Genomic DNA, 41,149 nt, shown 5'->3' with positions numbered 1-41,149 from the left:
CACCCCCACCGACACCTTCAACGCCATCCCGCTGCCCCGCGAGGAGAAGAAGCTGATCATGGGCGACGGCTACCACCTCGGTTCCGGCGTGGGCGCCGACTCCCGCCAACGCCCCGGCCGCCATTGCTCCACGCAGCACTGATCGCCGCGTGACGGACAAACGCTGTCCTGCCATACCCGTTACCTCCCACGCCTGGTCAGCATCCTATGGAGCTGTCGCAGACAGATGGTCGGTTGGGGTGGAAATTTTCATCCCAAAGGTTTGCAATTCGGGCGAACAGCAACAAACCAGACTGCTCAGCTAGGCGTCGACGAGCGTGGGGTTCTGAATTGATCGGTGTGTCGTCCCGGTGTGTCGAATAGGCCCGGGCGTGGCGGCCTCGACCGCGGCCGCCGGGACCCGGCGGCCCGCCGAGGTCGCGGTGAACGCGCCCGCGATCACGATCAGCGCCCCGACCAGGGACAACGCCGATGGCGTCTCGCGCAGGAAGGCCCACGAGGCGGCGATCCCCACCACCGGCACGGCCAGCGACAGCGGGGCCACCGTGCTCGCCGGATAGCGGCTCATCAGATACGTCCACAGCCCCGAACCCGCGATGGTGCCCAGCGCCACGATGTAGGCCAGGGCCGCGAAAGCGGGCCACCCGGTCGCGGAGAACGACGCGATCAGGTCGTTCCAGCCCGTGCTCGCCCCCTCGGTGAGCGCCGACAACGCGAACATCGGGATCGGCGGCACCACGGCCATCCACAAGGTCAGGTGCAGCGGCTTCACGTTCTCGGACGAGGCCGCGGCCAGGCGGGACCCGATATTGCCGAAGGCCCAGCCCAATCCACCCAGCAGGGTCAGCAGCAGCGGCAGCAGTACGGCATGCTGCGCCCGATCCCAGCCGATGATCGCCATCCCGGCCATGGCCACCGCGATCCCCGCCAACTGGATGCCCCGCAGCCGTTCCCGCAGGAACACCGCGCCCAGCAGGACCGTGAACGGCGCCGAGGACTGCAGCACCAGCGAGGACAACCCGGTCGGCATCCCCGCCCGCAACGCGGTGAACAGGAAGGCGAACTGCAGAATTCCGAACCCGATCCCGTACAGCAGCAGCCACTTCCACGGCACCCGCGGCCGCGGCACGAAGATCAGCACCGGAATCGCGATCACCGCGAAACGCAGCCCCGCGAAGAAGAACGGCGGGAAATGCTCCAGCCCGACATGGATGGCCAGGAAGTTCAACCCCCACAGCACCACGACACCGAGCCCGAGCAGTCGATCGCGATTGGTCATGCCGAAAATATTGCTGGCGCTAATAAGTAAGAACAATCGAATAATTCTGCACCAACGATGTAGTAGAAATTAACCGTGCCGCAGCCCGACCCGCCCCGCTCCGTCCCGCCCCCACGCCGCGTCCCCCGAGACACCCCCGCCACGACCCGGTCGGACACCGCGGCGCGAACCGGCAGCACCGCCCCGAGCGCAGACCCCGCTCGAACCCGCAAGGGCGGCGCCCCGGCAGAGCCTGACCTCGACAACCCCGCTCCGGCGACCGTCGCGGGTGCCGCACCGGCTCGCGCGCGACGCGTGGCACCGACCGGGCGCGGCGACGCCGCCCCCGGGCCCGCGAGCAGCGCAGGCGCGAGTGGAGCCGCGAAGTCCCCCGCCGACCGGACCGGGCCGGGCCGTGGGGTCGTGCCGCCAGAGTCCGGCCCCGCACGGACCGAAGGGCCCCTGATGTCGCTCGAACGGCTGCGAGTCCTGCGGGAGCTCGCGGATCGGGGGACGGTCGCCGCGGTGGCCGAGGCCCTGTCGATGACGCCCTCGGCGGTGTCGCAGCAGCTCAAGGTGCTGGCCCGGGAAGCGGGCGTGGCCTTACTGGAGCCCGACGGGCGGCGGGTGCGGCTGACCGATGCGGGGCGGGCGCTGGTGGTGCGGGCCGATGAAGTGCTCGCGGCGATGGAACGGGCGGTCACGGAGATGGCCGAGTATCGCGGGTCACCGCGGGGGCGGGTGCGGGTGGCGCTGTTTCCCTCCGGCGCGGCGCTGCTGCTTCCGCACGTGCTCGCCGAACTCGAGGACAGTGGCGTGGACGTGGAGGCCCGGGACGAGGACGTGCCGCCCAGTGAGGTGCCGCGCTTGCTCGCCGATTACGACGTGGTGCTGACCCATCGGGACGAGCGCGCGCCGTCACTCGGCGGGCCGCGGGTGTCCTCACGGGTGCTGATGCGAGAGCCGATCGATGTCGTGGTCGCGCCGGACCATCGGCTCGCGCGACAGGGCGCGGTGGTGCCCGCGGAGTTGGCCGACGAGACCTGGATCAGCGTGCGCACCGGCTTCCCGGTCGACGACGTGCTGCGGTCGATCGCCACGGTGACCGGGGTACAGCCGCGAATTACCCAACGGCTCAACGAATTCGGCGTGATCGAGGCGTTGGTGGCGACCGGGTACGGGGTGGCGCTCATGCCCCGCTACGCCGTGCGTCACCCGCAGCTGGTCATGCTGCGCCTGGCCGGTGTGCGCGCGGCCCGCGTCTACGATCTGGCCACCCGCCCGCACGCCGAGAAACGCCCCGCTGTCGCCATGGTCATCGCCGCCTTCCGGACCGCCGCCCGCCGCGCCACCGGGGCTGAATGACCGGGACGGAAATCACGTGTTGACTTGGAGTGCGCTCCAAGTCCTACCGTGGCGCTCATGAGCATTCGACTCGGGTATCAGATGCCGAACTTCAGCTACGGGGTCGCGCCCCGGGATCTCTTCCCGGCGGTGGTGGCGCAGGCGCGCGAGGCCGAGGCGGCGGGCTTCGACGCGGCCTTCGTGATGGACCACTTCTACCAGTTGCCGCTGCTCGGCGCGCCCGAGGAACCGATGCTGGAGGCGTACACCGCACTGTCCGGTCTCGCGGCCTCGACCGAGCGAATCCAGTTGTCCGCCTTGGTGACCGGAAACACCTACCGCAATCCCGCGCTCACCGCCAAGACCGTCACCACCCTGGACGTGGTGAGTCGGGGGCGAGCCGTGCTCGGCATCGGCGCGGGCTGGTTCGAGCTCGAGCACCAGGCCTACGGCTTCGACTTCGGTACCTTCACCGAGCGGTTCGAGAAGCTCGAGGAGGCCCTCGAGATCATCACCCCGATGCTGCGCGGCGAGCACTCCACCTTCGACGGCAAGTGGTACCGCACGAACAACGCCATGAACGAGCCGCGGGTGCGCGACGATCTGCCGATCCTGCTGGGCGGTGGCGGCGAGAAGAAGACCTTCGGGCTGGCCGCCCGCTTCGCCGACCACCTCAACATCATCTGCAACGCCTCCGAGCTGCCCCGCAAGCTGGACGCCCTGCACGCCCGCCTGGACGAGGCGGGCCGCGACCGGAAGACCCTGGAGACCAGCTTCCTGGCCTTCGTCATCGTCGACGAGGACGGCGACCGCGCCCGCAAGACGCAGGCCGAGATGCTGGCCCGCATCGGCATCACCGACCTGGGCGCGCTGCCCACCGAGGCGCTGCGCAACTCCCCGGCCGACCGCCAATTCGTCGGCACCCCCGACGAAGTGGCCGAGCAGATCCAGTCGCGGGTCCTCGATCAGGGCATCGACGGCATCATCGTCAACCTGGTCACCAACGGGCACGAGGCGGGCACCGTGGAACTGGCCGGCCGGGCACTGTCGCCCCTGGTCCACGGCTGACCCGCCCGGGGCTACGGCAGATCCCGGAGACCCGCGGCAGCGCCCCGAGTAACCACCCGCTCCCGCGGTCTCAGCCACAGCGAAATGCACGAAGCCCCGCGGTTCTGTTGAACCGCAGGGCATTTCGTTGTTCGCGTCGCGGCGGGGCTCCGTTCGTCTCCGGGATCCGAGCTCGCCGGCAGATCTCAGATCGGCGCGAAGAGCTCAGCCGTGTGCCGCGAAGCGCTCAGGCATGTGCAAGGCGCTCAGCATGCAAGGAGGTCAGCCCTGCGGCGGGAATCCACCGCCCGGCTGCGGCGGGAAACCGCCTTGCTGCGGCGGGAATCCACCCTGCGGCGGCGTACCGCCCTGGGGCGCGTAGCCACCCTGCGGCGGGAATCCACCCTGCTGGGGCGGGAATCCCTGTGCGGCCGCCTGATAGCCGAAGTCGTCGGCCACCATGGCCGCCAGTTCCAGCAGTGCCCGGCGGGTGGGCTTGCCGACCAGTTCGAGGTCGATCTCCGCGCCCTCGGCCAAGTGGTCGTCGAACGGGACCACCTGCACGGCCCGGGTGCGGTCCAGGAACAGCTTGCGCAGCTGGTCCAGGTCCACCGTCGAGGAGCCCTTGCGAGAGGCGTTGACCACCACCACGGTTCGCTCCACCAGCTTGTGGTAGCCGTGGTGGTCGAGCCAGTCCAGGGTGGCCGAGGCGCTGCGCGCGCCGTCGATGGCCGGGGAGGTGACCAGCACCAGGGAGCTGGCCATATCCAGCACGCCGGACATGGCCGAGTGCATCAGGCCGGTGCCGCAGTCGGTCAGGATGATGTTGTAGAACTGCTGCAGGATGCCGATGGCCTTGCGGTAGTCCGCCTCGGAGAACGCCTCCGATACCGCCGGATCCTGTTCACTGGCAAGCACTTCCAGTCGGCTGGGAGCCTGCGAGGTGTGGGCGCGCACATCCGAGTAGCGCGAGATGTGCCCGTCCTCCAGCAGGTTTCGCACCGTGGAGCGGGTCTGGCGCGGCACCCGGTGCGCGAGCGTCCCGAGGTCCGGATTGGCGTCGATGGCGATCACCCGGTCACCGCGCAGCGACGCGAAGGTGGAGCCCAAACCGACGGTGGTGGTGGTCTTTCCGACGCCGCCCTTGAGCGACAGGATGGCGATCCGGTAGTCCCCGCGCACCGGCTGGTTCACCCGGTCCACCAGCTGCCGGTACACCACGTCCGCGGCCGACTCGCCCGGATTGATGTAGCCGCCGGACGCCTTGTGCACGGCGCGCCGCCAGCCGCTGCCCGGCGCCCGCCGGGCCCGCTTCAACAGGTTGAGGTCGTTGACCGAATGCCCGGGCGGCGGGGGCTGCTGCCCGTACTGCTGCCCGAACCCGCCCTGCGGCTGAAAACCCGGCTGCTGCTGGGCATTCCAGCCCGGCTGGAACCCGACCTGCGGCTGCGGCTGCTGCGGCGGCGCGGCCGGGGGCGGCGACCAGCTGTAGATCGGCCCGCCCGGCTGATCATTGGAGGGCGCGAACTGCCCCGGCTGCCCGGGACCGCCGAAGTGCCCCGGCTCCCCCGGCTCGCCCGGCTGCTCGGGGAACCCGCCCGGCTGCTCGGGGAACACCCGGCGCACCATGCCGTCGCTGCCGATCTCCTGCCGGACCTCGCCGTACGGAGTCTGCTCCCGCACCTCGCCGATCGGCGGAAAACCGCCCGGCACAACGGGATTCGGCGGCGGCGCGAACTGCCCGGCGTCCGGCGGGAATCCGCCCGCGGGCGGAAAGCCCGGCGGGCCGTACGGTCCGGGCCCACCCGGCGGAAACGGATTGTGGCCGTCGGCCGCGAACGGGTTGTGACCCTCGGGCCCCTGCGGTCCCGGGAAGGGTCCCCCATTGCCCGGATACACCACGGTCTGGTCGATCGAATCCGGCACCGGCGGGAAGAAACCCGCCGCCTGTTCCTCGGAGTCGGAACCGGATTCCGTCGCCTCGGCGGGCCCACCCGCTTCCATCTCGTCGAGGATGTCTTCGACGTCCTCCGCCACGACCGGCTTCGAGGTCGAATTCTGATCTTTCGTAGTCACGTGTCCCCCATCTGCTCGACAGCTCGAACAGAGAGCTCGGCGCTATTGCGACCCAACGCTAGCATTGTTGACCGGCCCGGACGCGGCGAGCCCGCCTCGACGAAGTCGAGACGGGCCCTCCTACCTGCGTTTTCGCTGTGCCGCGAGGCTCAGGCCACTCAAGCCTTCCGGGCAGCGCGGTTGACCGCGGAGACCACCGCGCGCAGCGAGGCGGTGGTGATCGAGGTGGCGATGCCGACACCCCAGGTGACCTGATCGCCGATGGCGCATTCGACGTAGGCCGCGGCCTGGGCGTCGTCGCCGGAGGACATGGCGTGCTCGCTGTAGTCCAGCACCCGCACGTCGTAGTCGATGGTGGCCAGCGCGTCGACGAAGGCGGCCAGCGGGCCGTTGCCCTCACCGGCGATGGCGTGCTCGACACCGTCGACCTTGACCACGGCCTCGATGTGGTCGACGCCGCCGTCGGTCTCGGACGCAGTCACCTTCTGGCGCATGCGCTCCAACGGCAGGATCGGGGTCAGGTACTCCTCGGAGAAGACGTCCCACATCTCCTTCGGGGTGACCTCGCCGCCCTCACCGTCGGTGATCTTCTGCACGGCCTGCGAGAACTCGATCTGCAGGCGGCGCGGCAGCACCAGCCCGTGATCGGTCTTCATGATGTAGGCGACGCCGCCCTTGCCGGACTGCGAGTTCACCCGGATCACGGCCTCGTAGGTGCGGCCGACGTCCTTCGGGTCGATGGGCAGGTACGGAACCTCCCACACGATGTCGTCGACGTCCGCGCCCTGCGCGTCGGCGGCGGCCTTCATGGCGTCCAGGCCCTTGTTGATGGCGTCCTGGTGCGAACCGGAGAACGCCGTGTACACCAGGTCGCCGCCGTAGGGGTGGCGCTCGGCGACGGGCAGCTGGTTGCAGTATTCGACCGTGCGGCGGATCTCGTCGATATCGGAGAAGTCGATCTGCGGGTCCACGCCGCGGGAGAACATGTTCATGCCCAGCGTGACCAGGCAGACGTTGCCGGTGCGCTCGCCGTTGCCGAACAGGCAGCCCTCGATGCGGTCGGCGCCGGCCTGGTAGCCCAGTTCGGCGGCGGCCACGGCGGTGCCGCGGTCGTTGTGCGGGTGCAGCGACAGCAGGATCGAGTCGCGGCGGGCCAGGTTGCGGTGCATCCACTCGATGGAGTCGGCGTAGACGTTGGGCGTCGCCATCTCCACGGTCGCGGGCAGGTTGATGATCAGCGGCTTCTCGGGGGTCGGCGCGATGATCTCGGAGACCGCGTCGCAGACCTCACGGGCGTAGTCCAGCTCGGTGCCGGTGTAGGACTCGGGGCTGTACTCGTAGCGCCAGTTGGTGTCCGGGTACCGCTTCTCGACCTCCAGGCACAGCGTGGCCGCGTCGGTGGCGATCTTCTTGACCGCGTCCCGGTCCGCGCGGAAGACCACGCGGCGCTGCAGGATCGAGGTCGAGTTGTAGAAGTGGACGATCACGTTCGGGGCGCCGGCGCAGGCCTCGAACGTGCGCTCGATCAGCTCCGGACGAGACTGGGTCAGCACCTGGATGGTGACGTCGTCCGGCACCGCGCCGTCCTCGATGATCTCGCGGACGAAGTCGAAGTCGGTCTGCGAGGCGGACGGGAAGCCGACCTCGATCTCCTTGTAGCCCATGCGCACCAGCAGGTCGAACATGCGGCGCTTGCGGGCGGGGCTCATCGGGTCGATGAGCGCCTGGTTGCCGTCGCGCAGGTCCACGGCACACCAGCCGGGCGCGCGGTCGATGATCTTGTCCGGCCAGGTGCGGTCGGGCAGCTCGACGGGCTCGACCTCCTCGGCGAACGGCCGGTACCGGAACACCGGCATGGAGGAGTTCTTCTGCTTGTTCCACGCGGGCTGATCAGCGGGCGCGGGCTTGGACGGCGCGGTGATGTTGCGCGTACCGGATACGAAAGCGTCAGCGGGTGACATGGCGATTTATCTCCGAGGTGTGGCTGGATCCCAGTTATTGGGTAGACCGGCACGGCAGATCCCCGCGGCGGGAGCCGGTCCGAATCAGACCCCGTCGCGGCGGCCGAGGAGAAGTGCCCGCTGCATGATGATCACGAGTTTACAGGGGTGCGATAGACGCCTGGAAGCAGGGGAGGCGGGGGCCACATCGTCGAGTGTGTCACCGCGCGGCCGGCGCCGGGCCGGCATCGGGCGAGATGGGGGCGATATCGGGCGTGACCGGGGCGGCTTCTGGCATGTCCGGGGCGGCATCGGGCGCGACCGGGGCCACGTCGACCGAGACGGTGATGGTGGATTCGCGGGCGTCGGTGTAGATGATGCCGCGCAGCGGGGGGACGTCGGCGTAGTCGCGGCCCCAGGCCACGGTGACGTAGCGGTCGTCGGCGAACTGGTCGTTGGTGGGGTCGAAGCCGATCCAGTGCCCGGGCATCGTGGAGTCGCGGCCCGCGCCGCCGGGCAGCCAGACGTCGGCCCAGGCGTGGGTGGCGTCCGCGCCGACCATGCGTTCCTTGCCCGGGGGCGGATCGGTGGAGAGGTAGCCGGAGACGTAGCGGGCGGCCAGGCCCCGCGAGCGCAGGCAGGCGATGCCGAGGCGGGCGAAGTCCTGGCAGACGCCGTGGCGTTCGGCGAAGACGTCGGCGACGCTGGTGCTGACCGTGGTGGAACCGGATTCGTAGGCGAAGTCGGTGTGGATGCGGGTGGTCAGTTCCCGGACCGCGTCCAGCAGGGGCCGGCCGGGCGGGAAGGACTCGGCGGCGTAGGCGGCGACCTCGGGGGTGATCTCGGGCGGGGTCAGATCGAGGGTGAATTCGACTGCGAGCGGACCGTTTCCGGCGCCGGGGCGGGCTTGCTCCCAGGGTGGTTGCGCGGCGGGGACGGCGGGCGGGGCGACCTCGACCAGGGATTCCCCGGTGACCTCGAGGCGGCGGTGTCCGGCGGTGACGTGGAAATAGAGGGTGGTGTTGCCGTACACGTCCGTGCCGACCGACCGGTCCGACGGCACCGGGTCCACCCGCGTGTCATGGGCGAGCAGGCGCTGCCCGGGAAATTCGCGCGGCGTCAGATAGGCGCGGCCGTAGGAACTGCTGACCACGTCGGAGTACTCGTAGACGGTGCGGTGCAGCACCCGGTAGCGGCGCATCAGCCCACCACCCGGGTGCTGCCCCACAGCGGCTGGATGTCCAGCGGCACCGACAGCCGGGTCGCCTCGAAGGATTCGGAGAGCTTGCGCAGCCGCAGGTGGACGCCGTCGAGCAGGTCTGCCAGCTCGGCGCGGCGGCCGTCGGCGTCGACCGCCTCCAGGTCGGCCGGGTCGACGCGGCGCAGCATGCGCCGGGCGTCGGCCAGGAGTCGTTGCGGGCGCGCGGATCCGGAGACGCCGGGCAGCGCCTGGAAGTCGTCGTCCAGACGTTGCAGCTGGTAGGCCAGCGAGCGCGGATTGTGCTCGTCGAACAGCAGCAGGCCCGCCACCGCGGCGATGCGGACCGAATCCCGGTGGCGGCGGCGGTAACTCACCGCGGAGACGGTGGCCCGCAGGACGGCGTCGGTGATCACGCGCCCGGCTTCGGGCGGATGGTCGCCGGTGAGCGCGGCACTCATCAGCGCGGCCAGCGCGAGGGCGCGTTCCAGGCGGCGGCCGATGTCCATGACGTGCCAGCCGGTGTCGCGCACCGTGGACTCGGCGTCGATGCCGGTCAGCGACAGCAGCGCCGACAGGGCGCGCGAGTGCACGGCGGACAGGGCCGCGCCCCGATCACCCAGTGCGGCCCGGTATTCCGACAGGGCGCGATCCAGGGAGCCGAGCACCATCCAGGTGTCGGGCGAGAGTTGATCGCGGACGGCGCGGGCGGCCTTGGCGTAGCGCTCGACGGAGAAGGCGACCGAACCGGTGACGTCACGGTCGACGGTGAGCGAGACCAGATAGTCGTGATCCCGGCGGGAAGCGCCGGGCAGAGCGATCGGGACGGTCGGTTCGTCGGAGTACTCGCGCCGCCGGGAGATCCGCGAGGCGGTCGCGGGCTCCGGCAGCGACTGTGATGGGAACCGACCTGGGGATTCGGGCCCGGGCTGCGCCGCGGACCCCGATGGCGTTGCCGGGTGTGCGCGCGACTTCGGCCCGGCAGGACGGCGCCGCCTCCCGGACCGCCGATCGATCGAATCCTCGTGCACCGGCACCGGTTTGACCCCGGCCCGGGTCGGCGCGGGCAGCACCGTGCCGGTCATGCGGGCCAGGGCCGCCATCAGGATCGGCATGGCCTCCGCGCCCTCCAGCCACGGCCGATAGCGGTAGTCCTGATGCCGGTCGTGGATGGCGGCGAGCAGGCGCACGGTGACCTCGGCGCGTTCGCCGTAGCGGCCCAGCCAGAACAGATCGTCGAGGACGCGCGGCGAGCTGACCACGTCGACCGGGGCGACGGCCGCCACCAGGCGTTCGCGTTCCTCCGGCACCTCGACCGCGGGCACGGCCGGGACCTCCGCGGGGGTGGCCCGGACCCAGACGTCCTTGGCGGCGGCCTCCCCCACCATGCCGTCGGGTCCGCCGCGCTGGTGCAGCTGCCCCAATCCGCCTTGCATGACGCGGTATCCGACCCGTCCGGCCAGCGAGAACAGCCGGACCGCGACGGGCGCGGCGACCAGTCCGCCGGAGCCGTCCACCGCCGGCGCGACGGAGAACCGCGCGGGCTCCTGTCCCACCCATTTCCAGCCCTCGGCTTCCACCCGGGCCCGCCATTGCGCGCGCTGGGCGGCGGTGAGCACCGGCCCGAAGACGGTGGCGCCGTCGACGGTGGAGCGCAGGATCAGCCGGTGCAGGTTGGCGGCCAGGTGGGAGCGTTCGGAATCATCTCCACCCCAATAGGATTCGACACCGGGCAGGGTGAGCTCCTCGTCCAGCAGCCGTCGCGACAGGCGGGGCAGGAACGCGGCCAGTCCCGGACTCTCCAGCAGCCCGCTGCCCAGGGTGTTGACGACCGTGACCGCGCCGCGCCGCAGCGCCTCCACCAGCCCGACCACACCGAGTCGCGAATCCGGCCGCAGGTCCAGCGGATCGGAGAATTCGGCGTCCACCCGGCGCAGCACCACGTCGACCCGTTTCAGGGTGCCCAGCGATCGCATCCACAGGCGGCCGTCGCGCACCACCAGGTCGGCGCTCTCGACCAGCGGGAAACCCAGCACCGACGCCAGATACGCCTGATCGAAGGCGGTTTCGGAATGCACGCCGGGGCTCAGCACCACGACCACGGGGTCCTCGTCGGCGGCGCGGGGCGCGGCCTCGATGAGCATCAGGCGCATGGCCCGCACGAAAGGGGTGAGCGGGCGCGGGCTGGCCAGTTCGAACGCCTCGGGGATGGCGGCGGACACGACGCGGCGATCGGCCAGCGCGTAGCCCGCGCCGGACGGGGCCTGCGCCCAGTCGGCCAGCGCCCGGAAGCCGCCGTCACTCCAGCGGCTGACATCGCAGGCGTGCAGGAACAACTGGTGCCGTCCCGGCAGCGAGATGCCGTGCGCGGCCCGGACATACCCCCGATGGGCGAAGACCAGCTGCGGCGGCAGCAGGCCCTCGGTGAGGGTGCGGCGCGGGCCGTAGACATCGGCGAGCACGGCGTCCAGCAGCCGGGAGCGTTGCACCACACCGGATTCCAGGGTCGCCCATTCGGTGTCGGAGAGCAGCAGCGGGATCGGGTCCAGCCGCCACGGTGCGGGGGTGGCGGGTTCCGCGGCGGAGGTGAGTTCGGTGTAGGTGATGCCGTCGTCCTCGACCAGCCGCCGGACCCGGGTGTCGATGCGCCGCAGTCCTTCCCGGCCCTGGTCCAGGACGTCGGCGGACAGGTCGGCCCACATGCCGCGCAGGCGGCCGTCCCGGTCGGCGAGTTCGTCGTAGTAGCCGGCGGTGGCGAGCCCGCAGGCGTCGCGCGCGCCGGTGTCGGCCGCGGCGGCGCGGTAGTTCGCGAATTCCTCGAGCACCTCGCGGCGCGCCGCCAGCCCGGTCCACCGGTCTGGTTCTCCCGGCGTGGCGTCTCCGGGCGGCACCGCGTCGAGCACTGTCACCGCAACCACTTCCCCGGGTATGCCTATCGATCGCCGACGTTCGGGTGGGCCCGCGGACCGCCGGCCGCGCCCCATACTGTCCGCGCCCGGCGCAGATCGAGTATTCCGGGCGCGCCCACGTCCGTCGCCTGTATGGCCATTTTGGCACGCACATCGGCGAGATCGACCGGACCCGGAGTGTGCCCGGTGGCTTCGAAGCGCCGGTTGCGCCGCGATTGCGCCACCACCGCGTTCACCGGCGGCCCGGCGTAGAACATGCCGCCGGGATGGCTCACGTGATAGGTGCAGCCGCCGCGCGACAGCCCGGTCTCCAGATCGATCACGTCGAAGACCAGGGGCGCGTCCACGGTGATGGTGGGGTGCAGGGATTCCGGCGGCTGCCAGGCGCGATACCGGACTCCCGCGACCTGGACGTCCGCGCGTCCGGCCGGGACCAGCGGCAGCGGGAAGCCATTGCAGGTCACCACGTATCGGTCCCGATCGGCGCCGGTGACCCGCACCTGCAGCCGCTCCACCGACGAGTCCACATACCGGGCGGTCCCGGATGCGGTGGTCTGTTCACCCAGGGTGTTCCACGGTTCGATCGCCCCGCGCAGTTCCACTTCCATATCCCCGAGTACCACCGTGCCGAAGCGGGGAAAACGAAACTCCGAGAACGGATCGAGCCAACTGGTCTCGAATTCGATACCGTGCGCGCGCAGATCGGCCGCGACATCGGCGATATCGGCCTGCAGGAAGTGCGGCAGCAGATAGCGCCCGTGCAGATTCGCGCCGTGCCGGATGAGCGGGGCGGTGTACGGATGCTCCCAGAACCGCAGCACCAGCGCCCGCACCAGCAGCGACTGCACCATGGCCATCCGGAAATGCGGCGGCATCTCGAAACCCCGCAACTCCACCAGACCCAGCCGGCCGCGCGCCGAGTCCGGGCTGTAGAGCTTGTCCACACAGAACTCGGCGCGATGGGTATTGCCGGTGAGATCGGTGAGCAGATGCCGCAACGCCCGGTCCACCACCCAGGGCGGCGCGCCGGACTCCCCGGCGTCGTCGTCCGGCGCGGCGCGGCTCAACCGCGCGATCTCGGCGAACGCGATCTCCAGTTCGTAGAGCGTGTCCTCCCGGCCCTCGTCCACCCGCGGCGCCTGCGAGGTCGGCCCGATGAACCGCCCGGAGAACAGATAGGACAGCGCCGGATGCCGCTGCCAGTACGTGAGCATCGAAACCAGCAGATCCGGCCGCCGCAGCAAGGGCGACCGCGCGGGCGTCCGGCCGCCCAGCGTGATGTGATTGCCACCCCCGGTCCCCCGATCGGTGCCGTCCACGTCGAACGACTCGGTGCTCAGCCGCGCCAGCCGGGCCTGCTCGTACAGGTTCTCCAGCAACCGCGACTGCTCACCGAACCCGGTGGTGGGCTGCACATTCACCTCGAGCACGCCCGGATCCGGCGCCAGCGACAACGTTTGCAGCCTGCCGTCCACCGGTGGCGGATACCCCTCGAGCACGATCGGCACGCCCACCTCGACCACCGCCGCCTCGACCCGGCGGACGAGGTCGCAGAAGGCCCCGAATTCCGGGATCGGGGGCAGGAAGACGAACAGCTGTCCGGCGCGGATCTCGGCGACCAGCGCCGAGATGGGCGCCCGCTCCGCGGACTCGACCACGGCCGCGGGTTCGTCGGACGCGAAGGCTTTGCGGGGCGCGAACGGATCCGCCTCCGCGCTCGGCGGCGGCGCGTTCCAGGTGACCGACCCCAACGGCAGCCGCAATCCGGCCGGAGAATCGCCCTCGGTCAACATGATTCGGCCACGCCGCAGCCGCCAGTCCGCGCTCGCCCAGCCCGCCTCGTCGGCGCGGCGATAGATCGACAGCGCATAGGCGACGGGCTCGCCGACCGCGGTGTCGAGCCGCTCCAGCAGCTCGCGGCGGGCCCGCACCGAATCCCGGCCCGGCGCGAGATCCTCCTCCGAACCGACCGGATCCCCCGACGGTGCAGCGACTTTCGCCGCCATCCGACGCAGCGGATCCTCGAAGACCGGCCGAACCTGACCATCCGGCAGACCCAAACCCCGGGCGATGTGGCTGATCAGCGCACGCGCGGCCCTGGCGTCGGCGGGACCCGGGCGTTCCACGGGAGTGGCAGCTGCCCGGTTCACGGCGCCGTCCGGTGGGCCCGAAAGTCCGTCAGAGTCAGACATTTCGGACGCAATGCCACGGTCGCCACCGCGCTCCGACGCCCCTGTGATCCCCTGGCGCGGATCACCGACCCGGGCATCGCAACCGCCGCGGCCCGCGCCTTCGGCACCGCCCAGCGCGGAGGCAGTGCCTGGTACGGGCTCCACCACGGCGTCGTCAAGCCCCGGCCCGGGCGCGGGCGCCGCATCGGCCGTGGGCCACGGGTGGGTCAGCAGATCCTGGCGGCTCCAGAGGGCCTCGCCGTCGTCACACCAGGTCAGGGCAATTTCCCAGCGGGGCAAGGGTTCCCCGGGGTACCACTTGCCTTGGCGGTACTGGAGCAGGCCGGTGGGGGCGTAGAGGCGGCGGAGGCGGTCGGCGAGGTCGGTGGCGCGGTCGCGTTTGGCGGGGCCGTCGGCCTCGGTGGTCCATTCGGGGGCGGTCTGGTCGTCGAGGGCGACGAAGGTGGGTTCGCCGCCGATGGTGAGGTCGATTCCGGCGGCGGTGGTGCGGGCGTCGACCGCCGCGCCCGCGGCCCGGATGCGCCGCCACTGGGAATCGGTGTAGGGCAGGGTGACTCGCGGGTCCTCGTGGATACGGCGGACCGTATTGGAGAAGTCGAGCGTCGCGTTGACCGGGTCGGTGGCGCCGGTGATGGGGGCCGAGGACACCGGGTGCGGGGTGGCGGCCAAGGGGATGTGGCCTTCTCCGGCGAAGAGGCCGGAGGTGGGATCCAGGCCGACCCAGCCCGCGCCGGGGAGGTACACCTCGGTCCAGGCGTGCAGGTCGGTGAAGTCGGCGGGCGGGCCGGACGGACCGTCCAGCGACGGGACGTCCTGGGCCAATTGGATGAGGTAGCCGGAGACGAACCGGGCGGCCAGGCCGAATTCGCGCAGGATGGAGACCAGCAGCCAGGCCGAGTCGCGGCAGGAGCCCAGGCCCGCGCGCAGGGTGTGGCCGGGCGTCTGCACGCCCGGTTCCATCCGGACGGTGTACGCGATGTCCTGGCGCAGCGCCTGATTCACCGCGATCAGGAATTCGATGGTGCGGGGCCGGTCGCGCGGCGTGTGACGGCGCACCCAGTCGCGCACGAGACCACCTGGCCCCGCATCGTTTTCACCGTCGCCCACCGGCCGCAGGTAGGCCTCCAGGTCGGCGGCCAGTTGCGGGGTGTACTCGAACGGGAAGTGCTCGGCCCGTTCCTCGACGAAGAAGTCGAACGGGTTGATGGCGTCCATGTCGGCGATCAGCCCGACCACGATGGACAGCTCCGGTGTCGGTTCGTGGAAGATCAAGCGCGCCAGGAAGTTCCCGAACGCGTCCTGCTGCCAGTTCACCCAGTGGTTCCCCGGCGTCACCCGCATCGAGTACGCCTCGATGGCGGTGCGGGTGTGCGGGGCGGGGCGTAACCGGACCACGTGCGGATGGACGCGCACGGGGCGGTCGAAGGAATAGGTGGTGCGGTGTTCGAGGGAAACCTTGATCCCCATCCGTCCAGTTCACCACGGCGGACCCCCGGCACGCGGGAGTTTTTCCGACAGTTCGGACGACACGCGGTGTCCTCCCGGGCTTGTCGGTGGCGAGTGTTATCACCGTAGGAACGGCTGAAGGAGGTTGCGGTGCATCCTGTGGGTTGCTCACTATGCGAATCGGCCCTCGATCACTGTCACGGGACATTGATCGTGCACGCCGCGGGTCCGGTGGAATGCACCGAATCCGAATGCTTCGACACCGATCGGGCCCGGCACCTGTTCGTCGCCGACTGTGGCGACGCGGCGGGCGGCTGCGCCTGCGCGGAGACCGGGCGGCGGACCCGCGCGGGCTAGCCACTAGCCTGGCCGGGTGAGCTACGACCTCGTTCTGCTGCCCTCCGGCGTCGCGTCCTCCCCCGCCGAGGTGGACGACCACCTGACCGGGCAGGAGGGCCGCCCGGCCGGTGAGGCGATCGCCGAGATCGCGGCCGAGCTGGACAAACGCAATGCGGAGCTGCCCGAGGTCGACAGTTTCCTGGGCACGCCCGCCGCCGACGGCGTGCTCGGTGACGCGCTGTTCGTGTCCACCCAGTACGACGCCATCGGGCACACCCGCTCACTGCTGTTCGAACTGGGCACGCCGCGCGGGTACGCGGTGTGGGATCCGCAGCTGTCGTGGCTGGCGGATCCGGCCGGATCGGTGCCCGCCGCGGTCACCCACGGCGGTGCGGGCGAATTTCCTTACCTGACAAAACAACTGGTGGACCTGTGGATTCCGGAGCTGGGTCAGCCCGGCCCCTATCTGATCGCCGAAACCGCCGATCAGGTCTATATCCAGACCTATCGACACCCCGACGGGCATTACGACCTCGAATACCGGGACGGCTCACCGGACAAGCATTTCGCCGCCACCGCGAACGACCCGCGAATTGTCGCCGACCTGATCTGGGGCTGGGCCACCGGAGATCGTTCCGGTTTCGACGCTCTCGATTGGCAACGTCTCACGTTCTGACCGGAAATAACAGGAAGATTTCAATTTCGGGATCCTCCCCCCGACAATGAACGCCGGGTGCGCGCCGGAAAGCTAGCATTTCGCTGAATTCGCATTACTCACCGAGGCGAGGAGCGAAAGATGAAGCTACGCGCAACCCTGAAGACAGGGACCTTGCGTAAGGGCTTGGCCGTCGTGGCCGGCTTGGCGGCCACGTTCGCTATCGCCGTGGCATTGCACGCCAGCGGTGCGGGAGCCGATATCCCGAGGAACGTGCAGCATATTCCGTGCCCGCAGCCGGCGGCGCTGCCCGCACCGCCGACCTGGACCTGATCAACTCGCCGGGCTTGTCCCCGCGGTCCCCGGACCGTCCATAGCGAGCCCCCGGACCGTCTATAGCGCGCGACGGCCCGAAAGGGCGCGGCCCAGGGTCAATTCATCGGCGAATTCGAGATCGCCGCCCATGGGCAGTCCCGAGGCCAGACGCGTCACGCTCAGGCCCGGGAAGTCGCGCAGCATGCGGACCAGATAGGTGGCCGTCGCCTCACCCTCGGTATTCGGGTCGGTGGCGATGATGACCTCCGACACGTCCACCCCGTCATCCTGATTTCCGATGCGGGTCAGCAATTCCCGGATACGCAACTGATCGGGCCCGACGCCCGAGAGCGGATCGAGCGCGCCGCCGAGCACGTGATAGCGGCCCCGGAATTCGCGGGTGCGCTCGATGGCCTGCACATCCTTGGGCTCCTCGACCACGCAGATCATGGTGCGATCGCGGCGCGGATCCGCGCAGATACGGCACAGTTCGCCGTCGGAGACGGTGCCGCAGACGTTGCAGAACCGCACCCCGTCGCGCACCTTCTGCAGGGCGGCTTGCAGCCGGTCGATCTCCGGCGGCTCCACCGACAGCAGATGGAAGGCGATGCGCTGCGCGCTCTTCGGGCCGACGCCGGGCAGTTTGCCCAGTTCGTCGATGAGATCCTGAACCGGACCCTCGTACACCTACCCAGCCCCGCTCAGAGTCCGGGCAGCGCGCCGCCGAGACCGCCCGCGAGCGGGCCCAGCCGCTCGGCGGCCAGGTTCTGCGCGGTGTCCATGGCGTTGTTGAGCGCGCCGATGATCAGGTCCTGCAGCGTCTCCACGTCCGAGGGGTCGACCACCTTGGGGTCGATGGTCAGTGACAGCACCTCGCCGGTGGCGCGAATCTTGGCGCGCACCAGGCCGCCGCCGGCCTCGCCCTCGACCTCGGACTCCGCGATCTCCTGCTGCGCGGCCATCACCGCCTGCTGCATCTGCTGGGCCTGGGCCATCAACTGCTGGAAATCGAAACCTTCACCGGGCTGCACGGCGCGTCCTTCCTGGGGGATGGTGATCGCACCCCAGCCTAGTCGCCGACACGCGACGGTTCGCTTGACTCTCCCCTCGCTGGAGGGTGTTCGCTGAAAGCATGACGGCAACGGTTCCGATCGGTGAGTTCTCCCGGCTCACCTACCTGACCATCAAGACGCTGCGGTACTACCACGAGATCGAGCTGCTGGAGCCGGTCGCGGTGGATCCCGGCTCGGGCTACCGCTTCTACTCGACCGCCCAGGTGGATCAGGCGCACCTGATCAAGCGGCTGCGCGAGCTGAACATGCCGCTGCCGGAGATCAAGGCGGTGATGGCCGCCCCGGATCAGGCGGCGCGGGACGCGGCGATCCGCGCGCATCTGGAACGGATGGAGGCCGAGCTGGTGCGCACTCGCGACGTGGTGGCCTCGCTCAGGGCGCTGCTGCTGCCGTCGGATCGGATCAGTGTCGAATACCGTTCCATCACAAGCCATCCCGTGATCGCCATGTCCGCCGAGGTGGCGCGTGAGGACTGCGACCAGTGGTGCGACCACAGTTTCGGGTCGCTCTACGGCAGCCTGGCCGCGGCCGATCTCGCGCCCGCGGGCCCGGGCGGCGCCACCTACGCACCCGCCTTCTTCGAGCAGGACCGCGGCGAGGTGGTCACCTTCGTGCCCATCGACCCCCGGCACCGGGACCGCTTCGATCCCGGAACCGTGCTGGACCTGCCCGCCCGCCGCTTCGCCATCACGGTGCACGCGGGCCCGTTCACCGAATTCGACCGCACCTACGGCGCGCTGGGCAGCCATGTGGCCGAACACGACACCGCGCTCGCCGAACCCGTGCGCGAGCTCTACCTGGTCGGGCCCGGCGACGCCGAACCCGCCGACTACCGCACCGAAGTCTGCTGGCCGATCGGCCGGCTCTGAAAAGGAGAGAACCATGGCACTGTCCCTCGGGAACATCACCATCGACTGCGAGAACGCCGCCGAGCTGGCGGGGTTCTACGCGCAGCTGTTCGAGCGTCCCGTCGACGACGGCGCGACCGAATTCTTCGCCACCATCGACAACGCGGCCGCCACACCGACGCTCATGTTCACCAAGGTGCCCGACAAGAACCCGGGCAAGAACGTGATCCACCTGGACCTGCACTCACCCGACCAGCAGGCCGAGATCGCGAAGGCGGTCGCCCTCGGCGCCAAGCACCTCGCCGACTTCGACGAGTACGGCGTGAAGTGGGCGACGCTGTCCGACCCCGAGGGCAACCTGTTCGATATCGCGCAGGATTAGCGGAACCAGGCCATGCCGAGGTGTTCCCCTGGTAGTGGATGACCTCGGGCTTACCGAAGTTCCCGCTCGAGGTTCTGGAGCACCTCGGCCTGGATCTTCTTCAGGCCGAGGGGCGCGAAGATGCCCTCGAAGATGCCGCCGATGCCGCCCGCGCCCTTCCAGGTGGTGCGCACGGTGACCAGCGAGCCGGAGCCCGAGGGGGTGACGGTCCAGGCGGTGACCATGGAGGAGTTCGAATCCCGTTCGGTCACCATGGAATCGGAGACCGAGATGGCGGCGCGCACATTGCGGGACCGCTTCTCGGTGGCCTGCAGGGTCCACTCGGCGACCGTGCCCGCGCCCTGACCGCCCTCGACCACCTTGTAGTCACGGTAGTGCGAGGAGAGGATCTTCGGGCGGACCGTTTCGTAGTCGGCGATCGCGTCGAGGGTGCGCTTCGGATCCGCCGCGACGACGATCGAACTGGAGGCGCTGACCTGTCCCACCATGTGCTCCTTAGTGATTGCGGGCTGACCGGCACTCTGCCCTGTTACCGCTCGGTCATGCTACGCGGCACCTATCCTGGGTGACATCTCTCGGGGGAGGACGCCGCCCATGATTCGCTTCGCTGCCTGGCTCCGGCTCAATATCGACGCGGTGGTCGCCATCGTGATCGCGATCACCGCGGTGGTCGTCGAATTCATCGACAAGAACACCAAGCTCGATCCGGTGAGCAATGCCATTCTGCTGGTGCTGAGCCTGCTCGCGGTGACGCTGCTGCGCGACCGCAACCGGATCGCCCGGCTGGTCGGCGAGACCGCCGCGGTGCGCCTGCTCTATGGCGCGGAGGTCGACCAGGCGCACGCGCTGGCCCGCCGCGACACCGACAACTGGATCTACAAGGGCGGCACCGGAACCTATCTGCGCGCCACCACGCTGCCGTTCTTCCTGGGCCGGGTGCGCGCCGAACAGCATCTACTGAATCTGCGGGTCGAGATCCTGGACCCCAGCGACGAGCGGCTGTGCGAGGCCGAGGCGCAGCATCGCAATTCGCTGCAGCCGGGCGGCGACGCGGCCGGGCGGCCGTGGACCACCGACCGGATTCGCAAGCAGTCCTTCGCCACCGTGGTGGCCTGTTCCTGGTACCGGGCCCAATCCGAGCTGCTGACCATCGAGCTGGCGCTGTCCGCGGTGGTGTCGACCTATCGCTGGGACATGTCCGACAGTGTGGTGATCACCAATCAGCGCGGCTCGAACACCCCGGCGCTGCTCTTCGAACGCGGCAAGACCCAATACTCCGATCTCACCCGCGAATTGGCGTTGAGTTTCAAGCAGGCCCGCCATATTCCGCTGGGCCGCGACAGCGAGCTGCGGCCGCCCGCCGAACCGAGTATCGCGCAGGTACGGCGGCTGCTGGAGCGGCTGGCGCTGCCGCTGCCCGCCGTCTACACCGACGACGATGTCACCGAGATCGTGGAATACGCACTGCGACCGGCCAATACGTTCTAGCCGGTGAGCAGCAGCCCCGCGGTCGCGGCGGTGGTCGCGGCCACGGCCAGCACCAGGCCGGTCAGCACGAAGCGGCGCATGGGGACCCGCACCGCGTGGGTGCGGCAGAACTCCAGGCAGAGCAGGGTGGCCAGGGAGGCCCACGGCGTCACCACCGGACCCACATTGGTGCCGATCAGCAAGGCCAGCAACTGATCCCGGCCGCCGGGCACGACGGCCTCGCCCGCGGTGTAGGCGGGCAGATTGTTCACGATATTGGACAACGCGGCCCCCGCCCCGGCGGCCCGGAACAGGCCCGGCCCGCTGGTGTCCTGCCCGATCAGGTGTTCCATCAGCGTGGAGAGCCCGTACCGCGACAGCGTCGGCACCACCAGGAACAGGCCCGCCACGAACACCAGCAGCTGCCACGGCAGCAGGGACGGCCGCAGCGCCGATCGGTCGCAGATCGCGAAGGCCAGCACGGCGGTGGCCGCGGCCACCGTGGCCGCGATCCCGATCCGGTCCCCCACGAACGGAATCGCCAGCACGAACAGCACGCACGCGCCCCCGGACGCGTACAGCAGCACCCGCTCCCGCAGGTCCGCGGGCCGGATCGGCTCCGGCACCACATACCGTTCGGCCCCACGCTGCGACCGCCGCCAGTACCACCACCACAGGCACACCATGGTCACCGCGATCGACAACAGCTGCGGCAGCCACATGCGGGCCGCGAACCCGGTGGCGTCCAAGGCGACCCGATCCGCGGCCAGCAGATTGGTCAGATTCGACACCGGCAGCAGCAGGCTCGCCGTATTCGCCAGCCACAGGGTGGTCATGGCCAGCGGCAGCGGCGGAATCCGCGCGGGCACCGCGAGCGCGATCATCACCGGCGTCAGCAGCACCGCGGTGGTGTCCAGGTTCAGCACCGTCGTCGTCACCGACGCGAACAGCACGCACAACAGGAACAACCCGGCATAGTTCCCGCCCGCGATGATCGCCAGCCGATGCGCGATCACATCGAACACCTTGGCCCGCCGCGCCAGATTCGCCAGCACGATCACGCTGCCCAGGAACAACAACAGCGGCGCGATCCGCCGCATATTGTCCGCCGCCTCCGCCCGCGGCAACAGCCCGGTCGCGACGCACAGCAGCCCGACCAGCAGCAAGCCGATCCGGACGGAGTCCAGGACGCCGGGCCGCCACCGCACGACCGAGTCGGCCGGGGCGGGAGGTGCACCGGAGTCCTCTTCGCGCATCGGTCGATTCTCGCAGGGCGGGGCGGGTCGCATGATCTGAGAATTGGGAAAGAGGTCAATTCGATTGGCAGCGCTGTGGTTTGGCGGGCGGGATACTGGGCGGTGTGACGGCGTGGGGCGGGCGGTTACTGTTCACGAGCTATTCGGCGGCCGACGAGCGATGGGCCATCTGGCTGGGATGGCTGCTCGAACACGCCGAGGGGCGGTATCGGACGCTGGTGTCGTCCTGGGACTTCGATCCGGCGGCGAACTACGGGGAGTTCGTGCAGCGGGGGGTGCGCGAGGCGGATCTGGTGATCGCGGTGCTGACCCGCGACTATGTGTCGTCGCGGCACGCGAACCGGGAGTGGCAGGCCGCGCTGGACGTGGATCCGGGGAAGCTGCTGGCCATCCGGGTCAGCGACTGCTCGCTGGAATGGCTGCCGGCCGGGGTCGCCTGCCTGGACCTGTTCGGGGTGACCGATGAGGCCGAGATGCGGCGGGAGGTGCTGGACCGGGTCGAGCGGATGCTGTCGGAGCGGTGGATGCCGCGGCGGCAGCCGGCCCTGCGCTCGGACGATTTATGGTCTCCGCCAGCCGAACCCGGGCCGCCCGGCCGCCGGCCGCTCTCACCACCGGCGTTTCCCGGGGACATGGCCGCGGCCCGCACCCACGCGGGGCTGTCGATCCTGCATATCGGCGGTCCGCGGTTCGGGCGGGCGTCGGCCGATATCCCCACCGACCCCGAGGGTCTGCAGTCGCACATCTGGGGCGCGGTCACCGAACTGGTCGACCGGCAGGCCCCGCCGCCGGACCTCATCGTGGTCAGCGGCGATCTCACCGAGTCGGCGCACCCGACCGAATTCCGCAAGGCCACCGCGTTTCTCACAGGCCTGCGCGTGCTGCTCAAACTCGAACCCGATCGGCTGATCGTCGTCCCCGGCAACCACGACATCTCGAAACTGGCCTGCCGCGCCCATTTCCTGGACTGCGAGGCCAACGACCGCCTGCCCCGCGCACCCTATTTCGCGAAGCTGCGCCTGTTCGAGCAGATGTTCAACACCCTCTATCGCGGCCTCGACCATCTGGTCTTCGATGTCGGCCAGCCCTGGACGCTGTTCCCGATCCCCGGATTACGGCTGGTCGTGGCCGGTTTGAACTCCACCATGGCGGCCACCCACCGCCCCGAGGACGACTACGGTTCGATCGGCGACGAGCAGAAGGACTGGTTCGCCGAGCAACTGCGCGCCCAGGAGGCGCAGGGCTGGTTCCGGCTGGGCGTGCTGCGCCATGATCCGGCCCCCGGCCCGAACACCTCGCCCTACGACGCGGGCGTGCTGCGCGACGCCGAACGCGCCTTCCGCCGCCTGGGCCCGCGCCTGAACCTGCTGCTGCGCGGCCCCGGCCGGGCGGGACGCGCGCTCGCGCACCCCGGCGGCACACTGCCCGTCCTGTCCGCGCCCGCGCCGGGTCAGGCCGAACTGGTCCACATCACCGACGCCGGACTGACCCGCTATCGCTACGACGAACCGCTCGAGACCCCCGTCCCGCAGGCCCTCACCTGGACGAATGCCGTTGTGGCGGCGCAGAGCCGGGCCGCCCGGGAACTGCCCGCCGCCCCGCCCGCGCCCCGTCGCCCGGAACTGCCGGCGAGCGAGACCGCCCGGCCGCACGACATGCTGCTGGAGCAGGTCGCCGAGGTATGTGAGGTCCGCTATCCGGGCGCACGCATCCGGCGGATCACCGCGGACCCGCACTACCTGCTGGTCACCGTGAATTCCGAGCCGGTCATCGAACAGCTCATCATCGGCGCGCACGTGGGCGAGGTGACCGGCCAAGTCCTCGACGCCTTCCTCGGGCCCGAACCGAGACCCGGCTCCCAGCTCATCTACCTGGGCCCCGCCCCGAGCCGGGAACTGGCCGACCGGGCGGCCGCCGAAGGCGTGCGGATCCGCAGCTTCACCGACTTCCAGGGGATGGTCGAATTAGGCGACTACCTGCGCAAACAGTCGGCCCGGCTGCGCGAGGACCCGGCCTATCCGCCGGAACTGTATGTGCCGCAACGCTTCCGCATGCTGGCTCCGCGCGGCCGCGAGGTGCAGCACGATCTGGTCGCGGAACTGATGAACCTGGTGACCGCCGCGGACGGCCGATTCGTGTTGCTGCTCGGCGATTTCGGGCTCGGCAAGACCTTCGCGCTGCGCGAGCTGACCCGCCGGATCGCCGAGACCACCACCGGCCTGGTGCCGATTCACATCGAACTGCGCGAACTGGATCGCACCAGTTCCCTGGACACGCTGCTGGCCGCGCACCTGGCCAACAATGGCGAATCCCGCATCGACCTGCGCGCCCTGCGATACATGCTGGAGCAGGGCCGGGTGGTGCTGTTGTTCGACGGCTTCGACGAACTGCTCACCCGCCTCAACTACGACAGCGCCGCCGAGCACATGGCCACCCTGCTGCAGGCCGCGGTCGGGCGGGCCAAGGTCGTGGTAGCCGGGCGCACACAGCATTTCAAGTCCTACGACCAGATCGCGGCGGCCCTCGACACCCGCGAGGACCCGCACCCGGACCGCTACATCCTGAGCGTGGAGAACTTCACCGACGAGCAGGTGCACGCCTTCCTGGTGAACCGCTACGGCCCCACCGGGCCCTCGGCCGACGCCCGCATGCGGCTGCTGCGCGGCATACCCGGCCTGCTGAAACTGGCCTGCAATCCGCGCATGCTGAGCTTCATCGCCGACCTGGACGAACAACGGTTGCGCACCGCGGCCGGGGCCCGCCGCATCATCGGCCCCACCCGGCTCTACGAGGAGATCCTGACCAGCTGGCTCACCTACGAGATCGAGCGTTCCCCCGAACGCGCCAGTTCTCAGCCCACCCTGGGCCTGGCCGAACTGTGGCTCGCCGTCACGTATTTCGCGCTGCGGGTGTGGGAGAACGGGCGACCCTACCTGAATCTCACCGAGCTGACCGAGGTCGCGCAGGCCGCCGTACAGGAGATCGACGCGAGCCGGCTCAATGTGGCGCAGTTCGTGCACGCCCTCGGCTCCCGCAGCCTGATCGTGCGCACCGACGACAACCGGTTCGGCTTCATCCACTCCTCGGTGCGGGACTGGCTGGTGGCCAAGGCCGTCGCCACCCAGCTGGGCGAGCGGGTCGCCGAACCCGCGCCGCTGGCGCAGGCGCAGTTGGAACCGCTCGCCGTCGAATTCCTCTGCGATCTGGCCGAAGTCGAACCGCTGCAGGCCTGGGTCGAACGCGTCCAGGACGATCCGGGCGAACACGAGATCACCCGCACCAATGCCGCCCGCGTCGCGGCCCGGCTGCGCATCGCCCCCGACAAGGACCTGCGCGGCCTCGACCTGTCGCGGGAGGACCTGTCCTTCCGCAATCTGCGGCAACTCGATTTCACCGGCGCGAACATGACCGCCACCCGGCTCACCGGCGCGGTGCTGGACCAGGCGGTCCTGCGCGGCGTCCGCCTGGTGGGCGCGCAACTCGACCAGGCCTCCCTGGTCGGCACCGACCTCCGCGGAGCGGATATGACCGAAGTCCAGCTGACCAGCGCCAATCTCCAGAACGCCGACCTGCGCGGAGCCCGCCTGCACCGGGCGCACCTGGATCAGGCCTCCCTGGTGCGCGCCGATCTGGGCCGCGCCGACCTGACCGGGGCCCGCCTGGCCCGCACCGACCTCACCGGCGTGCGCGGCGAGGGCAGCCGCTGGACCCGGGCCGCGCTGCTCGACGTCATCGGCCGGCCCGCCGGGACCGACCTGGCCGGGTCCGGCCGGGTGCCCGGCACCCCGCCGCTGACCGAATTCGCTCCCGCCGCCATCGGGGTCAAACACGGCGTGGACACGCAGAGCGGACGACTGCCGCGGCCGCTGGCCTACAGCCCCGACGGCGGCACCATCGCCGTGGGCTGCGACTCCGGCAGCGTGGTCGTCTACGGCGCCGACACCGGGCGCACGCTGCGCACCCTGCACGGGCATCGCGACCGCACCTTCGCCCTCGCCTACACCGAGCAGGTGCTGGTCACCGGCTCGGCCGACGGAACGGTGCGGATCTGGGACGCCGCCAGCGGCGCGGTCAAGGCGGTGCTGACCGGACACGAGAACTGGCCCTGGCCACTGGAAACCGATACCGCCGGAACCCTGCTCGCCACCGGCGACGCGGCCGGGACGCTGCGCGTGCGCCGACTCCCCGACGGGGAACTGCTGCACGAATTCCCACCGCCGGACGGCCATCCGCAACGCATCTACAGCCTCGCCTTCCATCGCGACCGGATCGCTGCCGCGTATCACGATGGGGCCGTGCGGATCTGGCACCTGGGCACCGGGTCCGAAGTCGGCGGCTTCCGGGCCGCACCGGGACCGGTCCGCCGGGTCTGCTGGGATCCGATGGGCACGCTGCTGGCCGCCGGGGGCGCGGACGGCGCACTCGGACTGTGGGATCCGGCCACCGGGACCCTGGTCCACGACCTGTCCGGACACCAGCACATCGTGTACACGGTCGCCTTCCATCCGACCGAACCCATCCTGGCCAGCGGCGATCTCGCGGGCGGAATCCGGCTGTGGGACACCGGCACCGGCGCGCAGCGGCACGCGCGCACCGAGCACGGGAGTGCCCGCATCCACTGGCTCGGCTTCGATCCCGGCGGTGACATGCTCGCCTCCGGCGACACCGCGGGCGCGGTCTACGTGCGCGACGGCCGCACCGGCGCGCCGCTGCACAAGCTGACCGGGCACACCGGATCCATCTGGCCGTTCGCGTTCCGGCCCGACGGCACCCAGCTCGCCATCGCCGACGACCAGTTCGCGCTGCGCGTCTGGGATCCGGCCACCGGCGAACGCCTGCACACCCTCACCGGGCACGGGCGGCACGTGCGCGCGGTGTCCTTCAACGCGGACGGCACCCTGCTCGCGGGCATCGGCAACGACAGCAGCGTCCGGCTCTGGGACGCCGCCACCGGGCGGCTCACCCGCCGCCTGCAGGGCAGCGCGGACGGGCTGATCACGGTGGAATCGGGCGTGTTCAGCCCGGCCCGGGCCACCCAGCTGGTGACGGTCGGAAACGCCGGGCGGCTACGGGTTTTCGATATCGGCACCGGCGAGGCCGAACGCGAGATCACCGTCGACTCCGCGCCGGTGTGGGCCATCGCCTACGACCCGACCGCCCGCTTCATCGCCACCGCCAACGACGACGACACCGTCACCGTGTGGACCCGCGAGACCGGTGGCGAGCACGCGGTCTGTGCCGAGCATCGCGGCCGGGTGCGCTCGATCGCCTTCGACGCCACCGGCGCGACCATGGCCACCGGCTGCGACGACGGACAGATCCGGCTCTGGGCGGTGGAGTCGGGGGAACTGCTGGGCACCCTGTCGGATCCGAGGCCGAGCGGCACCGGCGGGCATCGCGTCTACGGGGTGGTCCTGCACGGCGACCTGGTCGCGGGCATCTCCTGGGATGGCACGGTCCGGATCTGGAACCGGGCCGGAGGCCCCCCGCTGCATCGCCTGGACCTGCACCGCGGGCGATTGTGGTGCGTCGCGGTGGATTCCCGGTCGGGTCTGCTCGCCACGGCGGGCGACGACCTGGTGATCCACCTGTGGGACATCGGCACCGGCGAGCACCGCCACACCCTGCACGGCCATCGGAACCGGGTGCGGTCCTTGGCCTTCGATCCGTCCGGGCGGCTGCTGGCCAGCGGCGGCAATGACGGCTCGATCATGGTGTGGGCCCTGGACGAGTCCGGCGCCGCACCGGAGCCGCGGGCCACCCTGCTGGGCCTGCCGGAGGGCTGGGCGGCGTTCACCCCGGACGGCCGCTACAAGACCGAAGGGCTGACCGCCGGCCAGTTCTGGCACGTGATCGGCATGTGCCGTTTCGAGGCCGGCGAATTGGACCCCTACCTGCCGCAGATCCGGCAGCTGGAGCTCGACGACCCGCTGTGACGGGTCAGCTGACGTAGGTCAGGTACGACTTGTAGTACCGGAAAATGGTCTTCTCGGGGATACCGAGGCCCAGACCCAGATACATGAGCGTGTTGTAGTAGCCGTTCATCATCGGCGCACCCCGCAACACGCTGCCGATGCCGCGCCGGGCGCTCTGCGCGGTGTGCCAGTCGATATTGAACGCGATCGTCATGGTCAGGTTGGTGACGTGGTGCATGGTGCCGGGCGGCATGTACAGCACATCGCCGGGTTCCAGGACGACGGTGACCGGGGTGATGTTCGCGGCCTGCGGGAACTTCTCGTAGTCGGGGGCCGCGGGATCGTAATTCGCCCAGCGCCAGCTGCGCAGATAGCACAGGTCTTTCTGTTCGGCGGGCATGAGGATGAACTGCTTGCGGCCGTACAGGTGGAAGAAGAGATTGTGGGTCAGCAGAGTGTCGAAATGCAGCGGCGTGACGCTTCCCGACGGTCCGATGAAATGCTGGGTGTATTCGTGCCAGCGCTCGCCGTACCACTCCGGCATCAGGTGCATCGGGAAAGGATCGGCGTCCGCGATCAGTTCCGGGAAAGCGCGGAACAAGGGCACGTCGTGCAGGTAGCCGGGGTTCTGACTGGGCTCGCCCGCCTCGATCCGGGCGGCGTCCTGTTCGAGCAGGTCGATGTAGTCGGCGAGGGTCATCTTGGTGCGCTCGCCATCGGCGACATTGCCCTTCTTGACCCCGAGCTCGACCTGGCAGTCGAGGTTTCGAAAGAAGTCCGGTGTCCATTTGCGGGCGGGCCATCCGGCGGTTTGGTTCTCTAGCACAACCGGCTTGCCTTTGGAGACATATTCGCTGTAGAACTTGTCGCGATCCAGGGAGCTGACCCGATCCACGCTATTCCATGTCATACCGCTATCCCTCACCCGCAAGCCGACGCGCTCGTGCGCGTAGGCAGACGCTAGTTGGGTCCAAATACGCGTGTCAAGACCCTCAGAAATGTGGGCGTTTCACAGTTCGAAGCCGCCCCGGCCGCCGATTTTTCCCGCACGCGACCGCGAAAACCGCTGGAGCGCAACACCGTAAGCTAAACGTTAGCTAAAGTAAGAATTATCACGGGCGAGTCGGGAATACCCTGACTACAAGGCAGGTCACGCCTGCCGGCACGCATGCAAACTATGTGTGAAAACCCGCCCCGCCGGTGCTTACTTGCTGGCCGTACCGGTCGGTGCACGCTAGGTTTTCGAGGGTGGCAGTGAGTCTGTTGGGGAAGGCCGGCCGCGCACCGGCCGCACAGGAATCTGGTTTCGCCGCGCATCAGGCCGGAGTCGATCGCCTCCTGGCCTCCTACCGCGCCATCCCACCGGACGCGAACGTGCGGCTGGCCAAGAAGACATCCAATCTCTTTCGCGCCCGCGCCCGCAGCACCGCACCCGGACTCGACGTGTCCGGATTGACGCGGGTCATCGCGGTCGACCCGGAAGCCCGCACGGCCGACGTGGCCGGGATGACCACCTACGAGGATCTGGTCGCCACCACGCTGCGCTACGGGCTCGCCCCGCTGGTGGTGCCGCAACTCAAGACCATCACCCTCGGCGGCGCGGTCACCGGACTGGGCATCGAATCCACCTCCTTCCGCAACGGGCTGCCGCACGAATCGGTCCTGGAAATGGACGTGCTGACCGGGGCGGGCGAGATCATCACCGCCACCCGCGACGGGGAGCACGCCGAGCTGTACCGCGGCTTCCCCAACTCCTATGGAACGCTGGGGTATTCGACGCGACTGAAGATCGAGCTGGAACCCGTTCAGCCCTATGTCGAGGTGCGGCACCTCCGTTTTCACCAGCTGCGCGAACTCGAGGCCGCCATGGCGCGGATCATCGAAGACCGCGCCTGGGACGGCGAGCCGGTCGACTACCTCGACGGCGTGGTGTTCACCGCCGACGAGAGCTACCTGATCCTGGGCCGCCAGACCGGCGAACCCGGCCCGGTCAGCGACTACACCGGCATGGACATCTATTACCGGTCCATCCAGCACGACTCGCCGCGACCCAAACGCGACCGGCTCACCATCCACGACTACCTGTGGCGCTGGGACACCGACTGGTTCTGGTGCTCCCGGGCCTTCGGCGCGCAGAACCCGCGGATCCGGCGCTGCTGGCCGCAGCGGTACCGGCGCTCCAGCTTCTACTGGAAACTCATCGCCCTCGACCACAAGTACGCCATCGGCGACAAGATCGAGGCGCGGCACGGGAATCCGCCCCGGGAACGAGTGGTGCAGGACATCGAGGTGCCGCTCGAGCACACCGCGGAATTCGTGGAATGGTTCCTGCGCGAGATCCCGATCGAGCCGATCTGGCTGTGCCCGTTGCGATTGCGCGACACCGGCGGCGAACGCCCCTGGCCGCTGTACCCGCTGGAACCGGAACGCACCTATGTGAACGTCGGCTTCTGGTCGGCCGTGCCGACCGTGCCGGGACAGCCCGAGGGCGCGGCCAACCGCGCCATCGAACGCAAGGTGTCCGAACTGGACGGTCACAAATCGCTGTATTCCGACTCCTTCTACGACCAGGATGAATTCGCCGGCCTCTACTACGGCGGCGGCGCCTACTCCTCCCTCAAGAAACGCTACGACCCGGATTCTCGTCTACTGGATCTGTATTCGAAGGCGGTGCAACGCAAGTGACCACGTACAAGGACCGTTCCGACGTATTCGCCGAGCTCGGAACCAAACTGAGCATCGCCGAGATCTTCGCGACCCTGCTCGACGGCCCGGTGCCCATTCGCCTGACCTGTTACGACGGCAGCACCGCCGGACCCGAGGACTCCGAATTCGGCCTCGAGATCCTCACACCCCGCGGCGTCAACTACATCGCCACCGCCCCCGGCGACCTCGGCATGGCGCGCGCCTACATCGCCGGGGATCTGATCGCCCACGGCGTCGAGCCCGGGGACCCGTACGAACTGCTGAAGGCCATGGCGGGCATGAAGTTCCGCCGCCCCACCGCGCTGCAGCTGGTGGTCATCGCCCGCTCGCTGGGCTGGGAACTGCTCAAGCCGGTGCCCCCGCCGCCGCAGGAGGCCATGCCGCGCTGGCGGCGTATCGCGCTGGAAGGACTGCGGCACAGCAAGACTCGCGACGCCGAGGCCATCCACCACCACTACGACGTCTCCAACACCTTCTACGAATACGTGCTGGGCCCGTCCATGACCTACACCTGCGCCGCCTACGAGGACCCGGCCTGGACGCTGGAACAGGCGCAGGAGAACAAGTACCGGCTGGTCTTCGAGAAGCTGAACCTGAAACCCGGCGACCGGCTGCTCGACATCGGCTGCGGCTGGGGCGGCATGGTGCGCTACGCCGCCAAACAGGGCGTCCACGTGATCGGCGCGACCCTGTCCGCCGAGCAGGCCGAATGGGCGCGGGCCACGATCGCCGAGGAGGGCCTGTCCGATCTCGCCGAGGTGCGGCACTCCGATTACCGCGACGTGCGCGAGGGCAATTTCGACGCGGTGTCCTCCATCGGCCTGACCGAACACATCGGCGTGCACAACTACCCGGCCTACTTCGACTACATCAAGTCCAAGCTGAAGGTCGGCGGCCTGTTCCTCAACCACTCCATCACCCGGCCCGACAACACCCGCGTCACCAAGGCGGGCGACTTCATCGACCGCTACGTCTTCCCCGACGGCGAACTGGCGGGCTCCGGCCGCATCATCTCCGAGATCCAGAACGTGGGCCTGGAAGTGCTGCACGAGGAGAACCTGCGCAAGCACTACGCCCTCACCCTCGCCGAATGGTGCGACAACCTGGTGAAGAACTGGGACGCCGCGGTCGGTGAGGTCGGCGAGGGCACCGCCAAGGTGTGGGGCCTGTACATGGCGGGCTGTCAGCTCGGATTCGAGCGGAATGTGGTGCAGCTACACCAGATCCTGGGCGTCAAACTCGGCGCGGACCAGGGCTGGACGGTGCCGCTCCGTCCGTGGTGGAAGGCATGACCCACCCGGGCTCTCCCGGGTAGATCCCTGAGACCTCGAGGACGGGCGTGCGGCCGGGTGCCGACGCCCGTTCTCTTTTCACGACGTCAGGCTGGGCACCGGAATCCCCAAACGGGCTGTCAGCCAAGGGAACGACGAGGTGAAGGCCGAGGCGGCGAACTGCCAGGTGTGGCCGCCGACCGTGGTGTGCACCGTGCAGTCGATGCCGGCCTTGCGGCCCGCGTCGCACAGCTGCTCGGCCGCGCCCTCCTCATTGGTGTCCTGGACGCCGTCGCGGCCGCCCTTGCCGATCTGATCCTCGGACACCGGGGGCCGGCCGGGAAAGTTCCGCTGCTGCTGCGGATTCGGCGTGCCATTGCCGCCGGTGCCGCCATTACCGCCGTTGCCCCCATAACCGCCATTGCCGTTGCGCTTGGGCGCGGTCAGGTCGTCGAACAAGCCGACCACGCCCGTGTAGGGACCGTGCCGTTCCATGACGGTCAACGGATCGAATCGCGCCCAGGCATCGGCGTTTCCGCCGTAGAGGCGCTTGATTGTCTGCTCCTTGCTGCCCGCGGTCGGGCCCAGGTCACCGGCGATATCGACGAAGGCGCCGAACAGATCCGGATGCATGACGGCCAAATCGACCGCGCAGGTGCCGCCCATGGACCAGCCCACCACCGCCCACCGCGCCGGATCCTTCGCGACGCCGAACGTCGACTCCAGATAGCCGGGCACATCCATGGTGAGGTGATCGGCCGCATTGCCACGCGGGCCGTTCACGCATTCGGTGTCATTGTTGAAGCTGCCGCCGGAATCGACGAACACCAGCACCGGGGTCTGCCCGTTGTTCTTGGCCGCGAAAGCGTCCACGGCGGGCATGATCTGGCCACTGCGCACCCAGTCGGCGGGGGTGTTGAACTCGCCGCCGATCATCATGACCGCCGGCAGGGTGGGCGGCTCGGCGCCCGCGAACCAGGCAGGCGGCAGGTACACGTATTCGCGGCGATGCCGGAAATCGCTGCCCGCCTCCGGAATATCGACCTCCACGATGCGCCCGGTCCCCACATCCGTATCGCGCAGTCCGGCCAGCTCGTCCAGGTCAACCTGATGCGGCAGCGGATCCGCGTTGAGCGCGTCCCACGCCGCCTGCACCGTCGGGTAGTAACCGACCCACTGGTTCAGCACGACGCCGGTGTACAGCAGCGCCGCCGGGACGGCCAGCACCGCCGCGATCCGCTGCCACCAGCCGCCGGTCCGCAGTCCCACGATCGCGGCTACCAGTCCGGCGCCCGTCAGCCCGACCGACGCCCACAACAACGCCGGGGCCGGATCCGAGGCCAGCCCCTGATCGTCCACGAAATCCCAGGCCGCCCAGGCCGCCGCGACGCCCGCCACCGCGCACACCGGCATCCACAGCACCCACCAGCGCCGCGTCGCCCGCGCGAACGCGATCACCAGCAGCAGCACCGCCACGAACGCCACCACCTGCGGCACCCAGCCGTGCAAGAGCGAAACCCCGTGGTGGAAGGCCCCGTACCCGTTGCGAGCGGCGGGCGGGTGCGGCGCGGGCGGCGGCCCGAGCGGCGGTGACTGCGACGGCGCATGCGGCGAGAACACGACGGCGATTGTGTCCGCCGTTCCTCGAGAAACGCTGTGAATACCCTGCGACCCGCCCTACAGCACCCCGCGCGACCCGAGCTACAGCAGCGAATCCAGGAAGCGGCGCGGCAGCTCCCGGCCGTCCCCCGCGTCCAGCGGCATCTCGTGCCGCATGGTCCGCAGGATGGTGAGCACGCCCGGCCCGGCGTCCAGCAGCGGCCGCGACCAGCCCAGCTCCGCGCAGCGCAGCACCACCGGCGTGAGCACCGCGATCGACTCCCCCAGCCAGCCCGCGGCGGACAGGCACTCGGCCAGCAGCAGCGCCGAATCGAGCTCGGCCCGGGGCCGCCGCTGTTCCTGAATCCGGGAGTGCAGCACGCGGGCCCGCTTCACCACGGTGTCATCGGTGCCGAGCGGGGCCAGGTCGTCGGTGGCGCGGTCGTCGCCGCGATAGTGGCGGGCCAGCAACGCCCGGATGGTGGCGATCTCCTCGGCCTCGGCGGTCAGCACCGCCGCACCGGTGGCATGCCGCGGGCTGCGCGCCATCGGGTCGGTGACCAGGCCCGTACTCAGCGAATCGGCGGGCAGGCCCAGGCGCAGGCGTTCGGCCCGGACCTGCGCGGCCAGCCGGCTGAGCCTGCGGTCGGCGGCGATCCGCGCGCCCTCGTCCAGGCGGGCCACGGCCGTCTCCAGATCGCCGCGCACCGCCTTCACCCGCGCGCCGCTGACGAAGATGGTGACCAGGAAATCGACCGGCCCGACACGGGTGGTCAATTCGTGGCTCTGATCCAGCAGCCGCTCGGCGCTGTCGAGGTCGCCGCGGCGGTAGGCCACCTCGCCCAGCAGCGCAGCAGCCACCCGCACCGCGTCCGAACGGGACCCGGCGCGATCGCGGGCGGTCTGCCACGCCTGTTCGAAACACCGTGTGGCGGTGTCGATATCGAGCTGCTCGTAGGCGACGGCGCCGCGGGCGCACAGCCCGAACACCTCCCCCAACGGGTCGGCCGAGCGCGCGTGGAAGGGGGCGGCCCAGTCCTGCATGGTGCGCGCGCCCTCGAAGTCGAAGTCGCACAGCCGCACGAACGTGGCCAGATTCGCGGCCGTGGACACCGTCCACGCCGGAAGATCATCGGCCAGTTTCAGGCATTCGGTGATCTTGTCGAGCACACCCTCGGTGCGGTCGCGCGCCACCTGATCGGCCGCCGCCAGCACCGCGGCCTGACAGCGCTGGGTCACCGCCTCGGCATCGTCGGTGCCGCTGCGCGCCAGCATGTTCGACAACCGGCCCAGCGCGGTCCGCGCCGCCCCGGACTGCTGCAGATTCACATTCGCGCGCGCCAGCGCCATCAACAGCTTGGACCGCGAGGTCACCTGCTGCACCGGCAGTTTCGACACCGTGCCGAACAGGGTGGCCAGCCGGGAACTGTCGATCAGATCCATGCCGCCCTTCTCGACCAGGTCCAGCGCGTACTTCAGATCGGTGGCGGCCAGCGCGTGATCCACCGACTGCTTGATCAGATTGTGTTCGGCGAACCAGCGAGAAGCCTTGCCGTGCAACTTCTTCAACTGTCCCGGCTGCGCCCGGTCCAGCCGCGCCCGCAGATGCTCGGCCACCATCGGCTGCATCCGGTACCAGCTCGGATCGTCGGGGATCCGGTGCACGAACAGCTCACGCTGCTCGGCCTCGTCGAGCAGATCCGCGGCGTCGCGCGCACCCGACAGGGCTTCGGCCAGCGAGGCGTTCACCCGCTCCGGAATCGCGATGGCACTGAGGAATTCGAGCATGCGCGGCTCGATGGCGCCGAGCACGTCCTCGGCCAGATACTCCCGGATCGCCTTGTTGTCGCCGGACAGCCCGGCGATCAGCCGATCCACATCGTGATCCGCCGCGCGCAGCGACAGCCCCGCCAGCTGGATCGCGGCGGGCCAGCCGTCGGTGGCGGCGTGGATCTGCTCGACCTGCCGGTCGCTCAACTCCAGCCCCAGCCGCTCGACCAGGATCTCCCTGGTCTCCGCCTCGGTCAGCCGCAACTGCCCGGACCCGAGCTCGATCAGCTCGTCGGCCACCTGCATCCGGCTCAGCGGCAGCCCCGACCGCTCCCGGCTGGTGATGACGAAACGCAGTTCGTGCGAACTATTGTCGAGCAGCGACGCCATCACCCGCTGCGCCCCGGCATCGGTGATCCGATGCCAGTCGTCCACCACCACGACCACCGGCTGCCCGCCCGCCTGCACCTCGTCGATGAGCGCCGACACCGCGTACGGCACCGCCTCGGCGGGCCGCTCCTCCAGCAGCTGCTCCAGCCCGACGCCGATCTCCGGCCGCACCTTCCGGATGGCCGCGATGATGTGGGCCAGCAGCCACACCTCGTTGTCGTCGTCACGGTCGATGCCGATCCAGGCCACCGCCACCCCGCGATCGGTGAGCTCGGCACACCACTGCGCGGCCAGCGTGCTCTTGCCGAATCCGGCCGGGCCGTGGATCACCGCCAGCCGACGGCGGCCGCCCGACCGCAACGGCTCCAGCAGCCGGGGCCGGGCGATCGGTTCACGTGCCGGGGTCGGCGGCCGGAATTTCGTTGCGGCCGTAGGCGGCAGCGTATTGCCGGTGCCGAACACCGCGCTCGGATTGCCGGTCGGACGCAGGGTCAGCGACCGGGTGCGCGGGGCCGTCACCACATTGTGCCTGCGCTGGGTCGAATACGTCGGGGCCGACGGGTTGTGGCCGTCCACACCGGTTTCCGCGCCGTCGAGCAGCGCCATCTCGTCCGGCACCTGATCGTGATCGCCCTGCACCCCGCGCAGCAGCTCACCGAATTCCTCCGCGCTGGCGGGCCGATCCCGCGGCTCGGGGGACATGGCCGCCTCGATGGCAGCCGCCACATCCGCCGGGATCTCCAGTTCCCGCAGGTCCGGGACCGGTTGACTGGTGATGCGCAGGAACTGCGCCACCACCTTCTCCCCGGCCTGGCGCTCGAAGGCGGCGTGCCCGGTCAGCAGCGCGAACAGGGTGGAGCCGAGCCCGTACACATCCGAGCGCACGGTCGGCTCGTCGCCTTTGAGCACCTCGGGCGCGGTGAACGCGGGCGACCCGGTGATCAAACTCGTGGACGTGCGGAAGCCGCCCGGAATGCGGGCGATTCCGAAGTCGGTGAGCTGCGGTTCCCCGTACCGGCTCAGCAGCACATTGGCGGGTTTCACGTCCCGGTGCAGCACCTCGGCGCGATGCGCGGTCTCGATCGCCCCCGCCAGCTTCACCCCGACCCGCAGCGAATCCGCCCAGGACAACGGCCCGTTGTCGCGCACCACCTGCTCCAGGGAGCCGCGGGTCGCGTACGGCATCACGATGTAGGGCCGCCCGGTCGGCGTCACGTCCACCTGGAGGATGTCCACGATGTTGGGATGCCCGGACAACCGGCCCATGGCGTGCTCCTCGCGCAGGAACCGCTCCCGGCTCTCGTCGTCGATCTCGGCGGAGAGCACCTTCACCGCCACCACCCGGTCCAGGGCGCGCTGGGCACAGCGGTACACCACCCCGAACCCGCCCCGCCCGATCTCCTGCGCGTCGAACAGGCCCATGGCCTCGAGTTCGTCGTCGATATTCACGGGAAGGTATGCCTGCGTGGAGTTTTCGAGAGACGTCCGCTCACGCCGCGAGCCGTCCCGGCGCGCCTGTGAGTCCATCTCCACCACCTCGACCTGGAACGAGTAACCGTGTCCACCCGCGCATATTCAACGTAGCGCGGACCGCTCGAGCGTGTGGACCCTTTCGGCGCCGCGCCGCCGCGGTACCCATCCCTGTAGAACACTCGGCCCGGGCCGCGTATTCGCGACCCGGGCCGGGTGGTTTCCTATGCTCGAGCGCCGGTGGTTCAGCGCTCGCGCACGGTTACTACTTGCGCAGCGAGGCCGGAACCTCGAAGCGGGTGCCGAACTTGGCGGCCAGCTCGTCGGCGCGGGCCACGAAGGCTTCCTGTCCACCCGGGTAGCCGACGATGAACTGGTGGGTGCCACCGGTCCAGGCCGGGAAACCGATGCCGAAGATCGAGCCGATGTTGGCGTCGGCGGTCGAGGTCAGCACGTTCTCGTCGAAGCACTTCTGGGTCTCGATGGCCTCCGCGAACAGCATGCGGTCCTTCAGATCCTGCAGGGTGACGCCCTCGGGGAGGGTGGTCGAGGTGCCGAAGGTGGAGCGCAGCTCCGACCACAGACCGGTCGCCTTGCCGTTGTCGTAGTCGTAGAAGCCCGCGCCGCCGGCCTTGCCCTTGCGGTCGAACTCGCCCACCAGCTTGTCGAGGATCTTCGCGGTCGCGCCGGAAGCGGCGTCGATCTCGCCGCCCGCGGCCACCACGGCCTCGGCGGTCTCCTTGTAGATCTTCTGCATGGTGGTGAAGTTCAGCTCGTCCGACAGCTTCAGCGGCGCCGCCGGGTAGCCCGCCTGCAGACCGGCCTGCTCGATGGTCTGCGGGTCGATGCCCTCACCGAGCATCATGATGGCCTCGTTGATGAACTTGCCGATCACGCGCGAGGTGTAGAAGCCGCGCGAGTCGTTCACCACGATCGGGGTCTTGCGGATCGCGAGGGTGTAGTCGTACACCCGGGCCAGGGCCTCGTCGGAGGTCTTCTCGCCCTTGATGATCTCGACCAGCGGCATCTTGTCGACCGGGGAGAAGAAGTGGATGCCGATGAAGTCCTCGGCCCGCTTCACGCCGTTGGCCAGCAGGGTGATCGGCAGGGTCGAGGTGTTGGAGCCGAGCAGCGCGTCGGCGTCCACGATGTCCTCGATCTCGCCGAAGACCTTCGCCTTGAGCTCCGGGTTCTCGAACACGGCCTCGATCACGAAGTCCACGCCCGCGAAGTCGGCCGCGTCGGCGGTCGGCTTGATGCGGTCGAGCAGGACCTTCGACTTCTCCTCGGTGGTCTTGCCACGCGAGAGCGCCTTCTCCTCGAGCTTGACCGAGTAGTCCTTGCCCTTGTTGGCGGCCTCGATGGTGACGTCCTTGAGGACGACGTCGATACCAGCCTTGGCGGTGACGTACGCGATGCCCGCGCCCATCATGCCCGCGCCGATCACGCCGACCTTCTTGATCTCACGCTTCGGCACGTCCTTCGGACGCGAACCGCCGTTGTTGATGTGCTGCAGGTCGAAGAAGAACGCCTGGATCATGTTCTTGGCGACCGGGCCGGTCAGCAGGGACACGAAGTAGCGGGACTCGATCAGCGACGCGGTGTCGAAGTCGACCTGCGCGCCCTCGACCGCGGCGGCCATGATGGCCTGCGGCGCCGGCATGTTCTGGCCCTTGAGCTGCTTGCGCAGGTTGGCCGGGAAGGCCGGGAGGTTGGCGGCCAGCGCCGGGGTGGACGGGGTGCCGCCCGGGATCTTGTGGCCCTTGACGTCCCAGGGCTGCACGCCCTTGTCCGGGTTGGCCTTGATCCACGCCTTGGCGGCCGGGACCAGCTCCTCGATCGAGCCGACGACCTCGTTGATCAGGCCGGTGGCCTTGGCCTTGGCCGGGTTGAACTTCTGGCCCTGCAGCAGCACGCCCATCAGGCCGTTGGCGATGCCCAGCATGCGGGTGATGCGGGTGACGCCGCCACCGGCCGGGAGCAGGCCGAGGGAGACCTCGGGCAGACCCAGCTGCACGCCCTTCACGTCGGCCGCGATGCGGTAGTGGGTGGCCAGGGTGATCTCCAGGCCGCCGCCCAGGGCGGCGCCGTTGATCGCGGAGACGACCGGCTTGCCCAGCTTCTCCAGGCGACGCAGGTCGGCCTTGATGGTGGTGAGCTCTTCCATGATGGAGGCCGCGTCCGCGGGGGTGGTCTTCATCATGTTCTTCAGGTCGCCGCCGGCGAAGAAGGTCTTCTTCGCGGAGGTGATGACGACACCGGTGATGTCGTCCTTCTCGGCCTCGAGGCGATCGACGGTCGCCTTCATGGAGTCCTTGTAGAGCTGGTTCATGGTGTTGGCGCCCTGGTTGGGGTCGTCCATGGTCAGCACGACGATGCCGTCGGCGTCCTTTTCCCAGCCGATCATGTTCTCGGTCATAGTTTTTCGTGTCTCCCTAGAGAAAAGTCGGTGGGCGTCAGACGCGCTCGATGATGGTGGCGACACCCATGCCGCCGCCGATGCACAGGGTGATCAGGCCGTAGCGGGCGTTGCGACGGTGCAGCTCGTCGACCACGGTGCCCGTGATCATCGCGCCGGTCGCGCCCAGCGGGTGGCCCATGGCGATCGCGCCGCCGTTGACGTTCAGCTTCTCGTCCGGGATCGCCAGGTCCTTCTGGAACTTCAGGACGACGGAGGCGAAGGCCTCGTTGATCTCGTAGAGGTCGATGTCCTCACGCTTCAGACCGGCCTTGGCCAGCGCCTTCTCGGCGGCCGGGGTCGGACCGGTGAGCATGATGGTGGCGTCGGCGCCGGAGGTGCCGGTGGCCACGATGCGGGCGCGCGGGGTCAGGCCCGAGGCGGCGCCGGCCTCTTCGGAACCGACCAGCACCAGGGCGGCGCCGTCGACGATGCCCGAGGAGTTACCACCGTGGTGCACGTGGTTGATGGACTCGACGAAGTGGTAGCGCTGCATGGCCACCGCGTCGAAGCCGCCCATCTCGCCGATGCCGGCGAAGGCCGGGTTCAGCTTGCCGAGGTCGGCGGCGGTGGTGCCGGGGCGCATGTGCTCGTCGTTGTCGAGCACGGTCAGGCCGTTCATGTCCTTGACCGGGACGACCGAGTTGGCGAAGTAGCCGTTCTTCCAGGCGTTGGCGGCCAGCTCCTGCGAGCGCACGGCGTAGGCGTCCACGTCATCGCGGCTGAAGCCCTCGATGGTGGCGATCAGGTCGGCCGAAATGCCCTGCGGGACAATGTAGCTGTCGTAGCTGGTGCGCGGGTCCATGAACATCGCGCCGCCGTCGGAGCCCATCGGCACGCGGGACATGGACTCGACGCCACCGGCGATGACCAGGTCGTCGAAGCCGGAGCGGACCTTCTGCGCGGCCAGGTTGACAGCCTCGAGGCCGGAGGCGCAGAAGCGGTTGAGCTGGAAGCCGCCGACGGTGTCGGGCAGGCCGGCGGTCAGCACGGTGGTGCGGGCGATGTCGGCACCCTGGTCGCCCACCGGGGAGACGACACCCAGGATGATGTCCGAGATCCGATCCTCATCGAGGTTCGGGAAGCGGTTCCGCAGCTCGCGGACCAGACCGGTGGTCAGGTCGATCGGCTTGACCGAGTGCAGCGCACCGCCGCGGTTCTTGCCGCGCGGGGTGCGGATGGCCTCGTAAATGTAGGCCTCTGTGGTCATATCGGAGTTTTCCTCTCTTGGGTGCGCCGTCACCGCGTTGTGCGGGCCGTGCCGTAGCCATACCTCGCCGACCGGCCCCACGACCGATCGCCTTTGACGCTGTACAAACAACGTCCCGAGCCGGTTTGTTGACGCTCCGGTAACCCGTACGCCTGGGCATACCTTAGAACCTCGCGAAACCGATACTCACGGCCACCCGATCATAGTACCGAACTATGCGAACTCCGGTTAACTTAAGTTGGCACCCGAGGGAACTGTCAACCCTCCAGCGGTGTGGCGCCCAACTCCGACACCAGTAGGGCTAGGGCCACCTCATCCGGGTCGCGGCGCTCTTCCGGAGGCACCGGCTTGGCCGACTCCTCCAGCATCTCCCGCTCCTCCTCCGGCGTAGTAGCAGGTGGGACGCCGTCATAACCTACCGGCGAGTAGTCCCCCGGCCCCGGATCGTCCGGGAGGTCCGGCCCGTCGGGCAGCGGAATATCGTCCTCCGGCGGCGCGAAACGCGCGCTCTCCCGCTCGAACGAACCCCCGCCCGCCGGACCCGGATCCGCGGGCGCGGGAGCCGGAGCGGACGCGGGGGCACCGCCCCACCCGGTCGCCGGGGCCGGCTCGACG

26 protein-coding genes and 1 pseudogene are annotated in these 41,149 nt (G+C 69.5%); 11 read left to right on the top strand and 16 right to left on the bottom strand.

Features of this window, described 5'->3' with window-relative positions:
* Positions 1-301 precede the first annotated feature (301 nt).
* Entirely contained in the window at positions 302-1,279 is a 978-nt protein-coding gene (locus ACWELJ_RS16810; RefSeq protein WP_452367037.1) for an EamA family transporter, read from the bottom strand.
* A 444-nt stretch (positions 1,280-1,723) separates the two neighbouring features.
* On the opposite strand from ACWELJ_RS16810, the gene ACWELJ_RS16805 reads away from it, so the two are divergent.
* Together ACWELJ_RS16805 and ACWELJ_RS16800 are read left to right on the top strand one after the other, a co-directional pair.
* Entirely contained in the window at positions 1,724-2,623 is a 900-nt protein-coding gene (locus ACWELJ_RS16805; RefSeq protein WP_452367036.1) for a LysR family transcriptional regulator, read from the top strand.
* A gap of 57 nt (positions 2,624-2,680) precedes the next feature.
* Positions 2,681-3,670, top strand: a complete 990-nt coding sequence (locus ACWELJ_RS16800; RefSeq protein WP_452367035.1) for an LLM class F420-dependent oxidoreductase — start codon at positions 2,681-2,683, stop codon at positions 3,668-3,670.
* Positions 3,671-3,931: 261 nt separating this feature from the next.
* Here the strand turns inward: ACWELJ_RS16800 and ACWELJ_RS16795 are convergent, their stop codons facing one another.
* The 5 genes from ACWELJ_RS16795 to ACWELJ_RS16775 form a co-directional block, all read right to left on the bottom strand.
* A complete protein-coding gene (locus tag ACWELJ_RS16795; RefSeq protein ID WP_452367034.1) occupies positions 3,932-5,725 on the bottom strand; it encodes a MinD/ParA family ATP-binding protein in 1,794 nt (597 codons plus the stop codon).
* 158 nt (positions 5,726-5,883) lie between these two features.
* Entirely contained in the window at positions 5,884-7,686 is a 1,803-nt protein-coding gene (leuA, locus tag ACWELJ_RS16790) for a 2-isopropylmalate synthase (protein ID WP_452367033.1), read from the bottom strand.
* A 199-nt stretch (positions 7,687-7,885) separates the two neighbouring features.
* Positions 7,886-8,866: a transglutaminase family protein gene (locus ACWELJ_RS16785; RefSeq protein WP_452367032.1), complete on the bottom strand. Its 981-nt coding sequence runs from the start codon at positions 8,864-8,866 to the stop codon at positions 7,886-7,888.
* On the bottom strand, positions 8,866-11,772 hold the full coding sequence (locus ACWELJ_RS16780) for a circularly permuted type 2 ATP-grasp protein (RefSeq protein ID WP_452367031.1): 2,907 nt from the start codon (positions 11,770-11,772) through the stop codon (positions 8,866-8,868). Before ACWELJ_RS16780 ends, ACWELJ_RS16785 begins: the two co-directional genes overlap by 1 nt.
* Positions 11,773-11,795: 23 nt before the next feature.
* On the bottom strand, positions 11,796-15,431 hold the full coding sequence (locus ACWELJ_RS16775) for a transglutaminase family protein (protein ID WP_452367030.1): 3,636 nt from the start codon (positions 15,429-15,431) through the stop codon (positions 11,796-11,798).
* Between the two features lie 192 nt (positions 15,432-15,623).
* Between ACWELJ_RS16775 and ACWELJ_RS16770 the strand changes: the two genes are divergently transcribed.
* The 3 genes from ACWELJ_RS16770 (at position 15,624) to ACWELJ_RS16760 (ending at position 16,737) form a co-directional block, all read left to right on the top strand.
* Positions 15,624-15,767 (top strand): hypothetical protein, encoded by a 144-nt coding sequence (locus ACWELJ_RS16770; protein WP_379103500.1) that lies wholly within the window; start codon positions 15,624-15,626, stop codon positions 15,765-15,767.
* A 16-nt stretch (positions 15,768-15,783) separates the two neighbouring features.
* Complete coding sequence (locus ACWELJ_RS16765) at positions 15,784-16,425, top strand: hypothetical protein (protein WP_452367029.1); 642 nt, start codon at positions 15,784-15,786, stop codon at positions 16,423-16,425.
* 120 nt (positions 16,426-16,545) lie between these two features.
* On the top strand, positions 16,546-16,737 hold the full coding sequence (locus ACWELJ_RS16760; RefSeq protein WP_452367028.1) for a hypothetical protein: 192 nt from the start codon (positions 16,546-16,548) through the stop codon (positions 16,735-16,737).
* Positions 16,738-16,797: 60 nt separating this feature from the next.
* On the opposite strand, the gene recR is transcribed toward ACWELJ_RS16760, so the two are convergent.
* Together recR and ACWELJ_RS16750 are read right to left on the bottom strand one after the other, a co-directional pair.
* Complete coding sequence (gene recR / locus ACWELJ_RS16755; protein WP_357275406.1) at positions 16,798-17,406, bottom strand: recombination mediator RecR; 609 nt, start codon at positions 17,404-17,406, stop codon at positions 16,798-16,800.
* 14 nt (positions 17,407-17,420) lie between these two features.
* A complete protein-coding gene (locus ACWELJ_RS16750; protein ID WP_357275404.1) occupies positions 17,421-17,750 on the bottom strand; it encodes a YbaB/EbfC family nucleoid-associated protein in 330 nt (109 codons plus the stop codon).
* 101 nt (positions 17,751-17,851) lie between these two features.
* Here ACWELJ_RS16750 and ACWELJ_RS16745 point away from each other — a divergent pair, with 101 nt between their 5' ends.
* Positions 17,852-18,661, top strand: a complete 810-nt coding sequence (locus ACWELJ_RS16745; protein WP_452367027.1) for a MerR family transcriptional regulator — start codon at positions 17,852-17,854, stop codon at positions 18,659-18,661.
* Positions 18,662-18,674: 13 nt separating this feature from the next.
* Positions 18,675-19,022 carry a VOC family protein gene (locus tag ACWELJ_RS16740; protein ID WP_452367026.1) on the top strand — a complete coding sequence of 116 codons (348 nt, stop codon included), beginning with the start codon at positions 18,675-18,677 and terminating at the stop codon, positions 19,020-19,022.
* Positions 19,023-19,072: 50 nt separating this feature from the next.
* On the opposite strand, the gene ACWELJ_RS16735 is transcribed toward ACWELJ_RS16740, so the two are convergent.
* Positions 19,073-19,507, bottom strand: coding sequence for an SRPBCC family protein (locus tag ACWELJ_RS16735; protein ID WP_452367039.1), 435 nt, complete (start codon positions 19,505-19,507; stop codon positions 19,073-19,075).
* 109 nt (positions 19,508-19,616) lie between these two features.
* On the opposite strand from ACWELJ_RS16735, the gene ACWELJ_RS16730 reads away from it, so the two are divergent.
* Positions 19,617-20,510 (top strand): hypothetical protein, encoded by an 894-nt coding sequence (locus ACWELJ_RS16730; protein WP_452367025.1) that lies wholly within the window; start codon positions 19,617-19,619, stop codon positions 20,508-20,510.
* On the opposite strand, the gene ACWELJ_RS16725 is transcribed toward ACWELJ_RS16730, so the two are convergent.
* Positions 20,507-21,745, bottom strand: coding sequence for an SLC13 family permease (locus ACWELJ_RS16725; RefSeq protein ID WP_452367024.1), 1,239 nt, complete (start codon positions 21,743-21,745; stop codon positions 20,507-20,509). The genes ACWELJ_RS16730 and ACWELJ_RS16725 overlap by 4 nt on opposite strands.
* A gap of 104 nt (positions 21,746-21,849) precedes the next feature.
* Between ACWELJ_RS16725 and ACWELJ_RS16720 the strand changes: the two genes are divergently transcribed.
* Positions 21,850-27,681, top strand: coding sequence for a WD40 domain-containing protein (locus ACWELJ_RS16720; RefSeq protein ID WP_452367023.1), 5,832 nt, complete (start codon positions 21,850-21,852; stop codon positions 27,679-27,681).
* Positions 27,682-27,685: 4 nt separating this feature from the next.
* Here ACWELJ_RS16720 and ACWELJ_RS16715 read toward each other — a convergent pair whose 3' ends face one another.
* Positions 27,686-28,570 carry a cupin-like domain-containing protein gene (locus ACWELJ_RS16715; RefSeq protein ID WP_452367022.1) on the bottom strand — a complete coding sequence of 295 codons (885 nt, stop codon included), beginning with the start codon at positions 28,568-28,570 and terminating at the stop codon, positions 27,686-27,688.
* Between the two features lie 344 nt (positions 28,571-28,914).
* Between ACWELJ_RS16715 and ACWELJ_RS16710 the strand changes: the two genes are divergently transcribed.
* Both ACWELJ_RS16710 and ACWELJ_RS16705 read left to right on the top strand, forming a co-directional pair.
* Complete coding sequence (locus tag ACWELJ_RS16710) at positions 28,915-30,345, top strand: FAD-binding oxidoreductase (protein WP_452367038.1); 1,431 nt, start codon at positions 28,915-28,917, stop codon at positions 30,343-30,345.
* Positions 30,342-31,658 (top strand): class I SAM-dependent methyltransferase, encoded by a 1,317-nt coding sequence (locus ACWELJ_RS16705; protein ID WP_452367021.1) that lies wholly within the window; start codon positions 30,342-30,344, stop codon positions 31,656-31,658. The genes ACWELJ_RS16710 and ACWELJ_RS16705 overlap by 4 nt, the downstream gene beginning before the upstream one ends.
* Positions 31,659-31,736: 78 nt before the next feature.
* On the opposite strand, the gene ACWELJ_RS16700 is transcribed toward ACWELJ_RS16705, so the two are convergent.
* The 5 genes and pseudogenes from ACWELJ_RS16700 to ACWELJ_RS16680 all read right to left on the bottom strand — a co-directional run.
* Positions 31,737-33,257 (bottom strand): alpha/beta hydrolase, encoded by a 1,521-nt coding sequence (locus ACWELJ_RS16700; protein ID WP_452367020.1) that lies wholly within the window; start codon positions 33,255-33,257, stop codon positions 31,737-31,739.
* Positions 33,258-33,338: 81 nt separating this feature from the next.
* On the bottom strand, positions 33,339-36,845 hold the full coding sequence (locus tag ACWELJ_RS16695) for a protein kinase domain-containing protein (protein WP_452367019.1): 3,507 nt from the start codon (positions 36,843-36,845) through the stop codon (positions 33,339-33,341).
* Between the two features lie 286 nt (positions 36,846-37,131).
* Entirely contained in the window at positions 37,132-39,285 is a 2,154-nt protein-coding gene (locus tag ACWELJ_RS16690) for a 3-hydroxyacyl-CoA dehydrogenase NAD-binding domain-containing protein (RefSeq protein WP_452367018.1), read from the bottom strand.
* Between the two features lie 37 nt (positions 39,286-39,322).
* Positions 39,323-40,534 carry an acetyl-CoA C-acetyltransferase gene (locus ACWELJ_RS16685; RefSeq protein ID WP_452367017.1) on the bottom strand — a complete coding sequence of 404 codons (1,212 nt, stop codon included), beginning with the start codon at positions 40,532-40,534 and terminating at the stop codon, positions 39,323-39,325.
* Positions 40,535-40,791: 257 nt separating this feature from the next.
* A pseudogene (locus tag ACWELJ_RS16680) lies at positions 40,792-41,149 on the bottom strand (DNA polymerase III subunit gamma/tau); the annotation flags it as partial.

The organism is Nocardia sp. NPDC004582 (genome assembly GCF_053602115.1).
Note: the sequence above shows the minus strand (reverse complement) of the source record. Positions and strands in the feature narration are given on the sequence as shown.

Coding starts and splice junctions, on each gene's coding strand:
- ACWELJ_RS16810 (WP_452367037.1), bottom strand. CDS start 1,279: ATGACCAATCGCGATCGACTGCTCGGGCTCGGTGTCGTGGTGCTGTGG.
- ACWELJ_RS16805 (WP_452367036.1), top strand. CDS start 1,724: ATGTCGCTCGAACGGCTGCGAGTCCTGCGGGAGCTCGCGGATCGGGGG.
- ACWELJ_RS16800 (WP_452367035.1), top strand. CDS start 2,681: ATGAGCATTCGACTCGGGTATCAGATGCCGAACTTCAGCTACGGGGTC.
- leuA (WP_452367033.1), bottom strand. CDS start 7,686: ATGTCACCCGCTGACGCTTTCGTATCCGGTACGCGCAACATCACCGCG.
- ACWELJ_RS16785 (WP_452367032.1), bottom strand. CDS start 8,866: ATGCGCCGCTACCGGGTGCTGCACCGCACCGTCTACGAGTACTCCGAC.
- ACWELJ_RS16775 (WP_452367030.1), bottom strand. CDS start 15,431: ATGGGGATCAAGGTTTCCCTCGAACACCGCACCACCTATTCCTTCGAC.
- ACWELJ_RS16760 (WP_452367028.1), top strand. CDS start 16,546: ATGAAGCTACGCGCAACCCTGAAGACAGGGACCTTGCGTAAGGGCTTG.
- ACWELJ_RS16745 (WP_452367027.1), top strand. CDS start 17,852: ATGACGGCAACGGTTCCGATCGGTGAGTTCTCCCGGCTCACCTACCTG.
- ACWELJ_RS16740 (WP_452367026.1), top strand. CDS start 18,675: ATGGCACTGTCCCTCGGGAACATCACCATCGACTGCGAGAACGCCGCC.
- ACWELJ_RS16730 (WP_452367025.1), top strand. CDS start 19,617: ATGATTCGCTTCGCTGCCTGGCTCCGGCTCAATATCGACGCGGTGGTC.
- ACWELJ_RS16725 (WP_452367024.1), bottom strand. CDS start 21,745: ATGCGCGAAGAGGACTCCGGTGCACCTCCCGCCCCGGCCGACTCGGTC.
- ACWELJ_RS16715 (WP_452367022.1), bottom strand. CDS start 28,570: ATGACATGGAATAGCGTGGATCGGGTCAGCTCCCTGGATCGCGACAAG.
- ACWELJ_RS16690 (WP_452367018.1), bottom strand. CDS start 39,285: ATGACCGAGAACATGATCGGCTGGGAAAAGGACGCCGACGGCATCGTC.
- ACWELJ_RS16685 (WP_452367017.1), bottom strand. CDS start 40,534: ATGACCACAGAGGCCTACATTTACGAGGCCATCCGCACCCCGCGCGGC.